Source organism: Tautonia sp. JC769, assembly GCF_040717455.1.
Lineage (GTDB): Bacteria > Planctomycetota > Planctomycetia > Isosphaerales > Isosphaeraceae > Tautonia.
The window spans coordinates 1-57671 of record NZ_JBFEFH010000014.1 but is presented as its reverse complement, the minus strand read 5'-3'; the positions used below and the strand labels follow the sequence as shown (position 1 = coordinate 57671).

The following is a 57671-nucleotide window of genomic DNA, read 5'->3' as shown; positions in this document are numbered from 1 at the left end:
CTCGGGCCGGTCGCTTCCGGCCAGACCAAGGACGCGCAGCCCGTCGAGGCGACCGAATCCAGCAGCCCCGCCCCCGACGCCCCGGCACAGGCCGAATTGCCGGTCGTCGACCTCTTCGAAGGCGTCCGCACCGGCCAGGTCGCCGTCCGGGCCGAAGGGGCCAAGGGTGGCGCCATGACCGTCTCGGTCACCAACACCTCCCGCGCCCCGCTCCGCGTCGTCCTGCCTCCGGGCCTCATCGCCTCCGGCGCCACCGGCCAGTTCGGCGGCATGGGCGGCATGGGCGGCGGCATGGGTGGCATGGGCGGTGGTATGGGGGGCATGGGTGGTATGGGCGGCATGGGCGGTATGGGGGGCATGGGCGGCATGGGCGGCATGGGTGGCGGTATGGGTGGTATGGGCGGCATGGGCGGCATGGGGATGGGCGGCGGCACCATGCCCCCGATGATGGGCATGATGCAGCTCGGCATGCTCATCATGCAGCTCATCGAGACCGACAGCTGGGACATGACCTCGCTCATGATGGGCATGGGCGGCATGGGCGGCGGCATGATGGGCGGCATGGGCGGCGGCATGATGGGCGGCATGGGCGGCATGGGCGGCGGCATGATGGGCGGCATGGGCGGCATGGGCGGCATGATGGGCGGCGGCATGATGTCCATCCCGCCCGGCTTCCGCTCGGTCCCGCCCACCGGCGTCCCCGCCGCGGCCCTGGCCCCCGGCCAGACCCGGAACCTCAAGACCCGGACCGTCAGCCTTTCTCCCCCGGTCCAGGGCCGCGCCGTCCTGCCGACCGAGGGTGAACCCCTGCAGCTCGGCGACATCAGCCAGACCGAGGTCGGCAACGACCCGATCGTGCAGAAGGCCCTGCGTCAGCTCTCGCTGGAGAAGGCCCCCGAGTCCGTCACGCAGCTGGTGCTCTGGAACCTGATCTACAAGCTCGACTGGACGACCATCGGCCAGCTCTCCCGCAAGTGGGCCAACCCCCACGAGCTGAGCCTCGCCCGCCAGTTCGTCGACCGGATCACGCAGCCCGAATCCGAGCTGAGCCCCGTCGGGCCGGCCACGCTCTACGTGCAGGTCCAGGGCGACGACCCGATGGCCGAGGCCCTCGAAGGGGCCCTCGCCGGCACCCGGACCCTGGGCATGGACGTCGAACTCGACGCCCCGGCCGCCCCCGAAGGCCCGGCCCTGGCCTGCCTCGTCCGCTTCCACGACGCCCCGGCCGGCTCGGCCGACCGCGACGCCTCGGTCCTGATCTACTCCAGCGACCCGAACGCCAGCCGCTGGGCCGCCGTCGGCAAGTTCTCCCTGCCGGTCGCCTCCGACGCCTCGGGCGAGGCCCTGGCCGACGCCCTGGCCGAGGGCATCATCAGCCGCCTCGTGCGTGCCCAGGTGACCGAGGGCAAGAAGGTCAAGGGCGTTCAGACCTACAAGCTGCGGATCGACAACGCCGCCCCCCTGCTGCTCAACGGCCTGGCCCTGACCGGCGCCGACCTGGGCGTCAAGAGCGACCCGTCGATGCTCGCCGGCTTCTCCCTGCCGCCGCGTCGCAGCATGACCTTCACCATCACCGGCGACGCCGTCGAGCGGCTCAACCTGGAAAACGGCGCCAAGGTCATCGCCGCCGACCTCAGCGGCCTGTGATCCGATCCAATCGGTTCACGCTCCCCATCAACCTGCCGCGTCGGCCCGTCCTCCTGTCCTGTCCGGGCCGACGCCTCTCCCCTTCGACGCCGCCCCGCACCCTCTCGCGGAGCGGCGTCGTTCGTTTGCGCCGCATCCCCGACGGGCGACCTGCCCCTCGATCCCCTGGCCTTCCGGGTCGAGGGCGACCGACGGCCACGGACCTCGACGCGGACGTTGCCTCTCACGCTTGCCCCGACCCAATCCTCAAATTCCCCCAATCCGTGTGACTGGACCTCCCCATTTTCCCGATCCTTTCAGACGGGGAGGCTCCGCGACCCTCCCCTCGATCTTTGGCAATTCGCCCCATCCCCTCGTCATTCAGCACGTGTCACTGTCTCTGTGATCGGCACTCCTGAACGCAATGTCGCGTCTTGTGTGCCGCACACCCTGATCCCGAAACGAATCCGCGATTCCGCAACTTAAGTTCATTCAGGGAAGTGGTTTACCACGAATAATCCCCCGCACGCCGAGGCGCACCACGCCCCGTTTTCGAGGCGCACCGGCGCGCACAACGTTTCACCCCTCCCCCGGTGTCATCGGTGCCGAACGACCGAGACACCCCCTCGACCGATTTCCCGAAACGATCCGGGCGATTTTGACGGAACTTCCATGTTCACAAGGAGATTCCGTCACCACAACCCCGCGCACCAGAGCGCACCGACGCCCGTTTGCGCAGCGCACCGGGGCGCACCGGCGATTCAAAGGAGCAGCCCGATCACCCTTCCGCGTCGAGCTGACGAACCGCCTCGAAGACGCCGACGGCCACCGAGACCGAGAGGTTCAGGCTCCTCGCCTCGCCGCGGATCGGAATGCGGACGGCCCGCTCGGGCCGGTCCTCGACCAGTCGGGCGGGCAGGCCGCGGCTCTCGGGGCCATAGACCAGGGCGTCGCCGGGCTGGTAGCGGGCCTGCGTGTAGGGCGTCGCGGCCCTCGTGCTGAACGCCCAGAAGCGGTCGTGCCCGATCGCCTCGGCCACCTCCTCCAGGCTGTCGACGGCCCGCCAGCGGAGGTGCTCCCAGTAGTCCAGGCCGGCGCGCTTGATCCGCCGATCGTCGATCAGGAACCCGAGCGGCCGGACCAGCCAGAGCATCGCCCCGGCCGCCACGCAGGTCCGGCCGACCGCCCCGACATTGGCCGCGATCTCCGGCTGATACAGCACCACGTGGAGCCGGGCGTGCGGGGCGTCCCCCGCCGCGTCCCGATCGGTCGCGGGCGAGTCGGTCATGACGCCCCCGGGTCCGCCTCGATCAGGTCCGGCCGCCGCAGCCGCTCGCGACGGATCGACAGGCCGATCCCCTGGAGGATCGCCCACCAGGCCACGCCGATCATCAGGAAACTCCACTCCAGCATCGGCACCATCGCCAGCCCGACGAAGTACATCAACACCGCCGGGATCAGGAACCGATTGCCGCAGAGCCACGCCGTCGTCGCGAACCCGAACGTCGCCAACCCGGCCCAGACGAGGAAGTACCAGCGGAACCCCAGGCCGGTCAGGCCGTTCAGCGTCACCGCGTTGAAGCCAATAATTAACGACGTGGCCCACACCCGCGTCAAGATCCCGATCAACGGCGACGTCTTCGTCCACCCCTTGCCGAGCATCGCGTTGAGCAAGGCCAGGACCAGCACCAGTTCCGCCGGCCAGAGCGTCAGGTGCGGCCATTTCGCGTTCAGGGCCATCGCCGCCCACTGGTGGACCGCGAAGAAGACCAGGTGGATCCAGCCCAGCGTCATCAGGACCCGATCCCAACCATCCCGGAGCGCCACCCGAAGCAGGTCGGTCCGAAGCTCGGCCTGATAGTCCGACAGGTTCTCCAGCGGCAAGGGTGCGTGAGCCATCGGCAAATCAATCGGGATGGGACGAGTGAGACGGAACGCGTCGAGGACTCCCCCCGATCAACTCCGGGGGAGAGGCCAGGGCCGGAGGGCCAACCGAACCCCTACGTTTATCCTATCATACGAGTCCCTCGATGAACTCCCCAACTCCCCCAATCGTTCACCCTGGAGCGCAAGTCCCGGGTCCCGGAGCGATTCCGACGACGGACCGCGTCCGATTCCAAGAGCGAGACGATGCACCCCGGAGAACGGCCCCGGACCAGACGCCCCGGCACGGGCAAGGGATACGACCATGCTGCTTGATGGGTTGATCCGCCTGGGTCGGTTCACCGACTTCGCCGCCCGGGCCCTCCTGATCGCGCCCTGGGCGATCGTCCGCAGGCCCGGCGAGGTGCTCCGCCAGTTCGAGCGGGTGGCCTGGGGCAGCCTCTCCCTGGTGTCGGTGGCGGGCCTGAGCATCGGCCTGGTCTCGTGGCTCCAGACCCGCCGCCTGCTGGTCCGGTACGGGGTCGAGGCGACCTTGCCAAGTGTCCTGGCGGCGGCCGTCCTGGTCGAAACCGGCCCGATGCTGGCCTCGATCCTCGTGGCGGCCCGGCTCGGCGCCGGCCTGGCGGCCGAGCTGAGTTCGAAGGTGTTGACCGAGGAGGTCGATGCGGCCGAGGTCCTGGGGGCCTCGGCCCTGCCGAGCCTGGTGGCCCCCCGGGTCGTCGCCTGCGCCCTGGCCGTGCCGCTGCTGACGATCGTGCTCGACGCGGCGGCCCTGCTCGGCGGCCTGGCGGCCGAATTGACCGGCGGTTCCCTCACAAGCCAGGCGTACGCGGAACGCTGCCTCGACTACCTGAGGCTGGCCGACGTGGTGCCCGGCACGCTCAAGACGGTCGTCTTCGGCCTGATCGTCGGCCTGGTCGGCTGCTGGGTGGGCCTCAGTTCGGAACGCTCGACCGAGGCGATCGGCGGCGCCGCGACCCGGGGGGTGGTCGCCTCGGTCCTGCTCATCTTCGGGGCCAACGTGCTGCTCGTCCCCGTGATCCAGTGGGCCACGGCGGCGGTGGGGTGGGTCGGGTAATCGCAGAGACTCCTCTTGACCAATCCGGGCGGTTTGCGTCGTACAATAGAATCCAAGGCAGGCCAATCGACTCGGGAGCCAGAAGAGGCAGTCGGCACCCTGCTCCCTCCCGATCGGACCAACGCACCAAGGGGCGAACGCCATGCATCGAGAGATCGGCCCACTGCGGGCCCTGGCCAACGGGGTGTTCTGCCTGGGAATCCTGGCGATGGCCGGCTTCGGCGCGGTCCAGGTCGCCGGGAAGAACTGGCAGGTGCAGGAGACCTATCACCTCGCCGCCGCCTTCGATTCGATCAGCGGCCTGGAGCCCGGCGGGCGCGTCTTCGTCCAGGGGGTCGACGCCGGTGTGGTCGAGGCGATCGTCCCCCCGGCGACCCCGGGCGACCCGGTCCGGCTGACGTTGCGGATCGACGCCCGGCTCCGCCCCTTGATCCGGACCGACGCCGAGGCCCGGATCATCACCCAGGGGGTCGTCGGCGCCCGGGTCGTCGAGATCCAGCCGGGAAGCGCCGACGCCGACGTCCTGCCCGACGGCGGCCTGATCGCCAGCGTCCGACCGATGGAGCTGGCCGACCTGATGCAGAAGGCCTCGCAGGCCCTCGAGCGGCTCGACACCGTGGCCGGGTCGGCCGAGGAAGGCCTGGCCGAGGTCAACGCCATCGCCTCGGCCATCCGGGAGGGGGAAGGCACCCTCGGCCGGCTCCTGACCGACGACGAGCCGGTCAACCGGCTCGTCCGCCTGACCGACCGGGGCGAGCGGACCCTCTCCGACATCCAGGACAACCTGGACGCCCTGAAGAACACCTGGCCGATCTCGCGCTACTTCTCCCGACGCGGCTACGACGACCGCGAGCTGGCCCTCTACCGGCCCAATTCCAGCCGGGAAGCGATGATGATCTCCGAATCCGACCTGTTCAGCCCCGGCCGGGCCGTGCTGACCAAGGCGGGCCGGGACCAGCTGAACCGCGTGGCCGAATGGACCAAGGAACACCTGGCCAAGAACACCGAGGTGGTCATCGCCTCGTTCACCGACAGCTCGCTCGACGACCTGATGGCCGAGCGCCTGACCCAGCAGCAGGCCGAGGCGATCCGCGAGTACCTGGTCGAGAACCACGGGATCAACTCGGCCGGCTGGTTCCGGTCGAGGACGGTGGCGGCGGTCGGGTTCGGGCGGCACAGGCCCCGTCTGCCCTCGGCCGAACCCCAGGGGGCGTTCCCCGACCGCCGGGTCGAGATCATCCTCTTCACCCCCCAGACGCCCTCGTGATCGGCGGGGGTCGGTCGGGTCAGGGCCGGACGACGATCGGGGGGCCCAGGGCGGGAGCATAGAAGCCGACCGGCACCCCCGACGGCGGCGTGACCCCGCCCCGGGCGATCGGGAAGGTGCTGTAGCGTCCCGGGGCGGCGTAATCGCCCGGATCGCGCGATCCGGGACGCCAGAGCGAGGCCCCGAACGACCCCGGGAGCAGCGTGTACGGATCGTAACCGTAGCCGTATCCGACGCCGCCGAAAGGGGTGGCGAAGTTCGAATGGGTCCGGGGGACGCCGTAGCTCGGGACTCCCCAGGCCATGCCGTAATACCCCGGAGGGTCGTACACCGGGGCGGCCATCGGCTGGGCCGGGCCGGCCACGGACTGGGCCCGGCCGACCTGGGCCGACCCGAGGGAGACGGCGATCCCGAGCAGGGCCGCGCCGATCATTTGCCTCATCTCAATGATGCTCCGGGTGATTGACAGCAGAGGCTCGGTCCTGGTCGCTTCGGACCCCTGGAGGCTCGCCGCCCGGCGATCGAGGAAGAATGCCCGGCGGCTCGGCCATCGAAGCATACCCCACTACGGGCAAGTTGGGCAATCTGCGCCGGGAATCGGGCCGGTGGCGGGCACGCCGAGCGGGGTCGAGGGCTGGACGAGCCGGTATCCGGGGCCTCGCGTCCCGAAGAAGGGCCGCCGGACCTGGTTGGTCGAGACGCCCTGAGGCTGGCGGTAGACCTGGGGAGCGAAGGCGACATTCGAGGCCCGCCACGGGGCGGCGAACGGGTTGATCCGCCGGGCGGCCGTCTCGATCAGCCCTCCCGAGGCGGCCCGACGCCCATACCCGGCCCCTTGTGCCGAGGCCGCCGGGAAGCCCGAGATCGACTGGGAACTGCCGAGGTAAGGCTGCGGCGCCGGGTCGATCACCCGCCACCCCTGGGCCTCTACCCTGCCGGCCGCGACCAGCACGACCGCCAGGCCGAGGGCCATCCTGAACCGTCGGGACATTGCTCGCTCCTTTGTCTCGTTGCCTCGGGATCGTGCCCGAGCTGATCCGCCCCGACCGGCCTCGCGAGGCGACTCCCGTCGCCGAACGACCGGACTTTTGGGGCTTCCAAAAAATCGAATTGCGTCCCCCATGAAGGTCGCGTAGACTTGGATCATCACGAGGGCGCATTCGAACGGGAAAGGATCGACTGCCGTGGCGAATGATCCGCAAGCGGTATGGGCCAGTCTTAATTTCGCCCGGACTGGGCGGCCGGGAAGGGTCCGAGGCGAAAATCGCGCCTCGGTCCTGCGGGTTGGATTGGTCGTGCTGGCCGTGCTGGCAGTCGGCTGCGCGGGAGAGCCCGACTCGGGCCGGCGGGGCACGGGACCCTACGAGGGCTCGGGGCCGATCCGGGTGGTCTGCTCGACCGGCATGGTGGGCGAGGTGGTGGGACGGGTCGGGGGTGATCGGGTCGAGGTGACGGCCCTGATGGGGGAAGGGGTGGACCCCCACCTCTACAAGCCGTCGCCGGGAGACATCCTCGCCCTGTCCCGGGCGGACATGATCGTGTTCTCCGGGCTCCACCTGGAGGGGAAGATGGGGGAGATCTTCGATCGGCTCGGGCGGAGCAAGCCCTCGGTCCCGCTGGCCGACGGGATCGCGGCGGGTTCGCTGCTGGAGACCAGCGGCGGGCAGGTCGACCCCCATGTCTGGTTCGATGTGAGCCTGTGGGCCGAGGTGGTCGATGCGGCCCGAGACGCCCTGGCCGGGTTCGACCCGCCGTACGCCTCGCAATACGCGCAGAATGCCGAGGCCTACCGCGATGAGCTGATCCGGCTCGACGCGGAGGTCCGGGGGCAGGTCGCGGCGATCCCCGAATCGCGGCGGTTGCTGGTGACCGCGCACGACGCGTTCGGCTACTTCGGCCGGGCGTATGGGATCGAGGTGCAGGCGATCCAGGGGATCAGCACCGAGAGCGAGGCCGGCGTCCACGAGATCAACGCGCTGGTCGATCTGCTGGTCGAACGGGGCGTGCCCGCCGTGTTCGTCGAGGCGAGCGTGAGCGACCGCAACGTCCGGGCCCTGGTCGAGGGGTGCGAGGCGAGGGGGCATCGGGTCCGGGTCGGGGGAGAACTCTTCTCCGATTCGATGGGTCCGGCAGGCACCCTTGAAGGGACGTATGTGGGAATGGTCCGGCACAACGTGTCAACAATCACGGAGGCGTTGCGATGAATTCCGCCTCGTTCCTCGATCGGGGTGACGCGGCCGCGAGCGCGACCGCCGCTCCAGACGCGGCCCCCCCTGCCCCGGTGCTCGACGTGCACGACGTGACGGTCGCTTATCAACGCAAGCCGGTCCTCTGGGATGTGGACCTGACGATCGAGGGGCCGTGCCTGGCCGGGATCGTCGGGCCGAACGGCGCGGGCAAGAGCACCCTGATCAAGGCGATCCTGGGATTGGTGCCGATGGCGAGCGGCTCGGTGCACTTGCTGGGCAGGCGGGTGTCGTCGCAGCGGCGGAAGATCGGCTACGTGCCGCAGCGGGAGAGCGTGGACTGGGAGTTCCCGGTCACGGTGCTCGACGTGGTCTTGATGGGGACCTACGGGCGGCTCGGCTGGTTCCGGAGGCCGGGGGCGGCCGAACGCTCGTGGGCGCGCGAATGCCTGGATCGGGTCGGTTTGCTGCACCTGGCCGACCGCCAGATCGGCCAGCTCTCCGGCGGCCAGCAGCAGCGGACCTTCCTGGCCCGGGCCCTGGCCCAGCGGGCCGAGGTCTACTTCATGGACGAGCCGATGGCCGGGGTCGATGCCGCCACCGAGGCGGTCATCTTCGACCTGCTGCGGGATCTCCGGGCCTCGGGGAAGACGGTCTTCGTCGTCCACCACGACCTGAGGACCGTCTCCGAGTATTTCGATTACACCATCCTGCTGAACATGCGATTAATTGCCCACGGGCCGACCCCTTCGACCTTCACGGCCGAGAACCTGCGCAAGACCTACGGCGGCCGGCTGGCGATCCTCGAGGCGGCGGGGGCGGCGGTCCAGGCGAGGGAACGGAGCGAGTGAGGCGAGCCGAGGGCACCTCAGCCGGCCGCACGCCCGAGCCACTGGCGGGCGATCGAGGCGAGCCGGGGGTGGCGCTCGGCCCGGTCGTGGAGCCAGCGGGCCACGTGCAAGGCCCTCGGGCCGATCTGCCGGTAGGTGTCGAGGCGATGGGTCAGGTCGGCGATCTGATGGGCATACCCGAAGATGTCGAAGTTGTCGGTCTGGTTGACCGGCACGCTCAGGAGGGGGATGAGGTGGGCGTCCTCGCCTCGGACATAGACGCGATTGATGCCGTCGAAGAGGGTGAAGTGGTAGCGGGCGGCCGAGAGGGCCGGCTCCCAGCGTTCCGGGGCCGACGATTCGACGATGAGCACCCGAGGCCGCCAGCGGTCCCAGTCGTTCCCGAGCAGGACCTCATACTCATGCGATTCGACGTCGACCTTGAGGAAATCGATCGCCTGGCCTGGCGGGACGTGGGCCTCGCAGACGGCGGCCAGGGTGGTGGCGGGCAGCTCGATTTCGCGGACGTCCTCGGGGCGGGCGCCGAACCATCCGGTGATCAGGTTCCGATCGACCGAGGGATGCGCGGCCCCTTCGGCCGTGTAGAGGCGGAGGGTGCCCTCGGAGTCGGAGAGGGCCAGGTTGAGGTTGATGTCATTGGGCCGATCGGCGACGAGGCGGGCGAAGGGGGCCGGGTCGGGCTCGATGTTGATGCCTCGCCAGCCGAGCTGCGAGAAATGCTTGGTGACCGAGCCGTCGACCGGGTCGTAGGCGCCGACGTCGATGAAGAAGCCGGCCGGCTGGCCGGCGAAGGCGCGACGGAGCAGGACGTCTTCGAAATTTCCGGCGTAGGAGACCATCCGCGGCAGCATGCGGTACAACCCTCCTGGCAAGGATCGATCGGGGTGGACGTCCTGTCTGATCGCGGACGATCGCAGGGGCGTACTCTCGCACGAGCCGGCGAAGGGGTCAATGCGAACCGGGGGGGAGGGGGAGAGGGGTCCGCGCGCAGAGACGCGGAGTCGCAGAGAAGAAGAGGAGGAGAGAGGGGAGGGGCTGGAGAGGGTACGGCGCGTGCCCTTGAGGCTCGGCGAGGAGGTATGGGGGGGGCCTGCCCGATGCGGGGTTCGCGTGACGCCTTCGGTGAGCGGGAGGCTGGGGCATGACGACATCATTCCTGACGTACAACACGCTGATCGTCTTGCTGGGGACCGGCCTGCTGGGGGCCAATGCGGGGCTCGTGGGGAGCTTCGCCGTCTTGCGGAGGCGGTCGTTGACGGGAGACGCGCTGGCCCATGCGGCCTTGCCGGGCCTGGCGCTGGCGTTCCTGGCGGTCGGCCAGCGGAACCTGCCGGCGATGCTGGCGGGGGCATTGGTGTCGGGCCTGCTGGGCGTGGCGGTGATCTCGGGCTTGCGGTCGCAGACGCGGGTGAAGGAGGACGCGGCCATCGGGATCGTGCTGAGCGTCTTCTTCGGCGCGGGGGTGGTCCTGAGCCGGATCGTCCAGAACACGCCGGGGGTCGGCAGCAAGGCGGGGCTCGACTCGTACATCCTGGGCAAGACGGCGGGGATCATCCGGCAGGACGTGTTCATCATCGGCGGGGTTTCGCTGGTGAGCCTGCTCGTGATCCTGCTCGCGTACAAGGAATTCAAGCTGACGGTCTTCGACCCCGACTTCGCCCGGGTGCAGGGCTGGCCGGTCTTGCCGCTGGATCTGCTCTTGATGGGATTGATCGCGCTGGCGGTCGTCTTCGGCCTGCCGATGGTGGGCGTGGTCCTGATGGCGGCCCTGTTGATCCTGCCGGCGGCGGCGGCGCGGTTCTGGACCGATCGGCTCGGCCCGTTGCTGGTGCTGGCCACGGCGTTCGGGCTGGTGATCGGCCTGATCGGCACGGCGTTGAGCGCCCGATACGCGGGGATGCCGGCCGGGCCGATCATCGTGCTGGTCGGGGCGTCGGTGTTCCTGCTCTCGGTGCTGGTCGCGCCGAGGCGGGGGGTGCTCGGTCGGGCGGTGGCGGCGTGGCGATTCCGGCGATCGCTCGATGACCGGGCGATCCTCCGCCGGCTTTACGACCTGGTCGAGCCCGACCTGCCGAACCTGAGGCCGATCGAAACGGCGGGGGAACTCGATCGGAACGGCACGAACCGGCGGCGCCGGGGGGCGATCCTGGCCCGCCTGGTCCGTCAAGGGGCATTGCGGGTCGAGCCGGATTCGGGGGGGACCGTGATGACCCTGACCGAGGACGGTTTGCGACGTGCCCGCGCCGTGGCCCGCGACCAGAGGCTCTGGGAGCAGTTCCTGCTGCACGCGCCGGAACTGGCGGGGACGATGGCGGATCTCTCGCAGGAGACGGCCGAGGTGCTGCCCCCCGATCTCATCGCCGAGCTGGAGCAAGGGCTTCGAGACACCGGCCGATTGCCCGATCCGGGGCCGAGGGGGCTGGCACCATGAGCACGCCATCGGAATCGAAGGCCCGTCCGGGGTGGCTGGCGGGGCGTCGCCTGGGAATCGCCTGGCTGCTGGCTGTTGCGGTCCCGACGGCATGGGCCCTGGCGGTCAGCGACGAGATCGGCCGCTGGACGATCGCGCTGGGGGTGCTGGCGAGCGTGCCGTGCGCGGTCCTGGGCTGTTACCTCGTCTTGCGGCAGTTGAGCCTGCTGGGGGACGCGATCAGCCACGCGGTCTTGCCGGGGATCGCGCTCGGATTTTTGCTGAGCGGGCAGTTGATCGGCCCGGCGATCGTGGCGGGGGCGATGGTGGTCGGCATCCTGACGGCGGTCCTGACCCAGTTGCTGAGCAGGCTCGGCAAGGTGCCGGAGGACGCGAGCCTGGGGGTGGTGTTCACGTCCTTGTTCGCGGCCGGGGTCCTGCTGATCACCCACGCGGCGAGCGACGTGGACCTGGACGCCGGATGCGTCCTGTACGGCCTGATCGAGCTGGCGCCGCTGGAGAGCAGTCCGATCGGCGGCATCGAGGTGCCGCGGTCGTTCTGGGGGCTGGGGCTGGTCGCGCTGGCGACGCTCGGGTTCGTGACCTTGCTGTGGAAGGAGTTGCTGCTCGTCTCGTTCGACGCCCCGCTGGCGACGGCGGTGGGGATCAACGCGACGGTGATCCATTACGCCTTGATGGCGATGGTCGCGGGGGTGACGGTCGCGGCGTTCGAGGCGGTCGGCTCGATCCTGGTCGTGGCCATGCTGATTGTTCCGGCGGCGACGGCCCACCTGCTGAGCGATCGGCTGCTGAGGATGATGCTGGCGGCCTCGGGGGTGGCGGTGCTCTGCTCGGCGCTCGGGTATCGGGGGGCGGTGGCCCTGAATTCGAGCGTGGCGGGGATGATGGCGGTCGTGGCGGGGGCTCTGTTCGCGTTGGCCGTGATCATGGCCCCCCACCAGGGGATGCTGGCCCGGGCGATCACCCGGCTCCGGCTGTCGCTCCGGATCGCCCGAGAGGACATTCTGGCCCGGCTCTATCGGGACGAGGAGCAGACCTCGCCGGTCGGGGACGAGGCCCCGGCTGCGGCGTCGGTCAGGACGCGATGGGTCGAGGCCCTGGCTCGCCGGCAATTGCGGCGCGGCGGGCTCGTGAGCGACTCCGCGTCCGGGCCGCCGACCTTGACCGACCTCGGCCGGGCCGAGGCACGCGAACTGGTCCGGGCCCACCGGCTCTGGGAGTCGTATCTGAGCACCCACTTCGACCTGCCTCCCGACCACCTGCACGACCCGGCCGAGCGGCTGGAACACTTCATCGGCCCCGGCCTCCGCGCCGAGCTGGACGCCGACCTCCAGGCCCCCGCCGCCGACCCGCATGGCCGGAGCATCCCGCCGGAGCGCCCCTGAGCGGGCCGAGGGGCGATCGGGGCCGGGCGGCCGGCAGGTGCTTGGCGACGCCCCCCTCAAGCCTTCCCAATCGGCTTCCAAGTCGCAAACCACCGAGAATCCAGAGTTTGCGCCGCTTAACATCTCGATGACGTTCGGTTGCCGATGTCGCGGTGAGGGTCGTAAAATCGACGAGAGGATTGGCAAGTCTTCGCCGACTCGCACGATGGTCACCGAGTGAGACACAACGGGGGTCGAGATGCGGCGCAACCGAGCAGCGGCGGGGGGAGCATGGGTCGCGGCGTTGGCGGCGGCCCTGATCCTGATCGGCTCGACGGACGAGGTCCGGGCGGATCAGGTCAAGATCCGAGGGGGGGGCACGCTCCAGGGCGCGGTCAAGCCGATCGAGGACCGCCCGGGGTATGTGGAGATCTACACGGCGACCGCGTCGCGGCCATACGTCTTCCGGCGCGATCAGATCGAGAAGATCGTGCCGGAAGCGTCTCCGATGGATGAGTACCTGAGGCGCCGGGCGACGATCGAGGAAAGCGCCGACGCCCATTTCGACCTCGGCCTCTGGTGCGAGGAGCAAGGGCTTTCGGGCCCGGCGTTGGTGCATCACGGTCGGGCCGTCGAGCTGGACGAGAATCATGCCTTGGCCCAGAAGAAGCTGGGCCGCGTCTTCTTCGACGGCCGCTGGATCACCTACGACGAGCGGCGGGAGCTGCAGGGGCTGGTCAAGCACGGCGGCCGATGGGTGACCCCGGAGGCGAAGGAAGACCTGAGCGAGCAGCAACGGATGTCGGAGTCTCAGGAGACCTGGGCGCGACGGCTCGATGTCCTGGTGAAGGCGTTCTCGGAAGGAACCCCCGTCGAGCGGGCCGAGGCCGAGCAGCAATTGAGACAAATTAACGACCCCGATGCCGTGGTGCCGCTGGTCAACCGGCTCGGCCGACAGGGGGTGGAGCTGAGGCTGATCCTCTCGCAGTTGCTGGGGACCATCGACGACCCGATGGCCGACTCGGGGTTGGTGCATCTGCTGATTCGGGAGGAGGATCGGCAGGTCCGGCTGTCGATGCTCAACGAGCTGGCGCGTCGGCGCGAGCCGACGGTCGTGCCGAAGCTGATCCGGGAGCTGGGCAAGTCTGATCCCGACCGCGTGGGGCGGGCTGCCTGGGCCCTGGCGGGCCTGGGGGCCACCGAGGCGGTGCCGAAGCTCATCCCGGCGCTCGTGAGCGTGCAGAAGCGGGTCGAAACGGTGCTGGTCCCGAGCGAGCCGGTCGGGGGAGGCATGGGGATGGGCGTCAACTTCGGGAGCGCGGGAGGCCCGGCCTTCGGCTTCAGCAGCGGCCCGAGCATCCCGGTGCTGACGGGCCCGGCCGTCGCGCCGGGGGCCATTGCGTTCGGCGTCCAGGCGGTCCCCGTCTTCCAGTATCAGGGTCAGGGGGGCGGTATGGTTGTCGGGAACGTGGGGGGCGTGGCCACCCCCGTGCCGCCTCCTCCGGTGCCTCGGCGCGTGGTGCGCCCGTATCAGCACCGCAATGTCGAGGTGCTGGCGGCCCTTGAGCGGTTGACCGGCACGAACCTCGGGTACGACGTCGCGGCCTGGAACCGCTGGCTGCGGACCGAGTTTCGCCCCCCGGCCGAGGAAGACCGGCCTGCCCGGCTTGTCCCGCAGCCGTAGCCGTCGCCTCGGGCGGCGGGCGACGGATCGGCCCGACCCCGGCCGGCAGCAGCCCACGCATCGGAGCATTCCCCGGTGTTCCGGCGTCGCGCGTCGAAGGGGGTGGTGGCCGATCCGTCGCCAGGCCCCTTCACGGGAGACCGATTCGAGCGTACACTCGAATCATGAATGGTTCATCGATGATTTCCGACGACGATCGCCGAGAGCGGCCCCATGTCGTGATTCTCGGGGCGGGCTTCGCCGGCCTGGCCGCCATGAAGGTGCTCGGCGGCAAGGCGGTCGACGTGACCGTCATTGACCGGACGAATCACCACCTGTTCCAGCCGTTGCTGTATCAGGTGGCCACGGCGGCCCTGAATCCGGCGGACATCGCCATGCCGATCCGCCGGATCGTCCGGCGATCGAAGAACATTCGTGTCCTGATGGGAGAGGTCCAGGCGATCGACCCGAGTCGGCGGGTCGTGACGCTCGACCAGGGGGAGATCCCTTATGATTTCCTGATCGTCGCGACCGGCGCGGGGCATTCGTACTTCGGCCATGACGAATGGGAACGGGATGCCCCGGGGCTGAAGAGCGTCGAGGACGCCCTGGAAATCCGCCGTCGGGTGCTCTCGGCGTTCGAGGTGGCCGAGCGGGAATCGGATGCGGGCCGACGCCGGGCCGCGCTGACCTTCGCCATCATCGGGGCCGGGCCGACGGGGGTCGAGCTGGCGGGCACGCTCTCGGAAGTGGCCCGGAAGACGCTCGCCCGCGACTTCCGCCGGATCGATCCGACCCAGGCCCGCATCCTGCTGCTGGAGGGGGGGCCCCGGGTGCTGGCGGCCTACCCGGAGGACCTGTCCGAATCGGCCTTGAAGCAACTGGAACGGCTCGGGGTCGAGGTGCGGCTGAACAGCAGGGTCACTCACATCGACGCCGAGGGCCTGAATATCGGCGACGAGCGGATCGATGCCCGCACGATGATCTGGGCCGCCGGGGTGGCCGCGTCTCCCCTGGCCAGGTGCCTCGGAGGGCCGCTGGACCGGGCGGGACGCGTGAAGGTGGAACCGGACCTGACGCTCCCCGGTCACAGCGAGGTCTTCGTGGTCGGGGACCTGATGGCCGCGTTCCAGGACGGGGAAATGATTCCGGGGGTCGCCCCGGCCGCGACCCAGGCCGGGCGATACGCGGCGCGGACGATTCTCGAGCAGCGATCGGGCAAACCTCGGAAACCGTTTCATTATGTCGATAAGGGCTTACTGGCGACGATCGGCCGGGCCTCGGCCGTGGCCAACCTGCGGGGCCTGAAGTTTTCCGGTTTACCTGCCTGGTTGCTCTGGCTGTTTGTGCATATCTTCTTCCTGGTCGGGTTCCGGAACCGAGTGCTGGTGATGATTCAATGGGCGTACTCGTATCTGACCTACGATCGCGGCGCCCGGCTGATTACGACGACCTGGCATGGACTCGGCCGGGAGCAAGACGAGGTGGACCGCTCGGGCAAGGACCTCCGCGTCGGCCAGCCCTGAGGCCCCGCCGTCGCCCCGCTCGTCGACCGATGGGAATTCAGATCAGTTCATTGGCCGATTGTTCTCTTCATCGGATAGGACGCGCATGGACGCTGATCACCAACGCCTGATTCGCCAGGTCCGCCAGCGACTCGAAGCGCTCACCCGAGCCGGTCTGGACCGGATTCCGCTGGGACCGCTTCCCGAGTTCCCGCCCGTCCAGGCCGCTCAACCCCTGCCTCAGGCGAATCGAGCCGAGGCGACCGAAGCCCCGCCGATCGATCGGCCGGAGCCGCAGGAGGCGCGACCGACGTTGCCGACCACGGCCCAGGGCCCTCGGCGCCGGCCGTCGCCTCCGAATCCGAAGACGGCGCCGGCCATCCCGACGATGCTCGGCTCGCTGTTCGACGAACCGGCCATCGCCGAGCCGGTCCTTCCGCCCGAGGAGCGGCCGGAGGCGCTTCGCGTCCTGGCCGAGGAGATCGCCGGGTGCATTCGATGCGAGATCCTTTGCGCCAACCGGACCAATACGGTTCCCGGCGAAGGGAACGCCACCGCTCGCCTGATGTTCGTGGGAGAAGGCCCCGGTCAGACCGAGGACGAGACCGGCCGGCCGTTCGTGGGCAAGGCGGGAAAGCTGCTCGACGACATGATCTCGAAGGGCATGGGCTTGAGGCGCGAGGACGTGTTCATTGCCAACATTGTGAAGTGCCGCCCGCCGAACAATCGTGATCCCGAGCCGGAGGAAGTGCGCAACTGCATCGGCTATCTGGAACGGCAGATCGCGATCATCCGCCCCGAGTTCCTGTGTCTGCTCGGGAAGCCGGCCGCCCAGACGTTGCTCAATACGTCGATGCCGATGGGCCGCCTGCGGGGCAAATGGCAACGGTACAAGGGGATTCCCACCATCGCCACCTGGCACCCGGCCTACCTGCTTCGGAACCCCTCGGCGAAGAAGGACACGTGGGAGGACTTGCAGATGCTGATGAAAGCCATGGGGATTCCGATCCAGAAACGGGGCGCGGGAGGCTGATCGGCGTGTGTTCACACGTCCCGATCCATCAATCGAGCACCTCCCCTGCCCCTTCGAGACGGCGGGGTCAGCTGGTCTGGACGGGGGCGAGCTGGCTCAAGGCGTCCTGGACCTGTTTCATCTTGATCGGCTTGACGAGCACGATCAGGCGGTCGTCCTCGGGGAGCCGGGGGGCGAGGTGTCCTTGCCGGGGGCCGAGCAAGACCAGGGCGTGCAGCTCATGGCCGTCTTCATGGGCCTTCTCGTGCATGTCGAGGAAGGCGTCGAGGGCCCGGCTCCCCAGGCCGTCGATGTCATAGATCACCACGTCGACCGGCGATTCGCGATAGCGCTCGGCGGCGATCTCGGGATCTCCGACGATCAGGACCCGATAGCCCATGCGAGAGAGGGTCTTGCGGAAGGCATCCTGGATCGCGTCTTGCGCTTCGACGCAGAGGACGCGACGCTGCTTGATCGCAGGAGCCTCGTAGGGTGATTCGGCGGGGGGGGCGTCCTCGGCAACGCCGAGCTCGAAGTCCTCATCCTCGGGCAAGGCTTCGTCGGGGGCGGGGGTCTCGCCGGCTTCGAGGGCAGCCCGGTCTTCCTCGCGGCGTCGCATGAAGAGGCGTTCGATGTCGAACTCCTCCTCGGCCTCGACCTCGGCCTTGGGAGCGGCCTGGCCGGTCATCTCCAGGTAATAGTCCTCGAGGTCGGCGACGACCTCCTTCATGTTCTGGTAGCGCTTGGTCAGGTCCATCTTCATCATCTTCTCGATGATGCGGGACAGCTCCGGAGCGGGAGCGTGGTCCATCTCGCTGATCGGCTTGATGGCGCCGAAACTGCGCTTGAGCATCTTGGCGAGGAAGTCGTCGGCCTCGACCTCGGGCAGGGGAAGCCGTCCGGTGATCATCTGATAATAGACGCAACCCAGGAAGTAGATGTCGGAGCGGGGGTCCCCTTTCTGGCTGCCGCAGGTGCGTTCGAGGGCCGAGTAATCGACCGTGCGCTGGCCGTGGGCCTGGGCCATCTTGCGCTCGTCCCCCTCGATGGTCGCCAGGCCGAAGTCGACGAGCTTCGCCTGCCCGCTGGAGCTGATCAGGATGTTCGTCGGCTTCAGGTCGCGGTGCGTCACCCCTTTGCTCAACGAGTGCTGCAGCCCGTGGGCGAGCCCGAGCATCAGGGGCATGGCCTCGGCCGGCTCGAGGCGGTGCCGGAAGCGGAGGAAGTCGCGGAGGTTCGAGCCTTCGACGAATTCCATGATCATGTAATAGCGATTGTCTTGCGCGCCGTAATCGTAGATGCGGACGATATTCGGGTGGACCAGCTTCATGCCGGCCTCGGCTTCGTGGTTGAAGCGTTCGACGGCTTCGGGGTCCTGGGTGAAGCGCTGGCGGAGCACCTTCACGGCGACCGGCTCGCCGGATCCTTGCTTCCGCCCGCGATAGACGCGGGCGAACGTCCCTTCGGCCAGGTGGAAGAGGACCTCGTGCCCCCCGTAGAAGAAGCCGCTGGCCTCTCCCTTGAGCAGCTTGTCGGCCTGCCAACTGGTCAGGAACTGCTTCCGCATCAAGGCTCGACGGATCGACTCGACCGAACCGTCTTGCGCGTCGATCCGGGCCTCGTTGGCCTGATCCCGAGAGATCAGCCCGAGCAGGGTCGCCCGCTCGAGCAGCATTTCCGAGTCGAAATCGGACATCGCGCAACATCCTGACTGGACACAGGCTATCGGTGGCCCCTGACCGGCCCAACGGTCCCAGGGCGGAGGACTTGAGCGCCGATGGAATCGAGTCTGACCAATCGCCGTCGGCGACGCAACCGACTCCCCCGCCGGCTTCGCAAGGCAGGGCGGGCGATCGTACCATGCCTCGCGATCGGCGAAGGCCCCCCAATCCGCCCGGGGAGGCCTCCCAGAGGGGGCAGGATTCGGCTCAACCGCCCACGACGTTACGGCGCATGGGGTCGACTGTGACGGGGGCGCCCGGCCCCCTCGGGGCGGTGACCCCGGCCACGATCAGGGCGATGGCGGGGACGACCGGGGCTCGCATCCTGAGATCGGTCCAGTAAAGGCTATGGACCAGGGCCAGCGAGAGCAATGCCAACGGGGCCGCGACCCGAGGCCATTGCCACGACGATCGCCGGAGCAGGCCCAGCCCGAGCAGGCCCCAGACCGGGATGGTCCAGGCCGCCGTCAGCCACCGGAGCCCTCGGCCGTAGACGGCCGAGGACGGGGCCACCGCCCAGAAGCGGCCGATCCGCTCGAGCGACGCCCGGGCCGCCTCGGCCGGGCGATCGAGCATGACCTGCACGGCTTGTCGGCGGAACCAGCGGTCGGCCTGAGGCTCCGGCATGCCGTCGGCCAGTCGGTTCACCTCGGCAAACCAGCGAGCCTGATTCGCCCCGGTCCAGACGGGCATCGAGCCTGCAAGTACGTCGTCATAATAGGCAGAGTTATTCGCCAGGTAGAGGGTATAGCCGCCGTGCGTGGTGGTCCAGACGGGGGAACCGAGGACCAGGGCGTTGCGGATGGCCCAGGGTGCCATGGTCGCGGCCAGCGCCGCCAGCATGATGCCGGCCCGGGACGCCCGGCGAGGCCATCGGCCCGGCGAGAGGATGGCCAGGGCCGCGACGATCAGGAGGGAGGCGGGGAGCAGGCTGGGACGACAGAGGGCGGCGAGCCCGGCGAGCAGGCCGGTCCGCAAGGCCCCGCCGATCGCCACGACGGGGCCGACCGACGCCAGCAGGGCCGCGACCAGGGCGGCCGCCAGGGGTTCGGTCATCACCCCCCGGGTCTGGGACGCGAGGACCGGGTCGATCGCCACGACGAGCATGGCCAGGGCCGTCGCCCTGTCGGGACATCCCCACCGGTGAGCCGCCAGGCCGGTCAGGGTGATGGCCGCCGCGCCGGAGATCAGGTGCAACGCGGCGACCCAGGCCGTCGCGGGCAGGCCGAGGCCGGCCACCCCCGGCGCCAGGGCGAGCGGATAGAGCGGGGGGCGGTACGCGGTCGGCCGATCGGCGATCCGGAAGCCCTGGCCGTCGGCCAGCGACCGGGCGAGCGGCAGATAGTTGTCGGGATCGCCCGGGGGTTCGAGGCGGAATGAGAGCATCAAGGCCGCCCGGAATGCCAGGCCGATGAGGAGAATCAGCGAGGCCACGGCGAGGAATCCGCGACGGGACTCGGAGCCGTGCTTCGATCTCAGCCGACTCACCGGAAGACCCCATCACGCGCCATCGAGGCGAAGGCGAACCCGACGCCCGCCAGCAGGCCGGCCACGTGTGCCGTGTTGGCGATCGGCCCGAGCAGATTGAAGGCACAGAGCACCAGCCAGGCCAGCAGGAGGATGACCGTCTGCGGATGCAGTTGCAGGCCCGAGTTCGGGTCGTACTTGCCCCGCATCCAGGCGTAGCCGAACAGGGCGTACAGCACCCCGGACATCCCCACGAACGGGCGATCGGGCCCCCGAGCCGTGGGGACCGTGAACAGGTCGGGCAGGAAGAACTGCGCCAGGTCGGAGAAGACCGCCGCGATCAGGAGGAGGACCATGTATTCCCCCCCCCTCCTCCGACGCTCGACGGCCCCGCCAAGCATCACGAGCATATACATGTTGAAGAACAGGTGGATCAGATTGCCGTGCATCAGGGTCGGGGTGATCAGGCGCCAGACCTGACCTTCGGCGATCGGTTCGAGCCCTCGGTTGGCGAGCTGCTGGTCTTCGGTGACATACCACTCGGAGAAATACAGCGCGTTTTGGAGGGGGGAGAGCGCATTGCCCCGATAGACGAACCAGTTGATCAGGAAGAGGGCGACGCAGACGGTGACCAGCCCCCGGGTGATCGGCCCGAGCGAGGCGGTGCCCCGGAGCCGGTTGCGGAGGTCGACCGTCCGGCGCTGGTAATCGCGTTCTTCCTTCTCCCGGCGGCGTCGAACGGCCTCGGCCTCGCGACGGGCGTCGAGATAGCGCGGCGCGTTCGGGTTTTCACGGAACTTGCGGAGTTCGTCGCGGGCCGGATCGAGCTGGTCTTCGCGATGGATCCAGATCGCGCAGTCGCCGGGACTCTCGACGATGCGAGAGGTGATGCCCAGCGTCAGCAGGTAATCGGCGAAGCGAAGGGCCTGCTCTTCGGGCAGCGAACCGATCTGGCGCATGAGTAACCGTCCTAACGACACACCGGGCTTTTTGTGGGTGCACCTATGGTAACGAAATCCCCGGTCGGGGGCCAATTCATCGCGAGGAAAGGACGCGTGAGGGGTCCCCTCCGTGGCCGCGGCGATTGTGCTTTGCTAAGGTAGAGCCCTCGAAACCGGACCCGTCCCGATTCCCCACCATGCCGAGCGATCGAAGTCCAATGCCCGACCGGCCCCGCATCTTCATGATGACCCACATGCACGAAGACGGCATGAACCTGCTCCACGAGGCCGGCGAGGTCGTGATGACCTCGTCGCTCGATCCCGAGATCCTGCACCGCGAGGTCGCCGGTGCCGACGCGATCGTCACGCGGACCTACGGCCGGATCGACGCGGCCTTGATGGACGCCGCCGGCCCGCAATTGAAGGTCGTCGGTCGGCACGGCGTCGGGGTCGATCACGTCGACGTGCCCGCCGCGACCGAGCGGGGCATCCTCGTCGTCTCGACCCCCGGCGCGAACAAGGAGGCCGTGGCCGAGCACGTCTTCGCGTTCATGATCGGCCTCTCGAAGCACTTCCCCCAGCAGATGATCGCCCTGGAGGAAGGGCGGTTCATGGACCGGACCAAGTTGATGGGCCGAGACATCCAGGGGAAGACGCTCAGCATCGTCGGCTTCGGCAACGTGGGGCGGGTCGTCGGTCGGATCGCCCGGACGGCCTTCTCGATGCGGGTTCTTTATAACGACATCGTGCCCGCGCCGACCGAGGTCGAGGCCGAGGCGGGGGCGACCCGCGTCGACTTCGAGACGGCGCTGCGCGAAGGGGATTACGTGACGATGCACGTCCCCCTCGATGACAGCACCCGGGGGATGATCGATCGCAAGGCCCTGGCACTGGTGAAGCCCGACGCCATCCTGATCAACACGTGCCGAGGCCCGGTCGTCGAGGAGGAGGCGGTCGCCGAGGCCCTCGACGAGGGACGCCTCTGGGGCTACGGGGCCGATGTCTTCGCCGAGGAACCGCCGCCGGATGACCACCCGCTGATCGGCCGGCCCGACGTGATGCTCACACCTCACAGCGCGGCGCAGACGATCGAGAGCCTGAAGAACATGGCGACCTGGGTGGCCGAGGACGTGGTGCGGGTGCTCCGCGGCGATGCTCCCTTGCGCCCCTACAACGACCCGGACACCGTCGCGGCCAACCGGGCGAAGCGGGCTGGTGCGACGGTGTGACGATGCTCGATGAGTATGAGTGCGATCGGGCCTGCTCGTTCACTGTCCCGCGCGGAACGGGACGGAAACCGGCTGCCCTTGCACCGTGGCGTTGATCGTCCCGAAGAAGGGGTCGAACACATAATCCCCGGGACTGGAGGCGAAACGGGCGTCGCCCCCGCCGGGAGTCAGGACAATGTTCGTGGCCTCCCCTCCAGGGAGGGCCAGATCCACCGAGACGTCGGTCGGGACCGGAGCGAGCGGAGTGTTTCCCTCCGGCCCCGCGTAGAAGTAGGCCACGACGCGGGCCTGGGCGCCGACCTGCTCGGTGGCGACCTCGACCGAGCCGCCGTCATCGGGGAGCGCCACGAGCGGCCCGTCATGGGGGCCGAAGATCGGGTTGTCTTCCGGGTTGATTTTCACCTCGCGAGGGCCGCCGCAACCGGCGAGCACGCACGCGATCAGGGCGAATCGGATCGCTCGGAATGGACAGATCGGATGCAACGCGGGCATGAGGGGGTTCATCTCGGGAAAGGGCACCAGGGATTGGTCAGCACCGACGCCCGGCCAGGATCGATCCTGGGCCGGGCGTTGCCGTGGCCGGAACCTCGGACGACCGAGAGGGGCCAGACGCTCAATACTGGTCGGCGCTGATGACCTCGCCACCGTTGCGGGTGCCGAGCGCCCGCCAGGTGAAGACGTCGACGGTGCCCTTGACGAACTTGACCGAGCCGTCGCCGAGCAGCACGTTGACGCCGCCCGGGTGGTCGCTCCGGGCCGAGACGATGGCATGCTCGCCCGGCACGTCGGCGATGGCGCTGGCCATGCCGCAGTCCTGCCCCTTCCAGTTCGGCGGGGCGACGTGGTTGTAAAGCGACCCGGAGTAGGCGGCCGTGGGCCAGCCGTTCACATAGTCGCTGCCGTCGAGGAACCGCCCCATCGAATTGAAGTGGAAGCCGTCGGGAGCGGGGACGTAGCCGCCGCACGCCTGGAAGTGGAGGTCGCGATCGGCCTCGGACACCGCGGTGGTCTGCCGCTGGGGAGAGGTGATCATGTCGGCCGCGGTGGGAGGGGTGGTCGCGAGGTTGGCGCCGCTCCCCTTGACGCGCTCGGAGAAGACCGCGGTATTGCTCAGGCCATCCTTGAAGTCGGCCACGCGGAGGGCGGAACCGTAGGTGAAGGCCCCGTTGCCGGGGGCGGTGCGTTCGGCGTTGTTATCCCAGGTCGCCGAGCCGCCGTGGGTCAGCGAGCCGCCGAAGTTGTAGCGATAGTTGTTCTCCCCCACGACTCGCCCTGTGTTCGCGTCGGAGGGGCAGATGAACACATTGAAGGCGATCGAATAGGCGGTGAAATTCGGGTTGGAGACCACGCCCCCCGTGGTCAAGCGGTTGGCGGTCGCGACCGAGAAATTCATGGCGCTATAGGCGTTGGTCTGCTCCATGAAGTTCAGCAGGTGGGCATGGACGGCGATATTGCCGGTCCAGTTGCCCGGCACCGAGGCGTAGCTGGTGTACCGAGACGTGACGGGGTTGCCGGCCGAATCGGTCCGATCCGGCTGGAGCCGGCCGGGGGGGAAGGCGTTGTGGCTGCTCTCGTAGTTGGCCAGCCCGAGCCCGATTTGCTTGAGGTTGTTCGTGCACTGGGCGCGTCGGGCCGCCTCTCGGGCCGACTGCACCGCCGGCAAGAGCAAGGCGATGAGCACGCCGATGATGGCGATCACCACGAGCAATTCAATGAGCGTAAAACCGCGACGATAGCCGGAACGATCGCTGGAGGACATCAATCCTGGAACCTCGAAGGGTTGAGCGGGGCTCAAGATCATGATGGGAGATCGGGCATACGACGCCCGAGGTCAGGAGAGGGAGGAGGCCGGGGCGATCGTCCTTGACCGCGATCTCAGGTCGCGAACATTGTAAACGTCGAATCCAGGAGAGGTGATGAAAATTATGTGAATTCACACGAGCCGCGGTCAATTCCCCTCCCCTCTCGACGATCTTTGTCAACACGTGCGCTTGCCCCGGTCCTACAATCGATGGGTCGCGGGAATCCGGCCCGGCAGCCGGCGAGGGCTTCTCGGGGAGAGGTGCGGAAGTGGCTGGCATTGAAGGTCTCCTGCAAGACAACCCGAGAGTCCGGGTCGTTCGGCCCGGCGAGCCGGCGCCTGCAGGGTCGTGCGTCGTCTACTGGATGCAACGCTCGCAACGAGCGGAGGACAACCCGGCGCTCGACCTGGCCATCGCGCTGGGCAACGCCCTGAACCTCCCCGTCCTGGCCGCCTTCGGTTTGACGGCGGATTATCCCGGAGCCCAGCGTCGGCATTACCGCTTCCTGCTCGACGCCATGCCCGAAATCGAGCAAGGGCTGAAGGCCCGCGGCGTGCCGTTCGTCCTGCGGCTTGGCTCGCCCGACGACGTCATCGCCTCGCTCTGCCAGGAAGTCTCGCCCGCGGTCCTCATCGGAGACGAGAACCCGCTGAGGGTCGGCCGACACTGGCGAGACCGCGTGGCCGAGTCGGTGGACCTCCCGTTCCGCTGCGTCGATGGCGACGTGGTCGTGCCGTCGTCGCTCTTCCCGAAACAGGAATACGCGGCGCGGACGATCCGGCCGAAGATCCATCGGGTCTGGGAGACGTACCTCCAGCCGTTCGGGCCACCGAGCGTCGCGAACACCTCATGGCGAGGCCGTCGGCGGCCCCGGGGCGAGGCGATCGACCCCGAAGCCCTGCTGAAGGCGTTGAACGTCGGCGGCATCGGCGAGGTGCCGGGATATCGCGGCGGATCTCGCGAGGCCCGGGCTCGCCTGGATCGGTTCGTCAGCGATCGCCTGCCGCGCTATGCGACCGCTCGGAACGAGCCGACCCCGTACATGACGAGCGAGTTGTCGGCGCACCTGCACTTCGGCCACATCAGCCCGATCACCTGCGCCCTGGCGGCGAGGGACAGCGGCGCCGCTCAGGAGCACATCGACGCCTACCTGGAAGAATTGATCGTCCGTCGCGAACTCGCCATCAATTTCGCCTCCCACAACCCGAACTACGACCGGCTGGAGGGCTGCCCCGAGTGGGCGCTCAAGACCCTGGCCAAGCATGCCAAGGACCCTCGCCCGCACCGCTACTCGGCCCAGGAGCTGGAGGCGGGGGAGACCCATGACCCGCTCTGGAATGCCGCACAACGGGAGATGGTGCTGACCGGGCGCATGCACAATTACCTTCGGATGTACTGGGCCAAGAAGATCCTCGAATGGAGCGCCGACGCCGAGACCGCTTTCGACATCGCCCTCGACCTGAACGACCGCTACGAGATGGACGGACGGGACCCGAACGGCTACGTCGGCGTGTCGTGGGCGATCGGCGGCACGCACGACCGCCCCTGGCCCGAGCGGCCGATTTTCGGCACCGTTCGCTTCATGAGCTATGAAAGCACGCGGAAGAAATTCGATTCGCAGGGCTACATCCGCCGCGTGCAGTCGCTCGAATCCTGATCGGACGGGGCGGTCAAACCGGCCCGGCCCGACACGCCCCGCCCGATGCCGAGGTTCGGCGAGGTCAGTCCTCGGGCCAGAGGGCGTTGATCTCCTCGACCGTGCGCTCGACCAGCTCGTCGCCCCCCTCGGGGCCGACCTTGCTGCTCTGGACGATCGCGCTGTATCCGCCCCCCCGGACCGCGAAGGGGGTGGGGAGGTACGACCCCGGCCCGGCGAGCTGGATCACGAACGTCTGCAGGGCGGGGCTGCGGGCCTTCATCCGGATCCCGTACTCGGTGAACAGTTCGAACGGGTTCGTGGCGATCGCCACGTCCCCGAGCCGGATGACGTGCAGCTCCATCTCATACGGGGCGACGGCACCGGCCTTTTGCTCCTCGAAGCGGTCGAGCACCGACTGCTGCCAGAGCATCCGGCGCTTCTGGGCCGGGTCGGCGGAAAGCGACTCCACCTGCCGGGCCGCCTCTGCCGCTTCCTCGTCCGTGACGCGTCGGGCCGGGAGTTCGAGGGACTTGACCGTATGGACCAAGCGCGGATCGGTGACGATCTCTTGACGGGCGCCTTCGTACGCCTCTTCCCAGGCGAGGACGACCCGGCGGGCGATCTCGTCGAGCCGATCGAGGCCGCGGAGCCTCCGCATCCGTTCCTCGGCCTCCTTGCGGATCATGAGGTGGGGCGACTGGTCGCCGGCGGCCCCGATCCATCCGAGGATGGCAAGGTCGTCTCCGTGGCGTTCGCGGAGCTGCTCGCGCACGGAATGCCAGAAGTCGGCGTTCACGGCCGACCGGCTTTCGACCTCCTGCGCGGGGCAGGCGACGTTGATGGCCGTCGCGATCAGGCGTTCGTCCTCGTCCCAGAAGAACAGGACCTCGACGCCGTGGTCTTCGTAGCCCTCGATCCCGACGAAGTCATCCTGATCGGTGCGGCCATACATGACGGACCGACCATCGGCATAGACCGACCGACGATTCTGGGCAACGACGGCATGGCCCAGTCCCCAGCCGACTCCAGCGGGCCGACGGGCCTGCCAGGCCTCGCACGAGGCCTCGACGATGCGATCGACGAGGAAGGCGACGTACTCGGCGGGGGAGATGATCGTGCCGTCATCGGGCAGGTCGAAGCGGCCTTCTTCCATCACCGGGGCCGTGTGGGTGTGGGTGGCGCTCAGGACGAGCTTCGTCGGGTCGAAATCGGGGAGACGATCCTCGAGCTGCTCGCGGGCGTGCTCGATGATCCCTTCCCGGATGGCGACCAGGTCGCAGGAGACGAGGATCGCCTGATCGACGACCGTGTCTCCCTCCCGCGATTCCAATGCGAGGGCGGTGGCCGTGACGGGGCTTTCCACGTCCCGGGCAATGCGGGTCGTCATCTGCCCGGAGAGCGGGACGGGACGATCGGGCGTGATGCTGGTGGTCGCCGTGCCGACCCGAAGCTCTCCCGCGAGCCCTTGCCGAGGGAGGGTGCCCAGGAATCCGGCCGCCAGCAGGGCCGGAATCACCGCGATCCACGTTCGAACGGTTCGACCTGTTGCATGTCGCATGAGGATGTTCTCCCGAGTGCCAATGCGAACGGGCGGCCGAGGCAGGCACCTCGACTCGCCCGATGACCTCAGGGGCACCAGTATCGAGCAGAGCGGAAGGGGACCGCAAGGACGCAGCAAGCCCTTGCGTCACGCCCCAGTCCGCGATCAGGGCAAGGTGGAATAGATCACGATATTGGCCGCGATCCGCATGGCGCTTTCGTGCGTGTACCCCTTGCAATCAAGCCCTTGCTGGCGTTCGAGGGCGCAGCCGATGTCGTAAGGCGAATAGATGATCGCCCAGTGACCGTCGATCTTGACCCCTTCCAGACGAGGTCGGTCCTGACCGCCGCCGGCGGCCTTGGTGTACTGGACGTCCGACAGGTCGAAGCCGACCCGGGTGGTGTAGAGGTCGTCGTCCGGGGGGATGACCTCGAGCTCCTTGCCGGGGAGCAAGGTCTCGACGAAGCGCCGGAAGGCCGCGTCGAAGGCGGGGCTGCCGCAGGCGGCATCGGCGAAGAAGGTCCCGCCCCCGGGGTCGAGGTGGGCGCGCAGGGCGTCGACATCCGCGTCGGACATGTTGAAGGCGGCATTGCCGTGGACATATACCAGGGGGAAATTGATCAGATTCGGATCGGTCGGCAGCAGGTCGCGGTGATTGATCACCACGTCGTAACCGACCCGCTCGCGGAGGATCGTCGTCAGGTTCGGGATCGACAGCGGGGCGACGTTCCAGCCGCCGGCGTGCCGCAGCTTGGCGATCTGCAAGGCCCCCCGCCGCGGCAGTTCCAGCTCGAAGTCGATCACCTCTCGGGGCACGAGCTTGTCGGGCGGCGGCTCGCGACCGGTCGCATAATCGATCACGTTCTCACCGATCCGGGTCGCTCGCAGGACGGCGGGGTTGTCCGGCTGGGCCGCCATGAAGTTCCAGAACCCTGACAGGTCCTTGGGGCTGTAGACGAGGACGGTTCGGCATCCCAGGTCGATCCCCCAGAGCGGCGCGACATCGGGGCTCAGTTTGTGCCTCGACCGATAGATCGGGTGATCTTCGGTCAACGGCTTCAATTCGTAGCCCTGCTCGGAGGGGAAGATCTCCTGCACGAGGGCCTTGAAGCCGCGGTCGTGCTCGGCCAGGCCGCAGCAGGCCTCGGCGAACAGGAAGCCGCCCTGCTCCACGTACGAACGGAGGTTCGCCTTGCCATCCTCTCCCATGCCGATCGGCTCGTGATAGTTCAGGAAACAGACGGGAGCTTGCAGCAGTGATTCGACCGAGGAGAAGTCGGGATTGACCGACTGCCAGGTGAGCAGCGTGCCCCAGTCCTCGGCCACGGCCTCGACCAGGTTCCGGACCCCCTCGCGGTGGATGTCCCAGTTGTCCCCGACGCCGTGCCGGAGGTTGTTGATCAGGACCGGGGCCCGGCCCTTCGACAGGAACAGGAGGGCGAAGCTGGTGGTGATGACCGGGCTGTCCTCGCCGGCGTTCCTCGGCCAGTTGCCGAGCAATTTGTCCTGGAGCTGGACCAGCTCCTCGGCCCCCTCGACGTACCAATCGTGGCTGCCGAAATAGCGCTGGCCGCTCAATCGGCCGGCCCGTTCCAGGCCGTAGAGGTAGTAGTATTTCCAGGTCATCCCGCGTCCGAGGTTCGTGTCGACGCGGAAGTTGGCCCCCATCCAGTCGAGGGCCCGCTGGATGTTCGGGTTGATGCCCCCTTCGCCGCAATTGCGGATCTCGTCGCCGACCAGGAGTTCGCGGCTCTGGATGCGACGCAACCCGGTGATGACCAGGCTGGAGATCCCGGCGGTGGTCATGCTGGCGGTCACGGGATTATTGGGGGTCATCGTGTACCCCCAGCCGCCGCTCAGCCGCTGCGATTGCTCCCAGTACTGTCGGGCCAGTTGCCAGACCCGATCGTCGACGGGGATGCCGACCTCGGCCGCGGCGTTCAGGCCGAGCAGGGCGTACTGCGCATTGGAATTGTCGGCCGACTGCCCCTTCTGGATCGTGTACGACCAGGCGCCGACCCCATCAACCCGGTCTTCCGGGAGGATCTGGGCGCCTTCGAGCCACTTGACGTTCTCGTTCAGCCGGACGCGGTAGCGGTCGGGATCGGCCGCGGCGAAGGCCATCGTCTGCAGGGAGACGGTGTAGACCTGGCCCAGGCGCCTGGCGGAGTATTGCTCCAGGAATGCCAGGGCGTTGACGATCGTGGGGTCGTCGGGCGGGACCCCGGCCGTCATCAGGGCGAGGGCGGCCAGCGAGGTCGTCCCGGTTTCGTACCGGGGGTTGAATTCCGGCCACGAACCGTCGGCTCGCTGTTCCCCCTTGAGGAAGCGAATCCCGTCCCGGATCGCCTGCTCCACCTGCTCCGAAGTCACCTGTGCCCGCGCCGGGGTCGTCGGGCAGAGGCCCCCCCCGATCAGGAAGGCCACCAGGAGCAGCCCGATTCCTCGAAGACTGGAACCTCGCATGACCGCGTGACCTCCCTGCAGGATCGACCCGAGCGCCTCACTGACAACTGTCCAAGTGTAGACGCTCGCGACCGAGGGGTCAACGTCCGGTGCGAGCCGGATCGGCGTCGATCATGGTTCCCGGTCTCGCGATGCCGTCAGGGTCGGGGGAGGAGCCATGCCGTCGAGCGGGATCCGGAGCGGGATCGGCGTGCGATCCCGCAGGGTCTGGACGAGCAAGGAGGCCCCCCCATCGACGAACGCCGGGGCGTGATTCAGGCAGGAATCGGCCAGGATCCGGCCGCGGGTCGCCTCGGCGATCGGGATGCCGGTCTCCGGGTCGAGCCGAATCGGCAAGACGCGGAGATAGAGGTCTTCGGGGGTCCCCTTCCAGCTCAGGTATGCCAGGCAAAGCGTCCCGTCGCCCCGGACGCCGAGCGAGGGGCGACGCCGGCTGACGTCGAGCCCGGCCGGGTCGGGACGGGTGATCGGCCCGCAATCGATGATGCGCTGCTCGTCGTCGCTGAGCCGGAGCCACCAGATCTCGTAATGGTCCGCGCGGTCTCGATCGCCCTGAGGGCGCCGGGTCATGACGGTGGCGATCAGGAGATCGGGGTCCAGGAGCCGATCGGGGCGCATGACATCGATGAGCTGGAGGTCCTCCGTCCCGGGTGAGTCGAGATCCCAGCGGACCGGGTTGAGGCCAAGTCCGCTGGAGCCGGCGATCGGCTCGAAATCGTAGCGATACAGATTGCCGTCCCCCGACACGAACAGGACGCGGGCCGTGGTTCCGGCCCCCCAGCAGGGAGGCGAGACCGGGTAATGATCGAGGGAGACGCGATCAAGCACGTCCCCTGAGGGGATCGCCACGCGGGTGAGGCCGCATTGTTTCAGCCCCAACTCCGGGTCGATCACCTTCCATCGGCCGGCCACGTGGACCTGATCCCAGGCATCGACCCAGGGAGAGCTGCTCGCCAAATCCACCCCCTCCCGGGGGCCGAGCGGCAGCGATCGCATCGACCCGCCGGTCAGGTCGAACAGGTGCAACCCCTCGTTCACCGCCCCCCGATAGCACGTGGACACGCCGAGGAAGTGGGTCGAACAGGGGCTCCTCCCGAAACCGTCGGGGGAGAATTTGCCGAGGCCAATCGCGCCGATCGAGAGGAGAATGGCCATCATCGAGGCGAGCCGAATCATCGAATGAACCGTTCGAAGCATGAAAACCACTCGTAGCTGACGAGGCGGGGTTGGGGCAGGGTCCGCTGCAGACACCGCGAGCGGAGTGCGATGCGGGAAAGCACATTGAGGTTCGCCCGTCCCTCGCGGAGGAGCGCGGGGAACAGGCAAAGGGCCCGGCGCACTGCCCGGGGAGTGACGGGCAGCCGACCTGGCAGGCGGGAGGGTCCGCGATCAGGCCGATTCCGTTGGCCCAATCGGGGAGAAACGGGCGTGGAGCAGGCCCTCGACACCGGGGCCTGGCAAGCCGGTCGAGGGCCGGTGTCGGCCCGCGTCCGGTGCCCAAACTCTTCGCAATCAGCGGGCCAAGGCCCGAGGAGGTCCGCGAGAATACCGGAGCGACGGCCCGGCCTCGCCACGCCTGCCCGCCCGAAACTCAGCCCTCGCAACCGTTAACGCGATGGCCCATCCATGATGGGGCCCTGGTCCTGCTCACAGGCCGACGACGCCCCTGCCGAGGTCAACCGCCCGAGGTCTAGGCAGTGCTGCCTGTTCCGAGGCAGGCGGTTTGGCCGTGATGCCGTCCTTGAATCGGGTCTTGCGTGACCTCTACAATGGTCCGACCCGTCCGTTGGGATTGTCTCTTGCGTTTCATCGCGCCGGGGACTTGCCCGTTGCCCTCGATTTCTCCCTAGCCCTTGGGACCTCGACGTATGGCCAGCTCCGGCGACCGGATTTCGCAATTGCTCGACGAGTTCCGTAACTCCCGAGACGTGATGATCACCGAGCTGAGCAAGTCGGTCATCGGCCAGCGCGAGGTGCTGGAGCTGATCCTGGCTGCCATCTTCACGAGGGGCCACTGCTTGCTGGTCGGCGTGCCGGGCCTGGCCAAGACGCTCATCGTCAGCTCGATGGCCCGGATCCTCGACGTCGGCTTCAAGCGCATCCAGTTCACGCCCGACCTGATGCCCTCGGACATCACCGGGACGAACGTGCTGGAGGAGCCGGAAACCGGGCGGCGATCGTTCCGGTTCGTGCCCGGCCCGATCTTCTCGAACATCATCCTGGCCGACGAGATCAACCGGACCCCGCCGAAGACCCAGGCCGCCCTGCTCCAGGCCATGCAGGAACGCGAGGTCACGGTCGGGCAGGAGACCATGAAGCTGCCCGAGCCGTTCTTCGTCATCGCCACCCAGAACCCGATCGAGCAGGAAGGGACCTACCCGTTGCCCGAGGCCCAGCTCGACCGCTTCATGTTCGACATCCGGGTCGGCTACCCGAGCCAGGAGGAGGAGGAGAAGATCCTCTCGGCCACGACGAAGGGAGAATTCCCGGAGCTCCGCAAGGTGCTCTCGGCCAAGGCGATCGTGAACCTCCAGAAGCTCATCACCTCGGTGCCGATCTCCGACTACGCGGTCAAGTATGTCGCCAAGCTCGTCCGGGCCACCCGACCGGGTGACCCGCAGGCGCCGGCCTTCGTCAAGGAGCTGATCGACTGGGGGGCAGGCCCCCGAGCCGGCCAGAACCTCATCCTCGGCGGCAAGGCGATGGCCGCCATGGACGGCCGCTTCAGCGTCTCGCTCGACGACATCCGCAAGGTCGCCGTCCCGGTGCTCCGCCACCGGATCAGCACCAACTTCCAGGCCCAGGCCGAAGGGATGAGCCCCGACGACCTGATCAACCGCCTCGTCAAGGAAGTCCGCGAGCCCGACGTGCCGAAGTACGACCGCCGCGGTGGCGCCGCCTGATCGCCATCGCAAGCGCCTTCAGCTCCGCTCGATCCCCCCCGCCGAGTCGGGAGTCCCGTCCATGGCGACCCAGCGAACCTCCCTGCTCCTCGGTCCCGACGATGCCGGCCGATTCGTTTCGGCCGAGGAGTTCGTCGAGGCCGAGTTCGTCGAACCCTGGATTTACGAACGTGACGCCGGGAGGCTGGTCGTCGTGTCGCCCGAAGGCCAACGCCATCTCGACGACTCGAAACCCTGGCGTCAACGACTCAGCCGGTACTGGCTCGAGCACCCTGAGATCGTCGAGGAACTCGCTGTCCAGGCCTGGGTCCGCGTCGATGACGCCAACGACCGGATCGGTGACATCGGCGTCTATCTCGTGACCAACCGTCCGGTCCCGCCGATCCCCGATCGCGTGCCCGAGCTGATGTTCGAGGTCGTCAGCCCCGGCCGCCCTGCTCGGAAACGGGATTACGTCACCAAGCGACGCGAGTATTTCCAGCTCGGCATCCGGGAGTACGTCGTCATCGACCCGTCGAGTCGCGCGGTGACGGTCTTCACCAGGGGCCCTCATGCCTACCGCCGCCGCACCTTGCGTCGCGGGCAAGTGTATCAGTCGCCGTTGCTGCCGGGCCTGGCGATCCCGCTCGACGATGTCTTCTGACGCGACTTTTTGACGCGTCGCGCGAGCCGATCCCGTTTCCTGCCGGTACAATAACGAGCGGGACGACGCAAACCCTAGCCCGATCGGGAGGACGAGCCTTGGCCGTCACGGCCGAACAATACCTGAAGCCCGAGGTCATCCGCCAGGTGGCTCGGCTCGACCTGCGGGCGCGGTTCATTGTCGAGGGGTTCATCGCCGGCCTGCACGCCAGCCCCTTCCACGGCTTCTCCGTGGAGTTCTCGGAGCACCGCAAGTACACCGCGGGCGATAACATCTCCGACATCGACTGGAACGTCTTCGCCAAGACCGACCGCTTCTACATCAAGAAGTTCGAGGCCGAGACGAATCTGACCGGCTACCTGGCGATGGACCTCTCCGCCTCGATGGGCTACACCTACCGGCAGGATCTCACGAAGTTCGAATACTGCATCAGCCTGGCCGCGGCCCTGGCGTACCTGATGGTCCACCAGCAAGACCCGGTCGGCCTGGTCGCCTTCGACACCAAGATCCGCCAGAGCCTGGCGCCGAAGAGCAAGCGGACGCAGTTGACGAACATCCTCTCCTTGCTGGCCCGGCTCCGCCCGTCCGACGTGACCGACGTGGCCAAGAGCATGCACCAGCTCGCGGGGATGATCCGCCATAAAGGTCTGATCATGCTGTTCAGCGACCTGCTCGATGATCCCGAACCGATCCTCAAGGCCCTGTACCGCCTCCGCTACTCCGGGCACGATGTCATCCTCTTCCACGTCCTCGACGAGGCGGAAGACTCGTTCCCGTTCGACGGCATGGTCGAGCTGGAAGACAATGAGACGCACCAGAAACTCCTCGTCGATGCCAACGCGATGAAGGCCGATTACCTGGAAGAACTCACGGCCTTCCGCCAGCGATACCGGAAGGAGTGCCTCGCGGCCCGCATCGACTACGTGCCGCTCCATACCGGCATGCCATTTGATAAAGCGTTGATGAGCTATCTCCTCAGCCGGCAGGCCCGGGGCTGACCCCTCGCAAGGCAATGCATCGGGACGACGACGACTCATGGACATTTCCCTGATCCACGCGGGCCTGGCGGCGGGCGCGGCCCTGGCGGTCGTGCCCTTAATCCTGCACCTGGTCATGCGCCAGACGCCCAAGCGCGTCGTCTTTCCGGCCCTCCGCCTGCTCCAGCAACGGCACCAGCGATCGACCAAGCGGCTGAAGGTCAAGAATTGGCTCCTCTTGCTCGCCCGGATGGCCCTGGTCGCCCTCATGGCCCTGGCCCTGGCCCGGCCGGCGCTCAATGCCCGGGTGCCGCTCGGCGACCGCGAGGTGCCGACCGCGCTGGCCATGGTCATCGACACGAGCCTCTCGATGGGCTACGTCGAGCAGGGCAGGACCCGGCTCGACGAGGCGAAGGAGGTCGCCAACCAGGTCCTCCGCAAACTCCCCGAGTCCAGCCAGGTCTACCTGATCGATTCGGGAGTGCCGGCCATCCCGGCGGCGGTCTCCCCGTCGGCGGCCCGGAATCGGCTGGAGGGCCTGGAGCTTCGGGCCGCGAACCGGTCGCTCAACCTCTCGCTCGAACGGGCGTACGAGGCCCTGGCCGAGAGCCGACGCGACCTGCCCCGCCTCGAAGCGTATGTCCTGACCGATCTGGCCCGATCGTCGTGGGAGCCCGGACAGACCATCCCCGGGCGGGACCGGGTCAAGGAACGCTCCGGCCGGGAGGTCGCGACCTACCTCATCCGCCTCGCCCCCGACGAGTTCCGCAACGCGGCGGTCATCGGCCTCGAAGCTCGCCCCGCGTCGGAGCCGGAGGCCGACGGTCGGCGCCCCTTCGAGCTGGTCGCCACGGTCCGCAACACCGGCCCGTCGACGACTCGGCTCGCCGAGCTCATCCTCGATGGCTCGAAGCGCGGTCAGCAAGACGTGGAACTGCCGGCCGAAGGTCAGGTCGAGGTCGTCTTCCGCACCCCGGCCAGCCTCGACGCGGGCTTGCATCAGGCCGAAGTGCGACTCGAAGGGGTCGACCCCCTCCCCTTCGACGATCGACGCTTCGTCACCTTCGAATCCAGCCCCGCCTTCGATGTCCTGGTCCTTTATGATCCCGACCCCGACGACGAGCCCCGGTTCATCGACGCCACGTTCGTCGCCGGCGCCCTCGACCCCCAGGCCGCCGGCATCCCGAACCGGGTCGAGACGCTCAGCACCGATCAGTTCGACGACCGCATCCCCCGAGAGCTGTCGAATTATGCCTGTCTCGTTTTGAACAATGTCGCCCGCCTTTCGCCCCAGGCCTGGAACCAACTGGCAGCCTACGTTCGCAACGGCGGCGGACTGGTGGTCGCCCTCGGCCGGAACACCGAGCCGGCGGAATACACCTCCGAGGCCGCACGGGCCGTGATCCCGGGCCAGCCGGGAGCCCCCGTCTCCCCCGCCGGGGGCACCGCCTTCGGCGACATGGTCGATCCGAGCCACCCCTTGTTCTTCCCCTATACCCGGGAAATCGCCGCCGACCTGGCCAACATCCCGGTCTTCACCTATCGGGCGTTCCGACCGATCGAGGCCCCGTATGTCCGTCCGCTCCTGACCTATCAGGACGGGGCCCCCGCGCTGATCGAGGCGACCTTCGACGGGCCGCAGGTCGGCCGGGTCTTGCTCTGGACCACCCCCCTGTCCCGCCGGCCGACCCCCGGCGACCCCGACGCCTGGAACGAGTTCCCGAACCCCCTGGCCGGGTGGTCCTTCGTGGCCTTGATGCAGCGCACCGTCCCGTATCTGGCCGGTGCCTCGGGATCGCGATTGAACTACGAGGCCGGGGAGATCGTGATTCTCCCCCTCGAACCCTCGGTCCGGGCGGCGAGCTACCTCGTCCGGGGGCCGACGGATCAGCTCAACGAACGGATCAACCCCGACCGAGACGTCTCCGAGCTGATCGTCGAGGGGCCCGAGGCGCTCGGCCAGTGGAGCGTCTTGCCGGCCCGCGGGAATGACCAGGCCTCCGAGCGGCCGCAACTCGGCTTCAGCATCAACCCCCGGCCCGAGGAGGCGAACTTCCGGCCCCTCGAGGCGGAGGAACTGAATGCGATGCTCGGCGACCCCGAGACCTTCGCCCTGGCCGACTCGCCCGACGCCATCGATCGCGTGCAGCGGACCGCCCGGGTCGGCCGGGAGATCTTCCCCTGGCTCATGATCCTGATCCTCGTGCTGCTGACCGCGGAAAACTACCTGGCCAACCGATTCCATCGCGAGCCCGCCGCCGCGAGCCCGGCCCCCGCCCGCGTCGCCGCGTGATCGGGCCGTCGTCCTCCCCGAACGCCGTGACCGATCGACTCGACTCGACTCCCCGACCCCGTTGTAGACCGACGCGATGAGCGAACGCATCAGCCTGAGTCTCAGCCCGATCGGACACTGGGCCGTGGTCGTCCTGGCCGCGGCCGCCGTGGTGGCGTTGACGCTCTGGCCGTATCGGAAACGGCTGCGCGACAGCACCGACCGGCGCAAATACCTGGTCGTGGGCCTGCGAATGGTCGCGGTCCTCATGGCGTTGCTGGCGAGCGTCAGGCCCTCGGTCCTGATCATGCAACGGGTCAAGCAGCAGGTCTCGCTGATCTTCCTGGTCGACAGCTCGACCAGCATGAAGATCAACGACGAGGCCAATAACCGCAGCCGATGGGAGATGGCCCGTCGCGCCCTCGACCGGGCGCAGGAAGTACTGGGCGACACCTCGGCCGATGCCGACTCGGGCCTCGCCGTGAAGTATTACCGCTTCGACCGCGAACTGCACCCCGGCCTGCCCTCGGATGACATGACCGAGCCGGACGGCTTGCAGACCGCCCTCGGCCCCTCGCTGCTGGAAGCCGTGCGGCGCGAAAGTGGTTCACCGATCGCCTCGGTCGTGGTCATGTCCGATGGGGCATCGAATGGCGGGGTCGCCCCCTTGACGGCCGCGCAGAATCTGAGGGCCCAGGGGGTGCCGATCACGGCGGTCGGCTTCGGCTCGGCCGCGGCCGGGGCCGGGTCCCGGGACATCGCCGTGACCGGCGTGCAGGCCCCCGAGGCCGTCTTCGTGAAGAACGAGATGGAGGTGCGGGGGGCACTCCGCGTCCGGGGATACGCCGGCCAGGAGCTGGAGGTCGAGTTGCGGGCCGAGGGGTTCGGGCAGCCGGTCGCCCGGACGACCATCCAGGTGCCCGCCGATTCGGAGGTGGTGACGACCCCTCCCATGCGGTTCGCCCCGCAGGTCGCGGGCGAGCAGCTGCTGACCGTCCAGGTCGCCTCGCGAGAGGGAGAGCTGATCGACTCGAACAACGCGTTCAGCACCTTCGTCAGCGTCCTGCCCGGCGGGCTGAACGTGTTGCACCTCCAGGGACCGGGCACGATCTGGGAGGGCAAATTCGTGACCCGGGCGCTCGACGCCTCCCGGGAAATCCAGGCGAACCTGAATGTGATCCTCGGGCCCGGTCGGGGTGGACAGCCGGCGATCCCCGACGAGGCCTTCGCGCCAGGCGCTCACGACGTGTACATCCTCGGCGACGTCCCCGCCGAATTCCTCTCCCCGAACCAGCAGCGCTTGCTCGCCCGGGCCGTCCAGGCCGGGGCCGGACTCATCATGCTCGGCGGACGCGACAGTTTCGGCGACGGCGGCTGGGGGGGGACCCCCCTGGCCGAGATCCTCCCGACCATCATGCGGCAGGGAGACGGCCAGATCGAGCCCGAGGGCGGCCTGCAGGTCATCCCCAACCCCCAGGCGCTCGACAACTATGTCTTGCAGCTCGGGCCGAGTCAGGCCGAGACGGCGAGCACCTGGCAAGAGCTCCCGCCGATTCCCGGCGCCAGCCGACTCGGCCGGCCGAAGCAGTCGGCCGTCGTCTGGGCGCAGACCCCGGATCGCGAGCCGTTGATGGTCGCCCAGGACGGCCGCGGACGGGTCATCGCCTTCGGCGGCGAGACCTGGCCCTGGTATCGCGCCTCGGAAGCCAGCCAGGACGCCCACCGCAAGTTCTGGCGGCAGGCGATCCTCTGGCTCGCCCACCAGGAAGACCAGGGGCAATCGCGCGTGGAACTCCGCCTCGATCGCCGTCGCGTCCCCATCGGCGGGGCCGTCGAGCTGTCGGCCCTCGCCCGAGACGATCAGGACCGCCCCATCCCCGACGCCCGCTACGAGGCGATCGTTCGCCCTCCCGGGGGCGAGGCCGCCGTGCCGGTCGATCTGTTCTTCCAGGAGGACCGCGCCCGGGGCACCTATGCCGCCTCCGGCGACCCCGGGATCTACGGCGTCGAGGTCATCGCCCGGGGATCCGACGGGAACGAGATCGGACGGGCCACCTCCCGATTCCTCGTCTACCAAGACGACCAGGAGCTGGAGAATCCCGCGGCCAACATCGCGCTCCTGCAGCAACTCTCCGAATTGACCGGCGGCCAGTTCCTCCGCCCCGAGCAACTCGACCGCTATCTCAATGACCTCGATCCCGAGTCGTTCAGCCGGGTCGAGACGCAGGTCGAGTATCGCCTCTGGGACAACTGGCCGTTCTTGATCTGCTTCGTCGGCACCCTCGGCGTTGAATGGTTTGTCCGGAAGCGGATGGGATGGGTATGATCGTCGATCCTTGATCCTCGATCCCGCTCGCACGGCGTCACCCCGCGGCCGGCCTCCGAATGGCCCGCCCCTGATCCCCCCCTTTCGGAGAAACCCTCGTGCCGTGGTTCGAACTGGCGGGCCTGCTCGCCTTGATCCTGGCCAACGGTGCATTTTCGACTTCGGAACTGGCGATCGTCTCGGCTCGGAAAGGGCGGCTCGACGCGCTGGCCAAGACCGGAGACCGACGCGCCCGGGCCGCCCTGGAACTGGCCGACGACCCGAACCGGTTCCTCTCCACCGTGCAGATCGGCATCACCCTGATCGGCACGCTCGCCGGGGCCTTCGGCGGGGCCACGCTGGCGAAGCCGCTGGCCGAGTCGCTCCGCCCGCTCCCGGCCATCGACGACTCGGCCGAGCCGATCGCGCTGGGGATCGTGGTCGTCGGGATCACCTACGCCACGTTGATCCTGGGCGAACTCGTCCCCAAGCGCATCGCGCTGGCAGCCCCCGAGCGCATCGCCCGGCTCACGGCACCGACCCTCCGGCTCCTCTCCCGCATCACGGTCCCCCTCGTCCGACTGCTCAGCGGGTCGACCAACCTGGTGCTCTACGCGATCGGGATCCGGCAGACCAGCGAGCCTCCCGTGACCGACGACGACGTCAAGCAGATGATCCTCCAGGGGATCGAGCACGGCGTCTTCGAGCCGGTCGAGCACGACATGATCCGCGGCGTCCTCCGCCTCGGCGATCGGCGGGCCGGCGTGCTCATGACCCCCCGCAGCGAGGTCGTCTGGCTCGACATCGACGACTCCCCGGAGGAGATCCGGCGCAAGGTCACCGCCAGCCCGCATTCCAGTTTCCCGGTCTGCAACGGCTCGATCGACGACGTGCTCGGGATCGTCCGGGTCAAGGACTTGCTCGCCCTCGGCCTCTCCGAACATGCTGTTTCGTTGAAAGGTCGCCTCGCCATCCCCCTCTTCCTCTACGAGGGGACCCGAGGGCTGAAAATCCTCGACACCTTCCAGAAAACCGGCCATCACTTCGCGGTCGTGCTCGATGAATACGGCTCGGTCGAAGGGGTGCTGACCCTGACCGACCTGCTCGAAGCCATCGTCGGCGACCTGCCCGGCCCGGGGGAGTCTCCCGGACCGCGGGCCGTGCCTCATCCGGACGGCTCCTGGATCGTTGACGGGATGCTCCCCGCCGACGCATTCCGCGACCACGTCATGCACCGCGACCTGCCCCCGGGCGACTACCACACGGTCGCCGGGTTCGTCATCACCCAGCTCGGTCACATTCCCGCCGTCGGCGCCTCGCTCGAATGGAACAATTACCGATTCACCGTGGTTGATGTTTCGGCCAATCGCGTCCACAAGATCCGGGTCAGTCCCGCGGAAGAACCGCCCTCCGCCCCAGAGACGTGACGCCGATCAGGACCAGCAGCCCCGCCGTCCCGGACGAGATGATTCCCCCGGCCATCAGCCCCGGTGCCCGGTACGTCATCTCCACCTCGATCCTCCCCGGCTCCGGCAGCGCCACGACCCGAAACGCGTGATCGCCCCGATCGATCGGCACGGCACGACCGTTCACCGTCGCTCGCCATCCTGGCATCCAGGTGTCGGCCACGACCAGGAGGCCAGGCGCCTCGGTCGTCACGCGGATGACGACCCGATCGGGATGCGTTTGCTCGTACTCGGCCGGTGTATACGGTTGCCGGGGGCCTTCGATCCCCCGCAATGGGTCGCTCGCCATCACGACGCACGACCGGGGGTCGACCTCGGCCAGACGCGGCAAGGCCCGAGCGGGTTCGACAATTTCGACGCCCGGGACCATCCGGGCCCTCGGCAAGGCCGTCGGATTCCTCATCAACTCGAATCGCGATATCCCCCTGCTCCCCGTCTCGATCACCGGCCCGACGCCCAGTCGGAGGGGACGATCGGCCAGCACGAAGGCGACGCCCAGACGGTCCATGACCGCCCGGATCAGCCCCGTATCGAGCGCTCGAACGGCTGGAGCGGCCTCCGACTCCCGAACCATCGCATAGAGCGGCCGGATCACCTCCGCCGCATGACGAACCTGGAACAGGTCATTTATGTTTGTTTTTTCAATGTCGTCACGCCAGGCCTGGAGGTCGAGATAGAACCTGTCCCTGGCCCGGACGCGGAAGGGTTCCTCAGGGCGATGCCGATCGAAGGCGTCCGAGACCGCATCACCTCCCAGGAATCGATCCGCCGGGGCGGTGGGGACGACCTTCACGGCCGAGAGCGACAATTCAAGGATCACGATCCCCGCGAACACGATCGCCGTGCGCTCTCCATCGCCCCGACGAGACACCGACCAGCACAAGACGGCCCCCACCGCCGCGATCGTGGCAAGGGCCAGCTCGTCCCGGGCAAGCTGCTCGCAGGCGAGCAGCCACCGCGACCGAGCGGCACCTCCCGCCCGGTCCTCGCCCGCTTCCGCCATGAGACTGCCCACGAGCCCCACCAGCACACAGGCAACGACAACCGCCAATACTCGTCCATACATATTCACCCATCGCATCGAACGTCGGCGATCCACGGCCGACCCGAGCACCTGCACCCCCATCCCGGCGAGCACCGCAGCCGCCGTGGCAGCCAGGAAGAGGGATCGGGCCGGCACCCGGGCGGCCTCCATCCCTGGGAATCCCGCCACGACCGCAGCCAACCCCAGGGACCGTCCCCCAGCGAACCAGAGGCCCAGGCCCAGCAGCGCGGACCAACCCCAGGCCGATCGACGATCCGGAAACGCCGCGATGCCCAGCGCCATCAGGACCAAGGGTGCCCACCCGAACGACACCATCGTTTCCCACAGGTTCCCCCGCCCGAAGTAGGAGAAGGGTCCTCCCAGCGCCCTCGGCGAGACCAGTTGCATCAGGTTCGACGGCCAGAGGTGGTACACGCCCGCACCTCCCCCCCCTTCCCCTCCCATCGGCCCCGCCGCCCAGGGCCTCGCATGCAGCGCCGGCACCCACTCCACCGCCGAAAGCCCCAGCGCGAGCAGGAACGCCACCCCCCATCGCGCCAACCGCCCAACCGCGTCACGACCCTCGCCGGTCGGCCGCGTCGTCTCTCGTCCCCGCCGCCGTCTCGCCGCGATCAGCGTCAACGCATCCCACGCCGCCCAGCCCGCGAGCGCGAGGCCGAGATAGACACCCTCTTGCGGGTGCCCCGTCATGACCGAGCAGCCCAGGCCCAGCGACAAGAGCACGCCGCCGGGCCGTCGCCCTGTTCGCAACAAAAGCGCACCGAGCAAGGCCCAGGGGTACCAGCTCACCGACCAGACGTGAGGCAAGTGCCCCTCGATCACCTGCGCGATGATGTAGGGATTCATCATCACGCTCACCCCGGTCACGGTCGCCGCCAGCAGACCGAGTCCGACCACCCGGGCCAGGGCGAAACCGCCGAGGCCCAGCCAGAGCAAATGCAGCACGGTCAGCCAGCCCAGCGCCGACGGCCCGCCCCACGACCAGGCAAGCCAGACCGGCGGATACCAGAGGCCCGCTTGCGGATTGCCCGCGTTGGGCCGACCGGCGAAGCCCCGAGGGTCCCACCGCGGGATCGTGCCCGACTGCCGCCAGTGCTCGCTCTGCCAGAGAAACCGAGGGAGGAAGAGGCCCGTCAGGTCATTCCCGATCGGCCGCTTGCCCGGTCGATACCCCTCGTCAATCCAGGATCGTTCACCATCGACAATGAGTGCGCCCGGATCCGACACCAGGCCCGAGAACCCCACCAACAAGGCGACCAGCAGCGCAGCCAACGGTCCCGACTGCCGCAACCCTCGACGGGCATGTGCAACGGCCGCCCTCATCTTCATCCGTCCGACGCGAGCCGGCCCGCCTTGCTCCGCCAGGCGAACAGCGAAACGGCCGCGGCCGTCGCGGCATTGAGCGACTCGACCCCCGGCACGATCGGGATTCGTCGACGACGGGGATGCCCCCGCCATCGCGTCGGCAATCCCGGCCCCTCCACGCCCGGGAGCAACCCGAAACGATCGGGCCACGGCTCCTCATCGAGGGCCGGCCCGTCGAGATCGAGCGGGATGATCGGCACCGAATCACTCACCAGGTCGTTGATCGACGGCCCGAACGCAAGCGGGACCTGGAACACCGCCGGCCCCGCCGCCCTGACCGCCTTCGGGTGGAACGGGTGAGCCGCTTCCTTCAACAGGACGACCCGCGCCACCCCGAAGGCCGCCGCCGATCGCATCACTGCCCCCACGTTCTCCGGGTCCTGGAACGGCACGAACAGCGAGCAGCCGTCGGGCCAATCTCCCTCCGCCGACCAGTCCGGGATCTCCGGCACCCGCGTCAGCAGCAACGGGGCTCCGGTCCCGGAAACGTCGAGTTCCCGGAGCAATTCCGGATCGAGCCGCCACCAGATCACCCGAGGCCCGATCTCCTGCGGGGGCGGGTCACCCTCGGGGCCGGTGAGCCAGGCCTCGATCCGATCGGGGAACCGATCGACAATCTCGGTGACGATCCGATGTCCCGCGACGAGTGCCCGGCCGTGCTTGCGGATGCCTCGGCCGGACAGCACGTCACGCGCGAGCCGGAACGACGGGTTCGAGGCGCTCGAGACCTCCTTGACCGCCCCGGAAAAGGCCCGGGCCCGCGGAGTCTCCGCCGTCGGCAGCGTCGCCGAGACGACCGGGGCCTCCAGCCGCTCGTACACCACGAACCGCCGACGATGCTCGGTGCCCGGGATCCGGTCGGCATGATCGCCGACCAGGCGGTAGGCCGCTCCCAGGCTCCGGCGTGCCTCGGCAATCTCGTCATCGCAATCGGGCCCCTTGAGGAAGATCATGCGGCCACCCGGGCGGAGGCAGTAGGCCACCCGCTCCAGGGTTTCCGGGATCGTCGCCACGGCCCGCGAAATCACCCCCTCGACCGGCCGGGTGAAGTGCGGGCCGACCTTGCCCGCGTGCACCTCCGCGCCATCCAGGTTCAGCCGTTCGCAAACGTGACGGAGGAACGCCGCCCTCGCCCCTCGGGGCTCGGCCAGGATCATGTGGACGCCCGGCCTGGCGATCTTCAGGGGGATGCCCGGCAGCCCCGCCCCCGAGCCCATGTCGACCAGCGGGCTCGGCAGCTCGACATGCCTGAGCACCAGCAGGCTATCCACATAATGCTTGAGCACCATGTTCTCGAAGTTGCGGATGCGGGTCAGGTTCAGTTCCGCGTCCGCCTCGCGCAGCAGGCGATGATACGCCCAGAGCGCGTCATACTGCGACTCGCCCAGCGGCAGGCCACACCGTTCGAGAATCGCCTTCAGCGCGGCCCGGCTCGGAGTGCTTGGCACGACCGTCAATCTCCCCTTCGATCCGATCAGGACAGTGTGCCGCCTTCGACCTCAATCGCCTCGCCCTTCGCCGCGCTGGGCGGGCCGAGCAGGATGGCCAACCACCGGGTCTCGTCCGACCCCTCCAGCACGATCTTCAAGGCCATGGTCAGCGGGACCGACAGGAACATGCCCACCGGCCCCAGCACCCACCCCCAGAAGATCAAGGAGATCCAGACCACCAGGGTCGAGATGCCCAGCCCCTTGCCCATCGCCGGCGGCTCGACCAGATACCCGATGACGAAGTTCACCGCCAAGAAGAGCAGCACCACCCCCATCGCCACCGGAAACCCATTCTGGACCAGGGCGAGCATCACCGGCGGGATGGCGGCAATCAGCGAGCCGATGTTCGGGATGAAGTTGAGCAGGAACGCCAGCACCCCCCAGAGCACCGGGTAATCCACCCCCATCAATGCCAGGCCGATCGCCACCGGGATCCCGGTGGCCAGGCTGATCCAGGACTTGATCACCATGTAGCGCCGCTGGTCGGCCAGGATTTTCACGGTCCGGCTGATCGCCGGGCTCTCCGTCCCCACGATCGCCCGCAGCTTCGCGGGAAACGCCCCCGACTCCAGCAGGATAAACGCCACCGTGATGAGAATCAACAAGCCATTGCTCAAGAGATTACTCATGCCCGCCAGCAATCCCCCCAGCATCCGGACCCCGTAGGCCGGGTCGAAGATCGCCCCCTCGCTCCGCTCCGGAGGGACGGGCAGGCCCATCGAGTCGAGCTTGTCGAACACGTCTTCCCGCAGGCCATACAGCTGCCTCTGGATTTGCGGCAATCTCCAGAGCAGCTCGTTGAGCGAGACGCCGACATACGCCAACCCGAGCACGAGGATCACGCTGATGATCAGCGTGACCAATCCCACGGCCGCCCACCGGGGCATCCCCCACCGGGCGATCTGATCGATCTTGGGCGAAATGATCACGGCCAAAAAGAGGGCGAGCAAGAACGGCACGATCAGGTCGGACGCGGCTCGAATGCCCGCGATGATCAGGATGAACGCGGCCAGATTGATCAGGAAGCCCGTCGACCTCGACCAGGCCAGGCGATCACTCATCGGTCTCACCCCGGGGATGACGTCGGATCGACCCGTCTCAGCTACTCGCACTCCGATACGATCGCAAGGCACGACGGAAGAACCAGCGACTGACCCACAAGCTCACCGCCGTGGCCAACAGCGTAAAGCCGACCAGCCGCCAGTCAAGCATCTTCACCATCGACTCGGCCGGCACGTTGACCACCAGCAGGAAGGGCACGATGAACGTGAAGAACAGGCCGATCGGCTCGGCCCAACTCACGCGCAGGTAAATCTCGCGAGGATAGCGCGTCAGGCTGCTGAACAGCCACCAAAGCTCCATCATGCTCTGATTCCTGACCAGCCAGACCCCCGTGGCCGTCAGGAGCACCATGAAACTGTACGCCAGCATCACCCCGCAGCCGAACACTAGGAGGAAGACCGCGACCCGCATCGGGTCGAAGGCCCAATCAAGGTTCACGAGCGAGAGCCCCATCACCGCCACGCCCATCAACACGTTCGGCGCGGTCGACCAGTCAACCCGGCGGCATGTGATCAAGAATTGCTCGTCAATCGGCCTGAGCAGGAGGAAGTCCAGGTCCCCCTTGCGCACCAGCTCGGCGAACTCGTTGCAATTCTCCAGGAAGAGCGTCTCCAGCAGCCCGTTCATGGCGAAGTAGCAGCCGACGAAGAACAGATACTGCGGCTCCGACCAGTCCGCGATCACGCTCGTCTTCGAGAACACGACCCGGTAGAAGGCCAGCAAGATGCCCAGCCAGAGCACCTCCACCGACACCTTCACCAGGAAGTTCCCCCGGAATGACAGCTCGCGAACCAGCGTGTATCGGGCAAGCTGGGCGTACAGGCGAAAATAGCGCAGCGCACCGCTCATGATTAGGGTCGATCGGCCTCGGGAGACTCAGGGGCCTCAGAACCACGCGGCACGATTCTACCAGAACCGCTCGAAGAAAATCCGCGCGATCGGAAGATCGGGGCCCCGAACGCCTGCCGCCCGCCGTCAACCGGCCCTCGCCCCATCGTCCTGTTCGCCTGCCTTCCGAGGTTTCCCCCTCGGGTGGCAGCGTGCGTGCACCGCGAGCAGGTGGCTGATCTCGACTCGGGTGTAGATCTGCGTCGTCCCGATCGACGAATGCCCCAGGATTTCCTGAACCACGCGCAGATCCGCCCCACCCGCCAGCAGGTGCGTGGCGAAGCTATGCCTCAGGGTGTGGGGGCTGACCCGGGTCGGCAGGCCCGCCGCCAGGGCGTGCGTCTTCACGATCCGCCAGAGCCCGGTCCGCGAGAGGGGCCGACCGGACCGGGCGACGAAGACCGTCTCCGTCTCGGGGCATCGAGACACCAGCCGGGGCCGATCGGCCCGAAGGTACGTCTCCAGGACCGCAAGCGCACGCGACCCGATCGGCACCATCCGCTCGCGGTCTCCCTTGCCGATGCAACGGACCGTCCCCGAATGGAAGTCGATGTCCCCGGGCCGAAGTGAGGTCACCTCCGAGGCCCGGCATCCCGTCGCGTAGAGGGTTTCGAGCGCGGCCCGGTCTCGGCGCCCCAGGATCGAGTCGGCATTCGGGGTCGTCAGCAATGTCTCCACGGCCGCCGGCCCCAAGACCGTCGGCAAACGCTCCCAGAGCTTCGGAGCCACGAGCAGCTTGGCCACGTTCTCCGAGAGCCGTCCTTCATCGACCAGGAATCGGAAAAAGGTCGAGAGGCTGGCCAGGTGCCGACAGATGCTCGAAGGGGCCAGATCCAGCAGCCCCAGGTAATCGACATAACCGGCCAGCGTGCCGATCCCGATCGCCTCCAGGGGGCCTGGCGCATGCTCGGCCCGCCACCGGGAAAACTTCGAGATGTCCGCCCGATAGGCCGCCAGGGTGTTCGGCGAGACCCGGCACTCAGCCATCAGGAAGTGCAGGAACGGCCCGAGCGGGTCCGCATCCCGGGACAATCGCACGTTCGGCGGACGTCTTCGCTTCGCCTGCGGATCAGGGTTCATCGCCAACCGCTCGCTCCTGCCCTCTCCGGCTGCGACTCAGGCACAGCCCCTTGGTAGGAGTCGATCGGTTGCAACGCGCCGTCGCTTGAAGCCAACCCCGCGAGAATGAGACAGGAGGCCATCACGGTGACCTCCCATTCTCGGGACCCCGGCCCGGCTCCCCCTCACGGTGGTCAGCCGACCGGCAAGGCGTCGGCCAGGTTGTGGTCGGCGGCAACCGCCCGAAGCTTCTCGAGGGCCCGGTCCTGAATCTGCCGGACCCGCTCCTTCGAGACCTGGAGGACCTTGCCCACCTGGCTCAGCGAGAGCCGTTGCTTGCCTCCCAGGCCGAAACGGAGCGCCAGGACCTGCTGCTCGCGAGGCCGGAGCGATTCGAGCAAGAGGGTAATCGTCTCGTCCGTATCGACGTCGTCGGTCCGGTCCGAGTCGGGATCGCTCATCGTCTGCAGGAGACTGAAGCTCCGGTCGGTGTCGATCGTCGCGTCGAGCGAGATCGTCGGCCGGGTCGCGGCATGGATGCGGCGGATCATCTCGGCCGAGGGGCCATGCCCCCCCGACGGTCGGGCCGGGGCCTGCTCCAGCTCCCCATCCTCGTCCCCCGCCGGGCGGACCCCCACCTCGTCCTGATTCTGGGCAAGCTGCCGCAGGTGCCTGGGGCTCAGCTTCACGGGGTAGGCCCCCGACGCCACCGCCCGCTGCATCGACTGGCGAATCCACCAGGTCGCATACGTCGCCAGCTTCGTCTCGTGATTCAGGTCGAAGCGGTCGATCGCCTCGAGCAGGCCGCAAAAGCCCTCTTGCATCAGGTCGCCGTAAGACACGCCCCGATCGCGGAACCGCTTCGCCACGTGGGCCACCAGCCTCAGGTTGGCCAGGGCCAGCTTCGACCGCAGTTCCTTATACCGCTGATACACGGCACCGAGGCGCGTCTCGAGCCGGGGGTCCTGCGTGCAGGTCGCCGCGATGTAGAGCGCCATCGCCTGGGGGTTGTCCGGGGCCCCTTCGGGGGGGGCGAACTCCGGGATCGCCGCCATCGATTTCGCAAGTTTCGATTTACAATCACCCAGCTCTCGGAGCAATTCACGTTCCTCGGCCGGAGCGAGGACTCGGGTGACGGCGCCATCGAGGCCCGCAAAACCATCCGTCTCGCCGATCTGTCGTGCCGAACGCATGGCTGTACCCCCTTCGGGGCTCCTCAGGGCTGGGTCGAACTCGGGCGTTCCATCGATCCAAAAGGGTTTGGTCCCGTGTCCGTCGAGTGCAGCCGCCTGGCGAACTCGCGCAGGTGGGCGATGCGGTCGCCGAAACTGGCGGCGACCACGCGAGCCCTCAATGCGGGAGTCAGTGCCGACCCACCCAGGACCACCGCGGTCTCCGTCCTGGAGACCGAGGCATAAAAGGATTGATAATCGTGGAGGAATGCCGCCTCGTCCTCCAGGTGGCTCACCGAGAGCCAGACCAGCCTGGGCTGCTGGACTCGGATCGCCCTGGCCAGCGAGGCCAGCGGGAGGTTCGGGCCGAGATTGACCACGTCCCATCTCAGCTCTCGCAGCGAGAGCTCGGCCAGGAGGCCGGGCAAGGTGTACAGGTCCCCTTCCGGAGCCGCACCGATGGCCAGGGGAGACTCTTCCGAGGGTGCCGGGAGCGTCCGGATCAGCTCCAGCAACGCCGACTCGACGATCCGAGATGCGCGATGCTCCTGATAAACGTCCAGGGACCCCCGTTCCCAGTCGTGGCCGATCGCCTGCATCGCCGGCCTGACGAAATCGTCCGCCAATGCAACCGACCCGCCAAGCGTCGTGTAAGCCTGCAAAAGCAGTTTGCGTGCCACCGACGCCCGACCCCGCTTCAGGGCCGTCTCCAAATGCTCCCAGGTGCTGGGCCCGGTCGCCGGAAGCTCATCCTCGCCGGAAGACTCGGACGCCACCCGGATCAGGCGATCCGTCGGCAAGCCCCGCTCCCGGGCGAACTGCAAGGCTCCGGAGAGCGGCACCAGACGATGCCCCCCCACCGTACGCCTCGCCGGCAACTCTCCCAGATCGACCCAGCGCTTGATCGAGCTGACACTCACGTCCAGCAGATCAGCCAGTTGTCGAGTTTTGAGGAGGATATCGACCACAGCAATAACCGAATGAGCGGTTTCGATTGGACGTTTTGAACGATTTCATCCTAGGGTGAAACCGCTCCCGAAACAAGGCCTCGACGAACTCTTTTCGGAAAAACTCACAATTCCCCCGATGTCCCGACCGAGCCACGGATGCTTTGAACGCTTTTCGTGGACGGCCTGTCGGCGTGACCGCTCGAAAATCGTTCAAGCTGGTCTCCCTCCGACCATGTCCCCATCGCTCGGCCCATCCCAGGGTCGGCCCATGAGGATGGCAGCTTCCGGAGATCGCATCGGCGTCTCGTGGCCTCCTGCTCTTCTCTTCGTTCGCGAGGAGGCCGATGTTCGACTCCTGCTGAAATTTCAGAAAATACTGAAAATCGAAGGACTGGTCCCCGACCCGGGCGGCCGTTATGCTTTGCGCCAGGCCTCCGGATGCCGACGTGGCAACCGGGGCGCGGCAAGATCGGGCACGGATCGTCTCGTCTCCCGGGACGAGCAATCGGAGAGCCGGAGCAATGGCCAGCGGTTGGGATCGCGATCGGTTGATCGCCTTGTTGAAGCGAGACGCCCTGAAGCTCGGGCAATTCACCCTGGCCAGCGGCCGGTCGTCGCACTACTACGTCGACGGCAGGCGGGTTTCACTCTCTGCCGAGGGGGCGGCGATCGTCGGCGCGGGGATGCTGGCCTTGCTCGCCGAGATCCCGGAGGTCGAGGCCGTGGGTGGCCTGACGATGGGGGCCGATCCGATCGTCGGTGCCACCCTGGCCGCGGCGGGCATGGGCTCGATACCCCAGCTCAAGGGCTTCCTGGTCCGGAAAGAGGCCAAGGGGCACGGCACCGGCAACCTCGTCGAGGGCCCCCTCGAACCGGGGTCGACGGTCGCCATCCTCGACGACGTGGCGACCACCGGCGGCTCCTCCCTGAAGGCCGTCGAGGCGGTCCGGGCGATGGGCTGTTCCGTGGCCCGGGTCCTCGTCATGCTCGACCGCCTGGAAGGGGCCGCCGACGCCTTCGCCCGGGCCGGCGTCGAATTCCGAGCGTTGCTGACGATCCGGGATCTCGGCGTCGAGCCGCTCCAACCGGCGCAGTGAGAGTCGAGTGACGGGCGAAGTCGAGTGGAATCGAGCCTCCATCGCACCCTGAAGCAGCATTATGCCGGCGGGCCCGGCGGCCGGGTCGAGGTCGCCGTGGGGCGAGACCGGGCCGATGCCCTCACCGGAGACGGGCGGCTGGTCGAGGTCCAGTGCGGGCCGACGGCCTCCTTGCGGCCGAAGCTCGGCCGATGGCTCGACGGCTCCCGGGTCCGGGTCGTCCTCCCGGTCGTCGTCGCCCGTCGGATCGTCCGCCGATCGCATCGCGACGGCCCGGACATCTCGGCCCGATTCAGCCCGAAGCGCGGCCTCCCGTTCGACGCCTTCGAGCACCTGGTCGGCCTGGCCGGCCTGATTCCCCATCCGAACCTGGACATCACGATCACGGCCGTCGAGATCGATGAACTCCGTCGCTGCGGGTCGCGCGGCCGGTCGACCGTGATCCTGGATCGCCGGTTGCGTCGGATCCTCTCCGAGACCGCTGTCCGGGCCCCCGACGACCTGCTCGCCTTGCTCCCCCCCGGCCTCCCCGACCCGTTCTCCAGCCGCGAACTGGCCGCGCTGACGGGCCGACCCGACTGGATCGCCCGCCGCGCGGCCTATTGCTTGCGGATCGCCGGGGCCGCCGTCGAGGTCGGCCGCCTCGGCCGGTTCCGGGCCTACCGATTCCGGTCGGCCGTCGCCCCCCGGCTCGAGGCGGGCGATCCCGGATGCCTCTCGATCAGCTCGTCGACCGATTCCAGGCGATCGGGGTCGTCCACGCGCACGCCCGCCTCGGACATCATGACTCGAATCTGACCCGGCGGCTTCTCCTGCTGCCGACGCGAGATGACCCGGGCGGTCCAGCCCACCGCCAGCCCGATTCCCAGGGCCCGGATCAAGGAAACCTCGGTCCGCTCCGGCTCCCCATCTCCCTCCGATTCGGTCGGAAGTCCCGACGCCAGGCGTTCCAGCCCGGAATCACCCCCGGGCGTCGCGGTCAACGGTTTCGGAACCCAGGGGGTCGCCGAGGTGATCATCGCCAGCGCGGCGTCGATCGCCTCGGACGAAGCGGGGCGGAGCGGTTCCGGCTCCGGGCTCGCCTGCGGGTCGGTCGCGATCCGCTGTCCCGGGCTCGGATCGGCCTGAGATCTCGGCAAGACCGTCGAGCCGCCCCCGCTCCCGGGATCGAGACGATCCCGGCTCACCCCCTGACCGACTCCGATCGGCACCATCTGGCCGAGCTCGGTCCCTTCCGCCAGCGAGGCGGTCGCGGTCAAGGCTCCGCCCAGATCCGGGTCGATCGCGACGATCCGCAGCGGTTCGACCGTGGGAAACCCGATCGGGGCGATCTCCGGGGTCAGCATCGGCCCCACGGGCATCCCAACCCCGCCCCCTGCCATCGCGGCGGTCGGCGAGAAGACGCCCTCCCCCCCGGCGAGGGCATTCGAGGGGCTCTGGAAGAGGGGCGAGACCGTGACCTCCCCCATCCCGAGGTCGAGTTGCGACGTGGGCGGATCGAACCCCACCTGCGGCAACCCGGCAGCCGGAGCCGCCAGCCGCATCCCCAGGGCCGGCCCCTGGCCGACCCCGTTGAGCGGGACCGAGTCGAGGATCGACCAGATGTACCTGAGGTCCACCCGGCCATCGATCGCCTGCCCCGTCTTGTTGACGAGGCGGACAAGGTAGACGCCCGGCTTCAACTGGAGATGGACCCCGTTGATCGCCCGGGGGGCAGACCCGAGGTCCACCCGGCCGGTCGGCCCGATCAGTTCGACCGTCAATCCACCGCCCGGGTCGTCCAGGGTCAACGCATAGTTGGCCTCGAACGCCACCACGAACCGGACGGTGGTTGACGAGCCCGGCACGACGGACACCGAGTGCTCGACGGGATCGAGCGATCGCGTCGGCAACAAGACCCCCAGATCGTTCGGCCGACGGCCGGTCGGTTCGGTCGTCACCTCGAACCGGCCAAGAACCCCCTCCCCCTGCCCCTCGGCCACCGGGTCGCGGCCGACCAGATCGACCAGGCCCCCCGACTCCGCGAGCCGGATCTCGTACCGTCCCCGCGGGAGCCGATCATGGAAGACGACCGACAGCGACGACCCCGCCCGGTTCGTCGCCACGATCCCCGTCTTCCAGACCTTGCCCGAGGCATCGACCAGCACGATCGGGCCACCCGGCAGGGTCGAGTCCGATTGGTGAGACGCCCCAACCCGCACGACACCGTCGAAATGGATCGTCAACCCGGTCGGCACCGGATCGGCCGGATCGACCCGGTCCAGCTCCACGCCAGTCACCCGGGTCGGAGCATCGGCCACGTCCGCCACCAGGGCCAGCGAGTAAGCCCCCCCTCGCTGGGCAGACAGGTTGACCGGCAAGGCCCCCGTCACCGGGTCGTAACCGCCGAGCGACGGGTCGTTCCCCGCCCCCGAAAGACCCACGTAATACGTCCCCGGCTCCAGCCCTTCGAACAGGAAGGGGTCGGACGGCACATCGGCCATGCCGAGCGTCCCGGTCCTGAGCAATCGCCCCTCGGCATCGAACAGCGAGAGCCGGCTCAGCAAGGGCGACCCCAATCGCCCCGCCGACACCTCCAATCCGAGCCTCCAGAAATGATCCGGGCCGAGTTCGAACCGATACAGCGCCACGGCGGTCGGATCCGCGTCCAGGTTGAGCGATCCGCCCACCTCCACCAGGTTCGGCCCGAGCGTGCCCAGGGGAGTTGCGTCCGACAGCCTCGGGCCGGTCGGCGTGACCGGGGGCTCGACCGGGCTTGGTTTCGGCTGGGCCGGCGGCTCGACGGCCGCCGCGACGACCCGGAATTCCGACAGGATCACGTCCGTCCCATCGCCGTCATAGATCTCCCCCCCCAGCCCCACGAAGCGGGCATTGCCGGAGAGCGTCAGCCGATAGTCGCCCGCCTCGAGCGGCTGATCCGGGATCAGCAGCAGGACCGAGCCGTCTCCGGAGAGCCTCAGCGTCGGCGGCCGGCCCGGGCCGAAGATCGTCTGCACACGCCCGTCACGCCCGGTCCGCTCCAGCGTGAAGTCCGACGAAGCGAGCGCCTCGTTCGAGAGCGGCACGCTGAAGCGAACGGCCAGCTCCTTGATCTGCCCCGCCGTCGGCGCGTCCTCACCCCCGGTATCGACCCCTTCGATCGCGATCGACGCCGGTGCGGGCTGCCCCGGAGGAGGAAGCACGACGGGCGGAGGCGAGCCGGGGTCGGGCAGCTCCGGGTCCCAGACGATCGGGTCTCCCTCGCTCGGACTCGGCTCGGAACCATCGAACCAGGGATCCTCCCAGTCCATCAGCGTGGTCATCACCGTCGACCCGCCCGGGAACATCGCGCCGGCGAGGTCCTCGCCGCCGAGCGGCGGCACGGGGGGCAAGATCTCGTCCCAGGTCGTCTCCTCCCCGCCGAACGCCCCGCCGAGATCCTCACCGATCGGCTCCCAGAACGTGCTCGTCGGGTCCGGGAAGGGAGCCACCTCGACGCTCGACAGGGAATCGCTGGAGAGCACGACCCGGACCTCCAGCCCTTCGACTCGAGGGCGGCCGGGCGGGCGTCTGGCTCGTTGCTCGTCGCGTGGGTGTGCCATTCTCAACGCCTTTCGTACCCCGACACCAGGTTCCCGGCACTCGGCGAGGATTTCGGAGAACGCGTCAGCCGATCGTTCGGGGTTCATTCACCCAACCTTAGATCGCAATTCGGGAAAGACTTGGCTCGCTTGCCGATCAATGGAGCCACTTCGAACCACCTTCGCCGCCACGGGGGCGCCGAGACCGGGGAACACCCCCGACCTTCGCGCCGTCATCGGGGGGAAAAACGTGCGGAGTCCCCTCCTGAAAGAGGAGCCGAGATCAGGAGGGGACCCCGCAGCACGCTCCCGGCTCCGGGAGCGATCCGGTCAGGAGAGGCCGAACGGGCCGACCTCGTCCATCTTCCCTTGCCATCGCCGGGCCGCCGAGCCCGGCACCAGTCGATCGTCGTCATCCAGGTCCACCGCGTGGTCGATCACCTGGGTGAACCAGAGCGGGGCCGCTCCCGAGAAGGCGGCCGTGGCAAAGCCCCCCATCGCCGCGCGAGTCGGCTGGACGAACTCCACCTCCCCGTACGAGGCCTCCTGGTTCGGCTGCGCATCCCAGCGATGAACCAGGCCTTGCATCCCGACGTTCTGCACCAGGGCCGAGGGCGGGGCGGCCACGACCTGCGACCAGGGGACCCTCGCCTGACCCGGAGAGGCCATCATCTGATTGATGAACCCTCCCCCCTGGCTCGGCTGCTCGGGGACGGTCGTATTCGGCGGCGCGACGATGGCCGAGGGGATCGGCCCGCCGCTGAAGTCGGCCCGCAAGGCATAGGCCCCGATCCCGTTCACCCCGCTGTTCGACCCATTCCAGCCCATCGCCCTGATGTAAACACCCGTGCCGGCCGGGACCCCGGTGAATTTCAGGGACACGGTCGCCCCGAAGGTCGAGCCGGCACTCGGCGGGACCGTCCAGGCGACCAGCTGCATGGCCGAGTTGTAGACCATGAATCGAGGGCTCAGCGAGCTGAGGTTCCTCGACTGCATGGTGATGACCATCTCCCCGCTCGTATTGCCCGGCGCCTGGACGTAGAACCAGTCCTCGTCCTGGTTCGAGGTGATGTCCAGGTTCGGCAGCGTGACCCGGCGGTTCCCGTCCATCAAGCCGGAGATATTCACCGCCGACCAGGGGGTCTGGTTGTTCTGGAACAGGTCGACCCAGTCGTGCTGTCGAACGCCGTAGAGCGACCGAATGCCGGCGATGTCGTCCGAGGTCAGCCCCTGCTTGACCCCGTTGTACGTGCCATACATGACCGCCGTGCTGAATTCGGAGTGCCCGAGGCCGAGCGAGTGACCGAGCTCGTGGATCGCGACGGTCTGAACGTCGAAATTCGCGCCGACGTTCCAGCTCGACGTGCTGTTCAGGATCACGTCGCCGGCCAGCGTCCCCCCGTGGAACGGCGGCGGCAAGAACGCCTGCCCCAGCGCCTGCGGCGCCATCGGCGTGGCATAGAAGCGGATGTCGCCGAACCGAGGGTCATTCTGCTGGTTCCCCGAGACCCCCATCGGGGCACCCGAGTCGGGGACCTCGGCCATGTTGAGATTCGCGGCCGACTGCCAGAGCGCGGCCGCGCGTCGGATCGCGAATTTCCAGTCGGCTTCCGAGATACCCCGGCTCGCCATCGACTGGTTCATCTGGTTCGGGACCCCTCCCACGTTCGTCCCGTCGGCGGGGATGCTGTAGGAGATCCGGCTGCCGTAGGCCCACTGCCCCCCGAGGGTCGAGTACAAGAGTAAGCGTTGCTCCAGCCCCTCAAGCTGCGGTTTCCGGCCGGCGGAACCGTGCCGACGTTCGACGGATTGGTGTTGCATCTTGCTTCCAAACATCGGGGATCATCCTTTCGTCTCGTGGGAACAAGACGCAGCGTTAGGCACCGTTCTGTCTCTGCCTCCGCCGCGACGGCTCTTCCAGGCCCGCCGCGACGGCGTTTTTGAGCTGTTCAACACGCCTCTGAAAGAAACCTAGTTCATTCCTTGCTTTCAAAAACTCGGACGCCGAACGGTGTTGCTTCACGGCAACATCTCCCCCGCAATCCCCAATTCGGGACTCGGCCGTCTCAGGCCCCCGCCGCACGATCGGGCCGCCCCGACGGCCGGACGCGTGCCGAGTCCTCCCCCGTCGCCTGCCGGGCGAACGATCCAGGCATCAACACCCCCCGGGCCGACGATCCCGGAAAACTCGAAATCCAGGCAATGGCGTTCTTGAATTGATGCCCGATTTCCCGGATCATAACTCGTTGTGGAATCCCACCCTGCAACATCCTGAATCTGAGGCTGTGGGTGGTTGAATCACCCCTTGTGATGGTCAGGGAACGCTTGCAGCGGGACCTCCCCCCATCCAGGGCCCCTCTCAACGGGAGGCGCAGACGAGTGAAGGCCGACCCTCTCTCCCAGGCCCATTACTCGATCGCGGCCGTTTCGAAGCTGAGTGGCGTCAGTTGTCACACGCTCCGGGTCTGGGAACGGCGCTATGGCTTCCCCATACCCGAACGGCTCGCGTCAGGTCATCGTCGTTATCCCGCCCAGCAGGTCGACCTGATCTGTCAGGTCGCCCGCCGATGCCAGTTCGGCGGCTCGATCGCCCAGCACATCGCCGAGGCCCGGGCGGGGCATCCCCCCCCGCCGTCGCCGGTCGATCAGCAGGCCCAGACCCCTCCGGTCACCGGCCACCTGATGACCGAGCTGATCGACACCCTCCAGCGTGCCGACGCCCGCTCCGCCGAGGCGATTTACCGCCGGCTGACCGGCGGCCTCTCGCCGGAGGAGATCGCCAACGCCATCCTCACCCCCGCCCTGACCGACGCCGGCGAACGCCTGTTCCGCAAGGACTGCTCGCTCGTCGAGGAACGCCTGGCCACCATGTTCTTCCTGCGCAAGCTGGCGGCCCTCGTCGACGACGCTCAGCGTGCCAACGCCGCCCCCCGGGGGCGCGTCATCGTCTTCGTCATGCAGGGAGACCGCCACGAAGGCGGCGCCTTGATGCTCAGCCTGGCCCTCGAACTGGCGGGCTGGCGATCCCTCTTCCTCGGAGCAGACCTGCCGATTCACGAGGTGCAGCGCGGGATCGAGCGCTGGCAGCCGGTCGCCGTGGGGGTTTCTCTCAGCCTCTCGCGCAATATCCGCAAACGCTTCGACGAGCTGGAAAGCCTCCGCGGCGCGCCGATCTTCGTGGGCGGTCGGAGCCTGCTCAATTACCAGGGGCTCGCCCGGCGCTGCGGCCTCGGCGTCGTCCGAGGGCCGGCGATCCCCAACGTCGGCCGATACCTTGAAGGCCTGGTCGGCCACGGTCGTCAGGCGGAACACGATGGGGACGTGGTGACCTCGGGACCTTCCGTGCTCCCCCCGCATCACCTCCGGGGCGAGGAGTACCCCGACTGGCACGACGATTCGCCGAACCCGAATGCTCACCCGGGAGCCACCCCGTCGGGCGATTTCCGCCAGGATGAAACCGCCCATCAGCCGCTCTAACGATCCGTCCCTTCCAATATCAATCCTCATCAACCAAACGAACGAAGCCACCCGCATACACGGGTGGCTTCGTCGCGTCACGTCATTGTTTCCGATCGGCCGATCGTGCTCAGCCCTTGAACGGAGCTTGCGGGGCCGGGGCCACCTGCGGGGCCGGAGCCACCTTGGCCGGGGCCTGGGGGGCCGGGGCGACCTTGGCCGGGGCCTGCGGGGCCGGGGCGACCTTGGCCGGAGCCTGCGGGGCCGGGGCGACCTTGGCCGGGGCCTG

The 57671-nt window shown here is 68.2% G+C and carries 42 protein-coding genes (1 of these 42 running past the window's edge); 20 read left to right on the top strand and 22 right to left on the bottom strand.

Going from position 1 to position 57671, the window contains the following annotated elements:
* A protein-coding gene (locus AB1L88_RS14900; protein WP_367097466.1) for a hypothetical protein crosses the window boundary here: on the top strand, nt 1–1647 show its 3' portion. It extends 60 nt beyond the left edge of the window; the window shows 1647 of its 1707 coding nt (coding positions 61–1707); its start codon lies beyond the left edge, outside the window; its stop codon occupies nt 1645–1647.
* 757 nt (nt 1648–2404) lie between these two features.
* On the opposite strand, the gene AB1L88_RS14895 is transcribed toward AB1L88_RS14900, so the two are convergent.
* Both AB1L88_RS14895 and AB1L88_RS14890 read right to left on the bottom strand, forming a co-directional pair.
* A complete protein-coding gene (locus tag AB1L88_RS14895) occupies nt 2405–2914 on the bottom strand; it encodes a tRNA (cytidine(34)-2'-O)-methyltransferase (protein WP_367097465.1) in 510 nt (169 codons plus the stop codon).
* Entirely contained in the window at nt 2911–3525 is a 615-nt protein-coding gene (locus AB1L88_RS14890) for a hypothetical protein (RefSeq protein ID WP_367097464.1), read from the bottom strand. Before AB1L88_RS14890 ends, AB1L88_RS14895 begins: the two co-directional genes overlap by 4 nt.
* A gap of 289 nt (nt 3526–3814) precedes the next feature.
* Between AB1L88_RS14890 and AB1L88_RS14885 the strand changes: the two genes are divergently transcribed.
* Together AB1L88_RS14885 and AB1L88_RS14880 are read left to right on the top strand one after the other, a co-directional pair.
* Nucleotides 3815–4588, top strand: coding sequence for an ABC transporter permease (locus AB1L88_RS14885; protein WP_367097463.1), 774 nt, complete (start codon nt 3815–3817; stop codon nt 4586–4588).
* A gap of 142 nt (nt 4589–4730) precedes the next feature.
* Nucleotides 4731–5855 carry an MlaD family protein gene (locus tag AB1L88_RS14880; RefSeq protein ID WP_367097462.1) on the top strand — a complete coding sequence of 375 codons (1125 nt, stop codon included), beginning with the start codon at nt 4731–4733 and terminating at the stop codon, nt 5853–5855.
* Between the two features lie 19 nt (nt 5856–5874).
* Here the strand turns inward: AB1L88_RS14880 and AB1L88_RS14875 are convergent, their stop codons facing one another.
* Together AB1L88_RS14875 and AB1L88_RS14870 are read right to left on the bottom strand one after the other, a co-directional pair.
* Entirely contained in the window at nt 5875–6297 is a 423-nt protein-coding gene (locus AB1L88_RS14875; protein ID WP_367097461.1) for a hypothetical protein, read from the bottom strand.
* A 123-nt stretch (nt 6298–6420) separates the two neighbouring features.
* A complete protein-coding gene (locus tag AB1L88_RS14870; protein WP_367097460.1) occupies nt 6421–6846 on the bottom strand; it encodes a hypothetical protein in 426 nt (141 codons plus the stop codon).
* Nucleotides 6847–7150: 304 nt separating this feature from the next.
* Here AB1L88_RS14870 and AB1L88_RS14865 point away from each other — a divergent pair, with 304 nt between their 5' ends.
* Together AB1L88_RS14865 and AB1L88_RS14860 are read left to right on the top strand one after the other, a co-directional pair.
* Nucleotides 7151–8059 carry a zinc ABC transporter substrate-binding protein gene (locus AB1L88_RS14865; RefSeq protein WP_367097459.1) on the top strand — a complete coding sequence of 303 codons (909 nt, stop codon included), beginning with the start codon at nt 7151–7153 and terminating at the stop codon, nt 8057–8059.
* Nucleotides 8056–8892, top strand: a complete 837-nt coding sequence (locus AB1L88_RS14860) for a metal ABC transporter ATP-binding protein (protein WP_367097458.1) — start codon at nt 8056–8058, stop codon at nt 8890–8892. Before AB1L88_RS14865 ends, AB1L88_RS14860 begins: the two co-directional genes overlap by 4 nt.
* A 17-nt stretch (nt 8893–8909) precedes the next feature.
* On the opposite strand, the gene AB1L88_RS14855 is transcribed toward AB1L88_RS14860, so the two are convergent.
* Nucleotides 8910–9743: an FkbM family methyltransferase gene (locus AB1L88_RS14855; RefSeq protein WP_367097457.1), complete on the bottom strand. Its 834-nt coding sequence runs from the start codon at nt 9741–9743 to the stop codon at nt 8910–8912.
* A 290-nt stretch (nt 9744–10033) separates the two neighbouring features.
* Between AB1L88_RS14855 and AB1L88_RS14850 the strand changes: the two genes are divergently transcribed.
* The 5 genes from AB1L88_RS14850 to AB1L88_RS14830 all read left to right on the top strand — a co-directional run bounded on the left by AB1L88_RS14850 (nt 10034) and on the right by AB1L88_RS14830 (nt 16888).
* The gene (locus tag AB1L88_RS14850) at nt 10034–11323 is read left to right on the top strand and encodes an iron chelate uptake ABC transporter family permease subunit (RefSeq protein WP_367097456.1); all 1290 of its coding nucleotides are present in this window, start codon (nt 10034–10036) and stop codon (nt 11321–11323) included.
* On the top strand, nt 11320–12708 hold the full coding sequence (locus AB1L88_RS14845) for a metal ABC transporter permease (RefSeq protein ID WP_367097455.1): 1389 nt from the start codon (nt 11320–11322) through the stop codon (nt 12706–12708). Before AB1L88_RS14850 ends, AB1L88_RS14845 begins: the two co-directional genes overlap by 4 nt.
* Nucleotides 12709–12946: 238 nt before the next feature.
* Nucleotides 12947–14371 (top strand): HEAT repeat domain-containing protein, encoded by a 1425-nt coding sequence (locus AB1L88_RS14840; protein WP_367097454.1) that lies wholly within the window; start codon nt 12947–12949, stop codon nt 14369–14371.
* Nucleotides 14372–14550: 179 nt separating this feature from the next.
* Nucleotides 14551–15876 (top strand): NAD(P)/FAD-dependent oxidoreductase, encoded by a 1326-nt coding sequence (locus tag AB1L88_RS14835; protein WP_367097453.1) that lies wholly within the window; start codon nt 14551–14553, stop codon nt 15874–15876.
* A gap of 85 nt (nt 15877–15961) precedes the next feature.
* Nucleotides 15962–16888: a uracil-DNA glycosylase gene (locus AB1L88_RS14830; protein ID WP_367097452.1), complete on the top strand. Its 927-nt coding sequence runs from the start codon at nt 15962–15964 to the stop codon at nt 16886–16888.
* Nucleotides 16889–16955: 67 nt separating this feature from the next.
* Here the strand turns inward: AB1L88_RS14830 and AB1L88_RS14825 are convergent, their stop codons facing one another.
* From AB1L88_RS14825 to AB1L88_RS14815, 3 genes are all read right to left on the bottom strand, one after another.
* Nucleotides 16956–18563 (bottom strand): protein kinase, encoded by a 1608-nt coding sequence (locus AB1L88_RS14825; protein ID WP_367097451.1) that lies wholly within the window; start codon nt 18561–18563, stop codon nt 16956–16958.
* Nucleotides 18564–18795: 232 nt separating this feature from the next.
* Complete coding sequence (locus AB1L88_RS14820; protein ID WP_367097450.1) at nt 18796–20022, bottom strand: dolichyl-phosphate-mannose-protein mannosyltransferase; 1227 nt, start codon at nt 20020–20022, stop codon at nt 18796–18798.
* A 50-nt stretch (nt 20023–20072) separates the two neighbouring features.
* On the bottom strand, nt 20073–21014 hold the full coding sequence (locus AB1L88_RS14815) for a rhomboid family intramembrane serine protease (RefSeq protein ID WP_367097449.1): 942 nt from the start codon (nt 21012–21014) through the stop codon (nt 20073–20075).
* A gap of 200 nt (nt 21015–21214) precedes the next feature.
* On the opposite strand from AB1L88_RS14815, the gene AB1L88_RS14810 reads away from it, so the two are divergent.
* A complete protein-coding gene (locus AB1L88_RS14810; protein ID WP_367097448.1) occupies nt 21215–22225 on the top strand; it encodes a hydroxyacid dehydrogenase in 1011 nt (336 codons plus the stop codon).
* A 39-nt stretch (nt 22226–22264) separates the two neighbouring features.
* Here AB1L88_RS14810 and AB1L88_RS14805 read toward each other — a convergent pair whose 3' ends face one another.
* Entirely contained in the window at nt 22265–22717 is a 453-nt protein-coding gene (locus AB1L88_RS14805) for a hypothetical protein (protein WP_367097447.1), read from the bottom strand.
* Between the two features lie 121 nt (nt 22718–22838).
* Nucleotides 22839–23984 carry a DUF1559 domain-containing protein gene (locus AB1L88_RS14800; RefSeq protein ID WP_367097446.1) on the bottom strand — a complete coding sequence of 382 codons (1146 nt, stop codon included), beginning with the start codon at nt 23982–23984 and terminating at the stop codon, nt 22839–22841.
* 311 nt (nt 23985–24295) lie between these two features.
* Between AB1L88_RS14800 and AB1L88_RS14795 the strand changes: the two genes are divergently transcribed.
* Nucleotides 24296–25684 carry a deoxyribodipyrimidine photo-lyase gene (locus AB1L88_RS14795; protein WP_367097445.1) on the top strand — a complete coding sequence of 463 codons (1389 nt, stop codon included), beginning with the start codon at nt 24296–24298 and terminating at the stop codon, nt 25682–25684.
* A gap of 64 nt (nt 25685–25748) precedes the next feature.
* Here the strand turns inward: AB1L88_RS14795 and AB1L88_RS14790 are convergent, their stop codons facing one another.
* The 3 genes from AB1L88_RS14790 to AB1L88_RS14780 form a co-directional block, all read right to left on the bottom strand.
* Nucleotides 25749–27224 carry a hypothetical protein gene (locus tag AB1L88_RS14790; RefSeq protein WP_367097444.1) on the bottom strand — a complete coding sequence of 492 codons (1476 nt, stop codon included), beginning with the start codon at nt 27222–27224 and terminating at the stop codon, nt 25749–25751.
* A gap of 147 nt (nt 27225–27371) precedes the next feature.
* The gene (locus AB1L88_RS14785) at nt 27372–29672 is read right to left on the bottom strand and encodes a DUF4159 domain-containing protein (protein ID WP_367097443.1); all 2301 of its coding nucleotides are present in this window, start codon (nt 29670–29672) and stop codon (nt 27372–27374) included.
* Between the two features lie 111 nt (nt 29673–29783).
* Nucleotides 29784–30869, bottom strand: coding sequence for a hypothetical protein (locus AB1L88_RS14780; RefSeq protein WP_367097442.1), 1086 nt, complete (start codon nt 30867–30869; stop codon nt 29784–29786).
* 734 nt (nt 30870–31603) lie between these two features.
* Here AB1L88_RS14780 and AB1L88_RS14775 point away from each other — a divergent pair.
* The 6 genes from AB1L88_RS14775 to AB1L88_RS14750 all read left to right on the top strand — a co-directional run bounded on the left by AB1L88_RS14775 (nt 31604) and on the right by AB1L88_RS14750 (nt 40199).
* Complete coding sequence (locus AB1L88_RS14775; RefSeq protein ID WP_367097532.1) at nt 31604–32575, top strand: MoxR family ATPase; 972 nt, start codon at nt 31604–31606, stop codon at nt 32573–32575.
* A gap of 61 nt (nt 32576–32636) precedes the next feature.
* A complete protein-coding gene (locus AB1L88_RS14770; RefSeq protein ID WP_367097441.1) occupies nt 32637–33218 on the top strand; it encodes a Uma2 family endonuclease in 582 nt (193 codons plus the stop codon).
* A gap of 98 nt (nt 33219–33316) precedes the next feature.
* Complete coding sequence (locus AB1L88_RS14765; RefSeq protein WP_367097440.1) at nt 33317–34216, top strand: DUF58 domain-containing protein; 900 nt, start codon at nt 33317–33319, stop codon at nt 34214–34216.
* 37 nt (nt 34217–34253) lie between these two features.
* The gene (locus AB1L88_RS14760; RefSeq protein WP_367097439.1) at nt 34254–36488 is read left to right on the top strand and encodes a BatA domain-containing protein; all 2235 of its coding nucleotides are present in this window, start codon (nt 34254–34256) and stop codon (nt 36486–36488) included.
* A 76-nt stretch (nt 36489–36564) separates the two neighbouring features.
* Nucleotides 36565–38793: a glutamine amidotransferase gene (locus AB1L88_RS14755; protein ID WP_367097438.1), complete on the top strand. Its 2229-nt coding sequence runs from the start codon at nt 36565–36567 to the stop codon at nt 38791–38793.
* Nucleotides 38794–38891: 98 nt separating this feature from the next.
* Entirely contained in the window at nt 38892–40199 is a 1308-nt protein-coding gene (locus tag AB1L88_RS14750; protein WP_367097437.1) for a hemolysin family protein, read from the top strand.
* Here the strand turns inward: AB1L88_RS14750 and AB1L88_RS14745 are convergent.
* The 7 genes from AB1L88_RS14745 to AB1L88_RS14715 form a co-directional block, all read right to left on the bottom strand.
* Nucleotides 40159–42606: a hypothetical protein gene (locus tag AB1L88_RS14745; protein ID WP_367097436.1), complete on the bottom strand. Its 2448-nt coding sequence runs from the start codon at nt 42604–42606 to the stop codon at nt 40159–40161. The two genes, AB1L88_RS14750 and AB1L88_RS14745, sit on opposite strands and share 41 nt — an antisense overlap.
* Nucleotides 42607–42608: 2 nt before the next feature.
* Complete coding sequence (rsmG, locus tag AB1L88_RS14740; protein WP_367097435.1) at nt 42609–44096, bottom strand: 16S rRNA (guanine(527)-N(7))-methyltransferase RsmG; 1488 nt, start codon at nt 44094–44096, stop codon at nt 42609–42611.
* 26 nt (nt 44097–44122) lie between these two features.
* Nucleotides 44123–45199 (bottom strand): AI-2E family transporter, encoded by a 1077-nt coding sequence (locus tag AB1L88_RS14735; RefSeq protein WP_367097434.1) that lies wholly within the window; start codon nt 45197–45199, stop codon nt 44123–44125.
* Between the two features lie 37 nt (nt 45200–45236).
* On the bottom strand, nt 45237–46049 hold the full coding sequence (locus AB1L88_RS14730; protein ID WP_367097433.1) for an ABC-2 family transporter protein: 813 nt from the start codon (nt 46047–46049) through the stop codon (nt 45237–45239).
* A 126-nt stretch (nt 46050–46175) separates the two neighbouring features.
* Nucleotides 46176–47168: a site-specific tyrosine recombinase gene (locus tag AB1L88_RS14725; protein ID WP_367097432.1), complete on the bottom strand. Its 993-nt coding sequence runs from the start codon at nt 47166–47168 to the stop codon at nt 46176–46178.
* 173 nt (nt 47169–47341) lie between these two features.
* Nucleotides 47342–48340 carry a sigma-70 family RNA polymerase sigma factor gene (locus tag AB1L88_RS14720; RefSeq protein ID WP_367097431.1) on the bottom strand — a complete coding sequence of 333 codons (999 nt, stop codon included), beginning with the start codon at nt 48338–48340 and terminating at the stop codon, nt 47342–47344.
* A 23-nt stretch (nt 48341–48363) separates the two neighbouring features.
* Entirely contained in the window at nt 48364–49287 is a 924-nt protein-coding gene (locus tag AB1L88_RS14715) for a B12-binding domain-containing protein (protein WP_367097430.1), read from the bottom strand.
* A gap of 503 nt (nt 49288–49790) precedes the next feature.
* On the opposite strand from AB1L88_RS14715, the gene pyrE reads away from it, so the two are divergent.
* Nucleotides 49791–50366, top strand: coding sequence for an orotate phosphoribosyltransferase (pyrE, locus tag AB1L88_RS14710; RefSeq protein WP_367097429.1), 576 nt, complete (start codon nt 49791–49793; stop codon nt 50364–50366).
* A 659-nt stretch (nt 50367–51025) separates the two neighbouring features.
* Here the strand turns inward: pyrE and AB1L88_RS14705 are convergent.
* Both AB1L88_RS14705 and AB1L88_RS14700 read right to left on the bottom strand, forming a co-directional pair.
* Nucleotides 51026–53947 (bottom strand): hypothetical protein, encoded by a 2922-nt coding sequence (locus tag AB1L88_RS14705; protein ID WP_367097428.1) that lies wholly within the window; start codon nt 53945–53947, stop codon nt 51026–51028.
* 309 nt (nt 53948–54256) lie between these two features.
* Nucleotides 54257–55762 (bottom strand): matrixin family metalloprotease, encoded by a 1506-nt coding sequence (locus AB1L88_RS14700; RefSeq protein ID WP_367097427.1) that lies wholly within the window; start codon nt 55760–55762, stop codon nt 54257–54259.
* Between the two features lie 543 nt (nt 55763–56305).
* Between AB1L88_RS14700 and AB1L88_RS14695 the strand changes: the two genes are divergently transcribed.
* Complete coding sequence (locus AB1L88_RS14695; RefSeq protein ID WP_367097426.1) at nt 56306–57403, top strand: MerR family transcriptional regulator; 1098 nt, start codon at nt 56306–56308, stop codon at nt 57401–57403.
* Nucleotides 57404–57671: the final 268 nt, after the last annotated feature.

Excerpts from the sequence above, each read along its gene's own strand:
- AB1L88_RS14895 (WP_367097465.1), bottom strand. The coding sequence starts at position 2,914 with ATGACCGACTCGCCCGCGACCGATCGGGACGCGGCGGGGGACGCCCCG.
- AB1L88_RS14890 (WP_367097464.1), bottom strand. The coding sequence starts at position 3,525 with ATGGCTCACGCACCCTTGCCGCTGGAGAACCTGTCGGACTATCAGGCC.
- AB1L88_RS14885 (WP_367097463.1), top strand. The coding sequence starts at position 3,815 with ATGCTGCTTGATGGGTTGATCCGCCTGGGTCGGTTCACCGACTTCGCC.
- AB1L88_RS14880 (WP_367097462.1), top strand. The coding sequence starts at position 4,731 with ATGCATCGAGAGATCGGCCCACTGCGGGCCCTGGCCAACGGGGTGTTC.
- AB1L88_RS14875 (WP_367097461.1), bottom strand. The coding sequence starts at position 6,297 with ATGAGGCAAATGATCGGCGCGGCCCTGCTCGGGATCGCCGTCTCCCTC.
- AB1L88_RS14870 (WP_367097460.1), bottom strand. The coding sequence starts at position 6,846 with ATGTCCCGACGGTTCAGGATGGCCCTCGGCCTGGCGGTCGTGCTGGTC.
- AB1L88_RS14860 (WP_367097458.1), top strand. The coding sequence starts at position 8,056 with ATGAATTCCGCCTCGTTCCTCGATCGGGGTGACGCGGCCGCGAGCGCG.
- AB1L88_RS14855 (WP_367097457.1), bottom strand. The coding sequence starts at position 9,743 with ATGCTGCCGCGGATGGTCTCCTACGCCGGAAATTTCGAAGACGTCCTG.
- AB1L88_RS14850 (WP_367097456.1), top strand. The coding sequence starts at position 10,034 with ATGACGACATCATTCCTGACGTACAACACGCTGATCGTCTTGCTGGGG.
- AB1L88_RS14845 (WP_367097455.1), top strand. The coding sequence starts at position 11,320 with ATGAGCACGCCATCGGAATCGAAGGCCCGTCCGGGGTGGCTGGCGGGG.
- AB1L88_RS14840 (WP_367097454.1), top strand. The coding sequence starts at position 12,947 with ATGCGGCGCAACCGAGCAGCGGCGGGGGGAGCATGGGTCGCGGCGTTG.
- AB1L88_RS14835 (WP_367097453.1), top strand. The coding sequence starts at position 14,551 with ATGATTTCCGACGACGATCGCCGAGAGCGGCCCCATGTCGTGATTCTC.
- AB1L88_RS14830 (WP_367097452.1), top strand. The coding sequence starts at position 15,962 with ATGGACGCTGATCACCAACGCCTGATTCGCCAGGTCCGCCAGCGACTC.
- AB1L88_RS14825 (WP_367097451.1), bottom strand. The coding sequence starts at position 18,563 with ATGTCCGATTTCGACTCGGAAATGCTGCTCGAGCGGGCGACCCTGCTC.
- AB1L88_RS14815 (WP_367097449.1), bottom strand. The coding sequence starts at position 21,014 with ATGCGCCAGATCGGTTCGCTGCCCGAAGAGCAGGCCCTTCGCTTCGCC.
- AB1L88_RS14810 (WP_367097448.1), top strand. The coding sequence starts at position 21,215 with ATGCCCGACCGGCCCCGCATCTTCATGATGACCCACATGCACGAAGAC.
- AB1L88_RS14805 (WP_367097447.1), bottom strand. The coding sequence starts at position 22,717 with ATGCCCGCGTTGCATCCGATCTGTCCATTCCGAGCGATCCGATTCGCC.
- AB1L88_RS14800 (WP_367097446.1), bottom strand. The coding sequence starts at position 23,984 with ATGTCCTCCAGCGATCGTTCCGGCTATCGTCGCGGTTTTACGCTCATT.
- AB1L88_RS14790 (WP_367097444.1), bottom strand. The coding sequence starts at position 27,224 with ATGCGACATGCAACAGGTCGAACCGTTCGAACGTGGATCGCGGTGATT.
- AB1L88_RS14785 (WP_367097443.1), bottom strand. The coding sequence starts at position 29,672 with ATGCGAGGTTCCAGTCTTCGAGGAATCGGGCTGCTCCTGGTGGCCTTC.
- AB1L88_RS14780 (WP_367097442.1), bottom strand. The coding sequence starts at position 30,869 with ATGCTTCGAACGGTTCATTCGATGATTCGGCTCGCCTCGATGATGGCC.
- AB1L88_RS14775 (WP_367097532.1), top strand. The coding sequence starts at position 31,604 with ATGATCACCGAGCTGAGCAAGTCGGTCATCGGCCAGCGCGAGGTGCTG.
- AB1L88_RS14770 (WP_367097441.1), top strand. The coding sequence starts at position 32,637 with ATGGCGACCCAGCGAACCTCCCTGCTCCTCGGTCCCGACGATGCCGGC.
- AB1L88_RS14760 (WP_367097439.1), top strand. The coding sequence starts at position 34,254 with ATGGACATTTCCCTGATCCACGCGGGCCTGGCGGCGGGCGCGGCCCTG.
- AB1L88_RS14755 (WP_367097438.1), top strand. The coding sequence starts at position 36,565 with ATGAGCGAACGCATCAGCCTGAGTCTCAGCCCGATCGGACACTGGGCC.
- AB1L88_RS14745 (WP_367097436.1), bottom strand. The coding sequence starts at position 42,606 with ATGAGGGCGGCCGTTGCACATGCCCGTCGAGGGTTGCGGCAGTCGGGA.
- AB1L88_RS14735 (WP_367097434.1), bottom strand. The coding sequence starts at position 45,199 with ATGAGTGATCGCCTGGCCTGGTCGAGGTCGACGGGCTTCCTGATCAAT.
- AB1L88_RS14730 (WP_367097433.1), bottom strand. The coding sequence starts at position 46,049 with ATGAGCGGTGCGCTGCGCTATTTTCGCCTGTACGCCCAGCTTGCCCGA.
- AB1L88_RS14725 (WP_367097432.1), bottom strand. The coding sequence starts at position 47,168 with ATGAACCCTGATCCGCAGGCGAAGCGAAGACGTCCGCCGAACGTGCGA.
- AB1L88_RS14720 (WP_367097431.1), bottom strand. The coding sequence starts at position 48,340 with ATGCGTTCGGCACGACAGATCGGCGAGACGGATGGTTTTGCGGGCCTC.
- pyrE (WP_367097429.1), top strand. The coding sequence starts at position 49,791 with ATGGCCAGCGGTTGGGATCGCGATCGGTTGATCGCCTTGTTGAAGCGA.
- AB1L88_RS14705 (WP_367097428.1), bottom strand. The coding sequence starts at position 53,947 with ATGGCACACCCACGCGACGAGCAACGAGCCAGACGCCCGCCCGGCCGC.
- AB1L88_RS14700 (WP_367097427.1), bottom strand. The coding sequence starts at position 55,762 with ATGTTTGGAAGCAAGATGCAACACCAATCCGTCGAACGTCGGCACGGT.